This is a genomic window from Amycolatopsis sp. TNS106, from assembly GCF_019330265.1.
Lineage (GTDB): Bacteria > Actinomycetota > Actinomycetes > Mycobacteriales > Pseudonocardiaceae > Amycolatopsis > Amycolatopsis lurida.
In genome coordinates this window covers 1,369,096-1,424,570 of sequence record NZ_CP024972.1, presented here as the reverse complement: position 1 = coordinate 1,424,570, position 55,475 = coordinate 1,369,096, and the positions used below count along the sequence as shown (strand labels likewise).

Here is a 55,475-nt window from a genome sequence, read left to right as displayed (position 1 = left end):
GTCCCGTGGCAGTGGTCGAGTCCGCCGGCGCAGAACGCGCACTCCATGTTCATGCCGCCTCCCGCGATCGAATCGAAGATCGCTTCGGAAAAGTTCTCCTCGATTGCCTTACTACCACCGAGGGACGACAGATCCTGGCATACGCGCGGCGTGTCGTGACACCCGGTGCGGTGACACCGGGCACAACCGTCCACAAAGGAGAGTCAGGCGCTCTTCGGGGTTCGCTTGCCCGACGCCGGTTTCTTGGCCGCGGTGGCCTTCTTGGCCGCGGTGGCCTTCTTGGCCGCTGCGGGCTTGCGGCTCTTCTTCGCCTCGCTCACGCTGGCCTGCAAAGCCTCCATGAGGTCGACGACGTCGGCCTTCGCGCCGACGACCTTCGGTTTCGTCGTCTGGTTTCCCGCGGCCTTGGCCTCGATCATGGCTTCCAGGGCCTCACGGTAGGAATCGCTGTACTTCTCCTGCTCGAAGACGGGCTCCGAGAGCGAGTCGATCAGCGACCCCGCCATCGTCAGCTCCTGCGGCCGCACCTGCGGCGGATCCTCGTGCAGGAACCCGAAATCCGGTACGCGGACCTCGTCGGGCCACAACATCGTCGTCATCGTCAGGACGTCGCTGTGGACCCGCAGGATCGCGAGCGTCTCCCGCTGCCGGATGGCGACCTTCGCGACCGCCACGTGACTCGCCTTCTGCAGCGCGTCACGCAGGACCACGTACGGTTTGACGGCGTTCTTCTGCGGTTCGAGGTAGTAGGTCTTGTCGAACTGGATCGGGTCGATGGACTCCAGCGGCACGAACTCGAGCACGTCGATGGCCCGCGACGACGCCAGCGGCAGCTCGGACATGTCCTCGTCGGTGAGCACGACCATCTCGCCGTCGGGCAGTTCGTAGCCCTTGGCGATCTCGGCGTAGGGCACTTCCTCGCCGTCGATCGTGCAGAACCGCTTGTACTGGATCCGGCCGCCGTCGGCCTCGTGCACCTGGCGCAGCGAGACGTTCTTGTTCTCGGTGGCCGCGTACAGCTGGATCGGGATGCTCACCAGCCCGAAGGACACCGAGCCCTTCCACATCGAACGCATCGAGCCGCACCTCCGCTGCCGTCACCGACCGTACTCACACACGGTGACCACGGTAGCCCGAAACGGCGCACCGCGACAGCCCCGCGAACCCGATCGCGGGACTGTCGTCATGCCGGAATCAGACCTCGGCCAGGTATTTCTCGGCTTTCGCGGGGTCCAGGAACCAGTGCTGGAAATCGGTCGGATCGGAGAACCCGTTCGCGAACCGCTTCGCCACGGCGGGCTTCTCCCCCGCCGCGCCGATGATCTGGAGCACATGCGGGGGCGGCGGCTGCAGCATCGCGTTGGTCCAGGTCGTCACGTGCTGGGCGTACTCCCAGTACTTCTCGAACGACGCGGACATCCACTCCTCGTCGAACGGCTTGTCGCCGCGTTCGAGGATCGAGTCCAGATAGGACGCCGCGCAGTGGCTCGCGTTGTTGGAACCCTGCCCGGTGATCGGGTCGTTGGCCACCACGACGTCGGCCATGCCGAGCACCGCGGTCCCCGAGTCCAGCTTGCCGACCGCGTTCCGCACCACGGGCGTGTATCCGCCCGCCAGCGTCGCCTTGTCGTCGGTCAGCACGGCGTTCCGGGACCGCTCGTACTCCCACGGGAGGAACTGCTTCATCAATGACAGGATCCGGTCGAGATGCTGCTGCGGCGACGGCCGGTCGTCCCAGCAGTCGAGCGGGCCGCCGGGGACGCCCTCGAAGAACAGGATGTCGCAGTTCCCGCTCAGCGTGTACGCGGGGATCATGAACAGCTCGCCCACGCCGGGGATGATGTTGAACCGCACCGCCGCCTTGTCCGGATGCTCGGGCCGTCGCTCGAGTCCGTGCACGTACGCCAGCGAAAGCGCGCGCTGGGGTTCGGTGTACGGCGAACGCTCCGGGATCCGGTCGAACAGCTGGACCAGCTCACCCTTGCCCGCCGCGATGACGACCAGGTCGTACAGCTTGGCCAGCGGCGCCAGGTCCGACGTCGTGACGCCGTGGATGACGACCTTGCCGCCGCGATCCTCCACCAGCTCCAGCCAGGCGGCCATCTTCACCCGCTGGTCGACCGACTGGGCGTAGTGCTCCAACGGCCCGAACCAGTCCAGTACCCGGCTGGAATCGGGGCCGGCGATCGAAACGCCGAGCCCTTCGACCTTGACGGTCTCTTCCTCCCACAGGTTCAGCTTGTGGTCCCGCTCGTGCTGCAGAGCGGAGTGGAACATGCACTGGGTCGACATCACCTTGCCGGACCGGATCTCGTCCGGCGTCCGCGCCGACATCACCGTGACGTCGTAGTCGTGGGCGAGCAGGCTCAAGGCCAGCTGCAACCCCGACTGCCCGGCACCGACGATCAGAACCTTGCGCATCCTCGACGTTCCTCCCAGAACCGTTCAGCTGAGTGAAGCGAACTCGCGGCCGGATCCGGAGACCACCGCGAGAGACAGCGTGTGCGACACCAGTTCCTGCAGCGTCGCGACCGCCGACTTCGGGTCGCGGGCGTCACAGGTGACCAGCGGGATGTCCGGGGACAGTGCCAGCGCGTCGCGCACCTCTTCGAGGTCGTGCACCGGCATGCCCTCGAACTGGTTCACCGCGACGATGAACGGCAGCTCGGAGTCGTTCTCGAAGTAGTTGATCGCGGCGAACGACTGGTCGATCCGGCTGGTGTCGACCAGCACGACGGCGCCGAGCGCGCCGCGCGAGAGGTCGTCCCAGAGGAACCAGAACCGGGCCTGACCGGGGGTGCCGAACAGGTACAGGAGCAGGTCGTCACGCAGGGTGATCCGGCCGAAGTCCATCGCGACCGTGGTGGTGGATTTGGTTCCGGGCGGCACCAGCTCGTCGACACCGGCCCCGGCCTCGGTCATCCAGGCCTCGTTGCTCAGTGGCGGGACCTCGGAGACGGAGCCGACGAAGGTCGTCTTGCCCACGCCGAATCCACCGGCGACCACGATCTTGGCGGAAATCGCCAGCAGACTGGGGTCAGACCGGGAGGCGCTTGAGTCCATCGAGGATCCTCTCGAGCACGTTCGTATCGTGGTTGTAGGCGTGGGCCGTCGGGTGCACGAAGACGGCGCCCTGGGTGGCGAGGTCGCCGATGAGCACCCGGACCACGCCCAGTGGCAGATCCAGTCCCACCGAGAGCTCGGCGATCGACGAGCGATCCCGGGCGCGCTCGTACAGGGCGCGCGATTCGGGCATCAGCGCCTCCGCCAGTGACGGGTCGTAACGCGGGACCGAGATCAGGGTCTCCACCAGCAGCAGCTGGCTGCTCTTGGTCCGGCCGCCGGTCAGCGCGTACGGCCGGATTCTGCGGCTGCGCATCTTGACCGGCCGGTCCGGAGATTGGTCGCTGGACACGGTCATCCCTTCCTTCTCCGGATTCTCAGGCCTGCGGCCGTCGGGCGGTCAGGACCTGCCGGAGTCCCGCTCGCACCTCGGGGGTGAGGGCGTGACCGGCGTTGGTGATGAACTGGGTCATCTCGTAGGCGACGACCTTCATGTCGCAGTCCGGTTCGGTGAGCACCGCCAGCCCCGCCTCGGCACCGATTCCCATGAACAGGAAGTACCCGCGGGTGAGCCGGATGATGATCTGCTCGCAGTTGCCCTTGCCGAACAGCGCGGCACTGTTGCCCGCGAGGCTGAGCAGACCGCTCGCGATGGCCGCGAGCTGCTCGGCGTCGTCGCTCGACACCGATTCCGAAGCGGTCAAAGGGAAACCGTCGACGGACATGATCAGCGCGTGGCTGGCACCGTGCACCTTGCGCACGAAGTCGTCGAGCAACCACGTGAAATCCGTGGTCGCGTCCTGGGCGGTCACTGGGTGTTTCCTCCGGTCTCACGCTCGTGCCGGTCGTCGAGGGCGGCACGCTCGCCGTCGCTGAAGGCATCGAGGTCGGCCAGCAGCGCCTCGTGCCCGTCCGCCGCGTCGGCGGACGGGGTGGTCGGCGGGGCCGGTTCGTCGGGCAAGGTCCTGATACTGCGGGAAACCCGGCGCGGAAGGCCGCTGGCCGTGGTGCCGCCGTCGGCGGGCGGCTGGAAGGCCGTGCGCGGACGCGGGCTGGGCTTCCGTTCCGGTTCCGGTGCCGCGGAAGGAGCCGGGCGGCGGCGCGGCAGTCCGGACGGGGTGGCGACCGGGGTTCCGACGGGCGCGCCGTTGGTGATCCTGGCCTGCGGCAGCACGACGGTCTGCGAACCGGACCACTGCTTCTCGGCCAGTTCCGACACCACCGGGACCGGCAGCAGCACGGTCGCGACCGTGCCGTGCGGGGTACGGCGGTCGAGCTTGACGGTGATCTCGTGCCGGTCGGCGAGCCTGCCGACGACCGCGAGTCCCATATGCCGCACGGAATCGTCGTCGAGCACCGGACCGGCCGCCAGCCGCTCGTTCAGCGCCGCGAGGCGTTCGGGCGGCATGCCGATGCCCTCGTCCTCGATGCGGATCAGCACGCTTCCCTGTTCGGTGAGATGCGCGCTGACACTGACCGGCGAACTCGGCGAAGACTGGTTCGCCGCGTTGTCGAACAGCTCCGCGAGGATCCGGCTGACGTCTTCGGCGGCGAAGCCGACGACGCCGAGCGAAACGACACGCCCGATCGTGATCCGCGAGTAGTGGTCGATCGACGACATCGCGGCCCGCATCACGTCGAGCACGGACGAGATCCCGGCGGTCGTGTCGTCGGCGTCGCGGCCGGCGAGGACACGCAGGTTCTCGGCGTTGCGACGCAACCGGGTCGCCAGGTGGTCGAGGCGGTAGAGCTCGGCGAGGCGGTCGGAGTTCTCCTCCCCCGCCTCCATCGTCTCCAGTTGCGCGAGCAACTGGTCGAGCAGATTGAGGTCGCGCAGCGCGACATTCGAACAGACCCCGGCGAGCGCACCGGCGTCCGGTGCCTCCACGGCAGGCCGTTGTTCCACCGCCGGTTCGACCGGCGGAGCCGACGGAGCGTGCCGGGGCGGTGCGGCGAGGAACTGCGCCGCGGCGACCCTGGAACGGTCCAGAAGAACCCGTGAGCGGTCAAGCAAGCCTCGAGCCCGCGTCACCATGTGCTTCCACTTCTTTCTCTTCGCATACCCGGACCCGTGTCGCACTCCCCAGCACAACGACGGCCATGCAAGCAGAAGTCACTATCCGTGTCCACAGTCGGTTTCCGTTCAACCGCTGGCAGTGACGTGGTCACGAACGCGTTACGGCTGGTGAGCGGGGCGCGCTAGGCCATTCGGCTGCATCTGAGTGTTTCGCGCCACGGAGGATGCGCAAAAAGTGCGGGGTGCGCATTAATTTGCGCGCCCCGCAACTTTTCCCTAGGCTGAGCGCATGGCCTCCGACCCGACCGCGCCTCTCGGGCTGCGCGAACGCAAGAAGCGCGCGGCCCGTCGCGCCATGAGCGAGGCGGCATTGAAACTCGCCATGGAGAAGGGTGTCGAGCAGGTTCGTGTCGAGGACATCGCCACCGCCGTCGGGGTCTCACCCCGCACGTTCAACAACTACTTCTCCAGCAAAGAGGAGGCGATCTGCTCGTTCATCGTCGAACGGCAGGAACTCCTGCGGGAAGCGCTGCGCGCGCGGCCTTCGGAAGAGACGCTGTGGGAGGCTGTCGGTACCGCGACGGTGGAAGCCTACGGCAGCCTGGGCGAACCGAATCGCGGCTCGGTCGAGCTGGCGCGGTCACTGCTCTTGCACCCGTCCGTGCAGGGCGAGTTCCTCAAAGCGCACGCCAAGGTCGAACAGGTACTGGCGGACGCCATCCTGGAACGTGCGGGCGCGGGCCCGGAAAACGCGTTGAACGCGCGGCTCATGGCGGCGATCGTGGAGTCCGCGGTGAAGACCGCGTTCTTCAGCTGGCTGATCGACGAGGGCTCCAGGCCGTTCCTGGAGACGCTCGACGTCCTCCTGCACGAGGCCGCGGCGGGCATCCCCTCGCTCACCGGCGCGAACCCGAAGTAACACCCGACCCACCACTGGGGAGAAACCGTTGTGCTGACCAAGCTGTTGCGCATTCACCTGCGCCCGTACCGGCGAGACCTGTGGCTCATCGTGCTGCTGCAGTTCGTCCAGACCCTCGCCGGGCTCTACCTCCCCACGCTGAACGCCGACATCATCGACGGCGGTGTGGTCAAGGGCGACATCGACTACATCCTCGGTGTCGGCGGCGTCATGCTGCTCGTGTCGCTGGTGCAGATCGCCTGTTCGATCGGCGCCGTCTACTACGGCGCCCGGACCGCGATGGCGGTCGGCCGGGACGTCCGCGGCGCGATCTTCCACCGGGTCCAGGACTTCTCGGCCCGCGAAGTCGGCCACTTCGGGACGCCGTCGCTGATCACCCGCACCACCAACGACGTGCAGCAGGTGCAGATGCTGACGTTGATGGCCTTCACCCTGATGGTGTCCGCGCCGATAATGTGCTTCGGCGGCATCATCATGGCGCTGAACCAGGACGTCACGCTCTCGTGGCTGCTTGTGCTCGCGGTGCCGATCCTCGGTGTCTCGGTCGGGGTCATCATCGCGAAGATGCGTCCGGCGTTCCGGCTGATGCAGGAGCGCATCGACAAGATCAACCAGATCCTGCGCGAGCAGATCATGGGCATCCGCGTGATCCGGGCGTTCGTCAAGGACACGCACGAACGGCGGCGGTTCACCAAGGCCAACACCGAACTCCTGGACGTCTCGCTCGTCGTCGGCAGGCTGATGGCCCTGATGTTCCCCATCGTCATGCTCGTGATGAACGCCTCCAGCGTCGCCGTGCTGTGGTTCGGCGGGCTGCGGATCGACGACGGCAGCATGCAGATCGGCGCGCTCACCGCGTTCCTCTCGTACCTGATGCAGATCCTGATGGCGGTCATGATGGCCACCTTCATGTTCATGATGGTGCCGCGCGCCGAGGTCAGCGCCGAGCGCATCACCGAGGTGCTCGACACGCACACCAGCGTCGTCCTCCCGGAGAACCCGATCAGCCCCGGCGAGGTGCACGGACGACTCGAACTGTCCGATGTGGAATTCCGGTTCCCCGGCGCGGAGAAGCCGGTGCTGCAGGAGATCTCGCTGCTGGCCCTGCCCGGTGAGACCACCGCGATCATCGGCAGCACGGGCAGCGGCAAGACCACGCTGCTCAACCTGATCCCCCGGCTGATGGACGTCACCGGCGGCTCCGTGCGGGTCGACGGCGTCGACGTCCGCGAACTGGATCAGACCGTGCTGTCCGACGCCGTCGGGCTGGTGCCGCAGAAGCCGTACCTGTTCGCCGGGACGGTCGCGAGCAATCTTCGCTACGGCAAGTCCGACGCCACCGACGAGGAGCTCTGGCACGCGCTGGAGGTGGCCCAGGGCAAGGACTTCGTCGAGCGGATGCCCGAGGGCCTGAACTCCCCCATCGCCCAGGGCGGGACCAACGTCTCCGGCGGGCAGCGGCAGCGGCTCGCGATCGCCCGGATGCTGGTGCGGCGCCCCGAGATCTACCTCTTCGACGATTCCTTCTCCGCGCTCGACTACGCGACCGACGCCGCGCTGCGGCGGGCGCTCGCGGCCGAGACCGCCGAGGCGACCGTGGTCATCGTCGCGCAGCGGGTCAGCACGATCCGCAACGCCGACCGCATCGTCGTGCTCGACGAAGGCCGCGTCGTCGGGAGCGGCACGCACACCGAACTCATGGACGGCAACGAAACCTATCGGGAGATCGTGCTGTCCCAGCTGACCGAGCAGGAGGCCGCCTGATGAGCGCGCCCGAATCCACACAGTCTTCTTCGGACACCACCACCACCAAACCGGTGGGCGAGCGCGCGAGCGCGGCACGGGGCCCCGGCCCTGGCGGAGGCGGTTTCGGCCGCGGCCCAGCCGGCTTCATGGGCGGACAGCCCGCCGAGAAGGCCCTGGACTTCAAGGGATCGCTGAAACGGCTGCTGCGGCTGCTGCAACCACAGCGCGCCATGCTGTACGGCATCCTGATCTTCGGCATCGCCAGTGTCACGCTCAGCGTCATCGGCCCGAAGATCCTCGGCATGGCCACGGACCTCATCTTCGCGGGCGTCGTCGCGAAGGACATGCCCGCGGGCGTGAGCAAGGAACAGGTCATCGCCGGGCTGCGGGCCGCGGGCGACAACACCGTCGCCGACCTGTACTCGGGGATCGACTTCGTCCCCGGACAGCGCATCGACCTCGACGCCGTCGGCCAGGTCCTGTTGTGGGTCCTGCTGCTCTACATCGTGGCGTCGTTCTTCTCGCTGCTGCAGGCCAGGCTGACCACGAACCTGGTCCAGCGGGCGGTGTTCGACCTGCGTGAGCGGATCGAAGAGAAGTTCGCCAAGCTCCCGTTGAGCTACTTCGACCGCCAGCCGCGCGGCGAAGTGCTGAGCCGGGCCACCAACGACATCGACAATCTCGCGCTGTCCCTCCAGCAGACCCTCGCGCAGATCGTGTCGTCGCTGCTGATGGTCGTCGGTGTGCTGGTGATGATGTTCGTCATCTCGCCCCTGCTGGCGCTCGTCGCGCTCCTCTCGGTGCCGGCGTCGGTGATCGTCGCGGCCAAGATCGGCAAGAAGGCGCAGCCGCAGTTCATCAAGCAGTGGTCCACCACCGGGCGGCTCAACGCGCATATCGAGGAGATGTACACCGGGCACTCGCTGGTCAAGGTCTTCGGGCGCCGCGAGGAGGCCGAAGAGGTCTTCCGTGAGCACAACGACACGCTTTACGGCGCGAGCTTCAAGGCGCAGTTCATCTCGGGCACCATCCAGCCCGCGATGATGTTCATCGGCAACCTGAGCTACGTGCTGGTCGCCGTGATCGGCGCGCTGCGGGTGGCGTCCGGAACCCTGTCACTCGGCGACGTCCAAGCGTTCATCCAGTATTCACGGCAGTTCAGCCAGCCGGTCACCCAGATCGCCAGCATGGCGAACCTGCTGCAGTCCGGGATCGCGTCCGCGGAGCGGGTCTTCGCGCTGCTCGACGCGGACGAGCAGGAACCCGAGCCCGCCGAGCCCGCTCGGGTCGAGGACGTGCGAGGCCAGGTCGAGTTCGAGCACGTGTCGTTCCGGTACGCCGAGGACACCCCGCTCATCGAGGACCTGTCGCTCACCGTCGAACCGGGACACACCGTCGCCATCGTCGGCCCGACCGGCGCCGGGAAGACCACGCTGGTCAACCTGCTCATGCGGTTCTACGAACTCGACAGCGGCAGGATCACCCTCGACGGTGTCGACATCGCCGGGATGGACCGCGAGGACCTGCGGGCCAAGACCGGCATGGTCCTGCAGGACGCCTGGCTGTTCGGCGGAACCATCGCGGAGAACATCGCCTACGGTTCCGAGGGCGCCACGCACGACGAGGTCGTGGCCGCGGCCAAGGCGACCCACGTCGACCGGTTCGTCCGCACCCTTCCCGACGGGTACGACACGGTGATCGACGACGAGGGCGGCACGGTCAGCGCCGGCGAGAAACAGCTGATCACCGTCGCGCGGGCGTTCCTGGCGAAGCCCGCGATCCTCATCCTCGACGAGGCCACCAGCTCCGTCGACACCCGGACCGAGGTACTGATCCAGCGGGCGATGAATTCGCTGCGCGAAGGCCGGACGAGTTTCGTCATCGCGCACCGGCTTTCCACCATCCGCGACGCGGACGTCATCCTGGTGATGGAGAACGGATCGATCGTCGAACAGGGCGACCACGAAACGCTGCTGCTCACCGGTGGTGCGTACTCCCGGCTCTATGCCGCCCAGTTCGCGGAGGCACTGGCCGAAACCGACTGAACAGGATCGCGCGAAGGCCTCTTTTCCTGCTTTCACCGCGGGAAAAGAGGCCTTCGGCGTACGGAAGGTGCGCGAACGGCGCTAGGCTTGCGTGACCCGATCCGGAGAGGGGTGCGCCTGCCGACCATGGCGGAGAAACTCGGCGAATACCGCCGTAAACGCAGACCAGGGCGGACTCCCGAGCCCCTTCCGGATCGCGATGGTAAAACCGGTGCCGACGATCTGTTCGTCATCCAGGAACACCACGCGAGCAGCCTGCACTGGGACATCCGCCTCGAACGGGACGGAGTGCTCGTCTCCTGGGCGGTGCCGAAAGGCCTGCCGATGTCGCCGGATCTCGACCGGCTCGCCGTGCACACCGAAGACCACCCGATGGAATACCTCACCTTCGAAGGCGAGATACCCGCGGGCGAATACGGCGGTGGCACCATGACGATCTGGGACACCGGCCGGTACGAAACGCTGCACTTCGACGACCACAAGGTCGAGGTAATCTTCCATGGCGAGCGAGCACGCGGGAAATACCAGTTCCTCAACGTGAAGAAGGACGGCAGGGACAACGGCTGGCTGCTCAAAAGACTCGACCCGGCCGATCCCGGCCGCGCGGAACTCCCCTCTTTCCTCGCCCCGATGCTGACCAAACCGGGCCGGCTTCCGTCCACCAGCGAAGACGCGGAATGGGCCTACGAATTCGATTGGTCCGGGCGCCGCACCCTGATCCGGGTGTCCGGGGGACGGATCACCGCCTACGACGATTCGGGTGACGACGTCACCGGGCTGTATCCCGAATTCCGCGGCCTCGGGGAACAACTCGGTGCCACAGAGGTATTTCTGGACGGGGAGATCGTCGTCTTCGACGGCGGGAAGCCGAGTCCGGAAGGGCTCGGGCACCGCGTGCGGGCGACGAAGAACTCCGCCAAACGGCTCATGCCCCGGTATCCGGCCTTCTATCTGGTGAACGACCTCCTGCATCTCGACGGCCGCTCCTGCCTCGGCACGTCCTACGTCGACCGGCGAGAACTCCTCGACGAACTCGGGTTGAGCGGCCCGCATTGGCAAGTCTCGCGGTACTACCCCGGGGACGGCGGCGCGGTCGCGCGGGCGGCTCGCGAACACGGGCTAGCCGGTATCGTCGCCAAACGGGCCGGCTCCGCGTACCACCCGGGCAGGCGCACCGGTGACTGGCTTTCCATCACCGGAACCCTGGTGCAGCAAGTGGTGCTGGGCGGCTGGCGGCCGGGCGGCGGCAGCCGGGCGGACACGTTCAGCTCACTGCTGCTCGGCGTCCCGCACGAGGATGGCCTGCGGTACATCGGAAACGTCGGTGTCGGCTTCGCGGGCAGCGAACTCGCCGAGCTTTCCCGGCGGCTGTTCCGCTTGGAGCGCAAGACATCCCCGTTCCACTCCGTTCCGGAGAAGCAGGCGCGCGACGCGCGCTGGTCGCGGCCGACCATCGTCGGCGAAGTCGTCTTCGGCGGCTGGACCGACGCGGGCTGCCTGCGCAACCCGCGCTGGCGCGGTCTGCTGCCGGACGTCACCGCCGACGAGGTCGAGCTCGACGGGGACTAGGCTGTGTCCGGTAAGTCTGTTCGATGGGCTTCGTGATCCAGGTGGTTCCTGGCGGCCTGGGCGCGGAGACCGCGAACATGACTTGCAGGACAGCGCCTAGAGCCGCACGTCCTCCACGTCCCATCGGACGTCGAGATCGGCTCCGACCCCGCTGACATCCAGGATCCGTGACACCAGAGGTGTCTTCACGATCACCGAAAACCGCGGGGACACCGCGTTGGCCTCCTCGAGCGCCTGCAGGCCGGCACAACTGAGGAAGCGGACGCCGGAGAGGTCGAGGATGACGTGCCGTCCCCTGACACACGCACCGGTGAGTTCGGTGCGGAACCGCCCGACCGTGGCCGCGTCGATCTCCCCCACCGCGGTGAGGATGAGGACGCCGTCCTTGCGGCGGCTGCTGGTCACGGCCAGGGGCGGCGCTTCGCCGGGTACGCGCTGGCCAGGCAACATTGGGGCGCCTCTCTCCAGACCACCAAGTTCCCTCGACGGTACTCGGCGACGGCGAGAGGTCAACCCGGGCTACCTCAATTGAGCCATTTCGGGCGAGAACCTTTACCCAAGTCTTGCCATTGCCCGGCGAAGCGCCGGTGCTCGGCCTCGGCGGCGGCGATCGACCGTCCGTGCAGGACCCCATAGGTGAAAGCGTTTTCGTTCTCGGCGTACGCACGCAGGCCGAGGAGCCGCAGGACTTCCCTCGTGACCACGATGTCGTGATGCGTGCCGAGCGTGGACTGCACCGCCTTGACGTTCTTTCGCCATTTTCGAAGTTTCTTGCCGGTCACCGGCCGGACCGTATCCGCGGCGTACCGGGCTCGTTTGGCCTTCTTGCGCACTTCGTGCAGTGCGGCGTCTTGCTCCGCGCCAGGCACCAGCTCGCGCGCCGCGGCGACGGCCTTGCCCAGCTTCCGGTTCGACCGGGCGACCGCCTTGCGTAGTTCCTTCTTGCCATCCTTGATCTTCCGGGGTTTGCGGACGAGCTTTTCCAGTGCGCGCAACAGCTCCGTGTACCGCTTGCTGTCGAGTGCCCGGATCGCCCGTGTCTTGGCCTCTTCGGCCTCGCGCGCGAAATGCCGGGTCATCAGTTGCTCGACGTTGCCCAGCACCAGCTCGGCCGGCAGCGCCTTGACCTCGTCGTGCAGGCGCGCCGACATCACCTCCGTGTCCCTCGCCGGGCCGAGTTCACCTCCCAGCCACCGAAGCTCAGCGGCCAGCCCGTCCGCGACGTCCGGATCGAGAGACCGCCGGAACGTCCGCAGCGCGCTGCGCAACCGCCTGCTCGAGACCCGCATCTGGTGCACCGCGTCCTCGGCGTCCCGGCGGACCCCGATGTCGTTGCGCCGCAGCGCGTCCAGCTGCGCGGCGAGGTAGTCCGCCAGCACCGAACCCGAATCTCCCCTCGCGGAAGGCACGAGCTCGTCGGTCAAGCGCCGGAGCTTCGACGGCCACCTCGACCGCTCGGCGCCCGCTGACACGACCGCCTGATCCAGACTGTCGAGCACTTCGGGGTCGGCGCCGGGCGAGAGTTCGATCTCGATCTCCCGCCACCGGTCGAGGTGCGCCTTCTCCCCGCCCGCTTCGCCGGTGACGACGTCGTCGGTCAGCGTCGCGAGCTCACGGCCTTCGGCGTCGAGCAAGGCGTACGAGGTGCGCTCGGTACGCAGGTGAGCGGCCTGGACGAGTTTGGCGCCGAGAGTGTGCGCGCGGACCAGCTTCGCCAGCGCGCCCGGCACCTTGTCCGGCTTGCCCGCGAGCGGGAGCCGGAGTTCCTCGCGCCGGTCTTCGCCGACCGGGAGTTTCAGGTGCCAGCCCTCGTCGCTTCCGCCCAGCCTCCGCCGCAGAGTGATACCAGCCTGCGCGAGCCGGAAGTCGGAGGTGTCGAAGTACGTGGCGTCGAGGACGTCGACCCTCGGATCGGCCTGGTTCGTCACGGGACCGGCCGGGACCAGCGGCGGGATGGGCCTGTCGGCCGCCAGGTCGTACTTCCGCTCGATCTCCGTCTCGGCGACCGGGGCACCACCCTGCGTCTTCGTCACCACGAACTCCTTCTCCTCGGCTACCAGGAAGGATTACCCCAGGAAGGGACCGCGGGAAACCCCGGACGGCTCACTCCTCCATCCGGTCGTACCGGTCCGCCCATGCGGCGAGCATTTGACGTGACCTCTCCTCGGTCAGAGTATCGCTTTCCAGTCTCGCGACAAGGGAATAATAGGCCTCGACCGCGACCCGATCGTCGATGAACACACCGGCCGCATAGGAATCGGTGTACACCACCGCCGGATGTTCCGCGAATTCCATGATGGTGAACGAATTCTCAAGCACCGTGCCCACCCCGTCGCTTTCCGGGACGATACGAATGGAGCAATACGGCAGGTTCGCCGACAGGACGAGGTGGAGCAGTTGCTCGTGCATGATCCGGGGACCACCGACGACCGAACGCAGCGCGCGTTCGTGGACGTAGAACCGGCACCGGGGTGGACGATCGCGCTGCAGCAGCCGCTGCCGCTCCATTCGGGCGTTCACGACCTGGTCCAGCTGAGCTTGGTCACGGTTGCCGATCAGCTCGAAGGCGGTGCGGGCGTACGGTTCGGTCTGGAGCAGCCCGGGGAGGGTCAACGACTCGTAGCGCACCAGCGTGTGCGCGAGATTCTCTTGGATAGCAAGGGATTTCATCGGGTCGACGAGTTCGTCGAAGTACGGCCGGACCCAGTACAGGTCTCCGCCGGGCTGGGTCAGTTCCAGCAGCAGGTCACGTTCGGGCTCCGCCTCGCCGCAGGTCGCGAGATAGAGCGCGGCGTCCACCACGGACAGCTCACGCAGCCCTTGTTCCCACCTCGTGACCTTGCTCTGCAACCAGCCGTTACGGCGGCTGACGTCGGCTCCGCTGAAGTGCCTGCGCTGCCGGAACGCCTTCATGCGGTGGCCCAGTTCCCGGGTCCGCGCCGTCGAATCCTTCTCAACCATGCGGGCCAAAGTAGGGCCGAACTCCGGCCGCGCGGCGATTGCCACGCGGTGATTCACCTCAACTGCTGATAACTTGCGCTCGCGCATTTCCGCGAAGGGCCACTTCGCACGCGAAGCACCTTCGCGTGCGAAGCGTTCTTAAACTTTATAGCGGACGAAAGGAATGGAAGCGAGTTATCCGGAAGTGGATTTCTTGCGACGCGGCAGACCGCCGCCGGTTTCCGTGAAGGCCTCCTTGAGGGACTCTGGGTCCCTCAAGGAGGCCTTCACGGACCGGCACCCTGACGGCTGGTTTGAGACTTCCGCGATGTACGAGCGGGATACGTCGAGTAAAGTTTCAACCGGGACATCAACGATACGCTTGAATCTCATGAGTCAAGACATCCGAGACTTCGTGACCCCCTCCTGCGACCTGCTCGCCCTGGGCGAGCCGACGCACGCGACCCCGGTCTTCGCGGAGGTCCGCAACACCCTGTTCGCCCAACTGGTCGACCGCGGCTTCCGCTCGATCGCCCTCGAAACGGATCGCGTGGCCGCGCTCATCGCGAACGACTTCGTCCAGGACGGCACCGGAACCCTCGACCTCGCGATGAGCGAAGGTTTCTCACACACCGTCGGCACCGTGGAGGCCAACAGGCGACTGATCGCCTGGATGCGCGAGTTCAACGAACACCGGCCTCCCGAGGAGCGGCTTTCGTTCCACGGCTTCGACACCCAGACCGAGAACACCTCCGCGCCCAGCCCACGGCCTTATCTCGAGTACGCCCGCGATTTCCTGGGCGCCGACGCGGACATCGCGGGCCCGGCGGGCGACGACGAACGCTGGGGCCGCACGGAAGCCGTCCTGGACGCGGCTTCGTCGCCCGGTGCCACGGCCGACGCCTACCGGCTGCGGGCGATCGCGGCCGACCTGCTCGCCACGCTCCGCTCCCGGAAACCGGAACCGGTCACGGAGGACTGGTCGCGGGCGGAGATCCACCTCATGGCGGGCATCGATCTGTTGCGCTATCACCGGCAATGCGCCGAACCTCTGGAGCCGCACGAGCGCTACACGCCCCTCGTCGCGACCAGGGACGCCATCATGGCGCGGAATCTGCTGGACATCCGCGCCGCCGAAGCCTGCCGGGGCAGGACCCTGGTCTTCGCCCACAATCTCCACCTGCGCCGCCAGGCGAGCACGATGCGGGTGGCGGGGACGGAGACCACCTGGTTCCCCGCCGGCGCGCTGGTGGCTCCGCTGCTCGGCGACCGCTACGTCTTCGTCGCCACCAGCCTCGGCCGAAGCGAGGCCATAGCGCTTGAGGAGCCTGAGCCCGATACCTACGAAGGGTTCCTTCAGAAACACGTCACCACGGACTGGAGCCTGCTCACCCCATCCGAAGTCCCGCCTGCGAGCGTCCGGACCGACCCCGTCCCGCGGCAGGGCTACTTCCCGCTCGACCAAGGGATCCTGAACGACGCGGACGCGCTTCTGCACGTCCGGTCCTAGGCACCGCCCGCGAGGTCGTCGAACCGGGTGACGCCTCCTGCCCTCGGAAGGCGTCACCCGGCCACTAGTACGCGCCGCCACCCCCAGTGCCGCGATCCGGGGCGGCGCGAAGTCCGCTCACTTGAGCAGGAGTCAACACGCCGGTGCCATAACTTCGCCAAACGCCGCGGCCGGCGGTCGCCCACCGGGCTATGCCGGAGTCGCTCCGAAGCGGATCTTCGTCAAGGCTTCACGAGCCCGGTCCCGCTGGCGTCCGCTCTGGTCCACCGCGGAAAGGTCCTTGAGCGCGCGCAATTCCCACACCGGGAAACCCAGCTCACGAAAGAGCCCCGCCGCGGTCCGGAGCCCTTCGGCGGCTTCGGTCGCAACGCCTTCGTCAGCCCGCAGACGCCCGAAGCTGAGCAGGGCGTATCCGCCACCTCGGCGGTCTCCGAGGTCACGGAAGGTACTCATCGCCAGGCTCAGGTGTTCGGCGGCGCGGCCGTGTTCACCCGCCAGGCGTAGCGATTCGCCGAAGCTCCGGTGCGTGTAGGCGGCGGCATGCCGGTGCCCGACGTACTTGAACAGCTCCAGCGACCGCGAGAGGCATCGTTCGCTCTCCTCCGCATCACCGGTCTTCGCGTGGAGATCGCCGAGACTCCGGAGGACGTGCGCCTCCCAGTGGCGTTCACGCGAGCTGCGCGTGCCGATCAACGCGCTGGTCAGCAGCTCGCCCGCCTCGTCCATCCGGCCGTTCCGGCGCAGGACGTCGGCGTACCGTTTGGCAGACCTGTCGTGCTGCCGCCCGTCCTCGCAATGGAGCGAAAGCAACAGGCTCGCGTCGAAGCATTCCTTCGCCCGGCGGGAGTCGCCGAGGTCGTCCCACAGCGAGCCGAACTGGGCCGACGCCATCGCCTGCCCGGCGAGGTCACCGCAGTCCCGCAACAGGTCCAGTGCCTCTCTCAGCGCGTGGACCGCCGCGCCGGTCCGCCCGGTATCGGCGTCGACATCGGCGAGCGCGATGAGCGCGGACCCGGTGCCGGGATGGTCACCCACGGAGCGGAACCTGCCCTCCGCCAGGGAGAAACAGGTCCGCGCCCGCGCCAGATCCCCCGCGTCGGCGTGGGCATGCCCGAGCTTGAGCAGCTTCCCCGCCTCCGCGGGGAGATCGACGCGATCGCGCACGATGCCGAACCCGAGCCACGCCGGGGATCCACCCTTCCTCGGGCCGACGAGATCGCTGTAGGCGTCGGCCAGCCGCATGGCCAGCTCGGTCCAGCCGTGGTTCTTCGCGGTTCGGACGGCGAGTGCGAGGTTCGCGGATTCCACGTCACGCCAGCCGATCGGGTCGGCCGCGACGCGGTCCGAAACCGCCGCCGGGACATCCCCGCGCCGTGACGGCGGGTACTCGGCGCCGAGGGCTGCGGACGCGTGTTCGGCCAACGCCGCCATGGCCGTCAGCGCGCGGCGAAGGGCTCCGGGATCCGGTGGTTCCCGGAGTGCGAGCCGGATCAGGCCCGGTAGCCGGTACCGGACGAAGCCCGTCCGGTCCGGCTCCGCGTGGAGCAGGTGGTCGTCGACCAGTTCGTCGAGCAGTTCGGTCGCTTCACCGGGCGCACGGCCGAGCAGGGCCGTCGCGAACCAGCCGGCGAACTCGCTGACGCCGGGGGAACCGAGCAACCGCAGGGATTTCCGCTGTCGTGGCGACAGTTCGGCGAGGGCATCGGCGAGTACCGGCCGGACCCGGAGGTCGCCGGCGGCGAGTTCGTCGAGACGAAGGCGCTCGTTCTCCAGTCGCGCCGCGAACTCGGCGACGCTCAGCCTCGGCCGCTGCAGCAGCTTCGTTCCCGCCGCCCGCACCGCCAGCGCGAGACCGTCGCAGCAGGCCAGCACCCGGCGGACGGCGTCGGGTTCGGCGGCCAACCGGGTCTCTCCGGCGATCGCGCCGAGCAGGTCCCGTGACTCCGCATCGGACAGCGCACCGACTTCGACGGGTCTCGCACCGACGAGCCCGGCCAGCCTCCGCCGTGTCGTGACGATCACCGCGCAACCGGGACCGCTCGGCAGCAACGGCCGTATCTCGGCCTCGGACCGGCCGTTCTCGAGGATCACCAGCACCCGCCGGTCCGCGGTGTGGCTCTGCCACAACGAGATCCGCCCGGTCCGATCGGCTGGGATCTCCGCTTCCGCCAGGCCGAGTGCGCGGAGGAATCCGGCGAGTACGTCACCGTCGTCCCGCAGATCGGCGACGAGTTGCCCGTCCGGGAACCGCTTGCGCACCCGCCACGCGGCCTGGACGGCCAGCGCGCTCTTCCCGGACCCCGCCGCCCCGTGGAGCACGACCGGGGCCGGACCGCGCAGCGCGCGTCCCACCTCCGCCAGTTCCCCGGCCCTGCCGGTGAAATCCGGCGTCGCCGGAGGCAGACGGCACGGCGCGCCGCCCGCTGACCAGCCGGTACCCGCGATCCGGCGATGGACCGCGAGCAGGTCTTCCCCCGGCGAGACACCGGCGTGCTCCCACAACGCCTGACGGCACCGGTCGAGAACAGCCAGTGCCGCGTCCCGGCGCCCGATGCGGTGCAGCGCCTCGGCAAGCCACCCGGCCAGGCGTTCGTCACCCGGCCGGGCGGCGAGTTCGGGTCCCAGCCGATCGGCGACCGCCCGGTGGTCACCGGCCGCCAGTTCCAGCTCCACGAGCTTGCCCAGTACCGAACTCCGCTGGTCCTCGAGCCACAGCCGGTGCGCTTCCACCAGCGGACCGACCGGAACGTCGGCGAACGCCCGGCCACGCCACAGTCCCAGCGCCTGTTCGAGCAACGTCCCGCGCTCGGCACCGGTCGCCTTCGCGGCCGCGGCGGTCAGTTCGGAGAAGGCCGTGACGTCCAGCTCCCCCGCCGAGACGGTCAGCCGGTAGCCGTTCCGGCCGGACCGCAGCCGCTGCCGGACGTCGTCCACCGGCACGCCGGGCGACAACGCCTTGCGCAGCTTGGAAACCGCCATCTGCACGACCGCGGCGGCACTCGACGGCGGTCCCTGCGGCCAGAGTTCGTCCACGAGGGTGTCCCGGTGGACGTACTCGTTCGGCCGGGCCAGGAGCACCGCGAGCACCCGGCGGGGCTGAGCCGCCGACGGCAGCGGGACCGAGGCCGCGAGCGGGCCGAGCACCTTGAACTCCACGAACCACCTATCACCTGGACGGATGACCCAGAATGTAACCCGGTGCCGTCCCCGTGACAGCGATTTCTCACCCGGATGGCCGCCTCTTACTTCCCGGTGTGCGCGAGCAACCTGTCCCGCAGCGCGGGTTCGTCGGCGAGTGCCTCGTTCAGCGTGTGCTCCAGCAGAGGCTTGAGATCCCCGTACGGCCGCTTCGACCAATCGAGGGGGCCCTGCGGCGGCTCCGGGTCGTATTCGATGACGAACTGGATCGTCCGGGCGATCTCGGCGCCGACGAGCCGCTCGACCAGGTGCAGCGCGAGGTCGATCCCCGCCGACACCCCGGCGGCGGTGATCACGTTCCCGTCCTCGACCCAGCGCTCGGCGACCGGCTCCGCGCCGAACGCGCCCAGCAGATCACGGAACATCCAGTGCGTCGCGGCTTTGCGGCCCTTCAGCAGTCCGGCCTGCCCCAGCAGCAGCGATCCCGTGCACACCGAGGTCACGAGTTCCGCGTTCGCCGCGGCGGTCCGCAGGTACCCCACCAGTTTTTCGTCAGCGAGCGCTTTCAGCGTCGGCGCGGCGCCACCCGGCACGAGCAGCGCGTACGGCGACGGGACTTCGTCGTAGGTGTGCGTTGCCACGAGCTTCAGCGGGTTGTCCGTGGTGACCGGGTCCTTCGTCTCTCCGACCACGACCGTCCGGTACTCCTGCACCGTGCTCGCCATCCCGTCCAGCACGGTCAGCGGCCCGACCATGTCCAGCGGGGTCATCCCCGGATACACCACGAACGCGATCGTCTTCTTGTCGTCTGTCATGGGACAACGGTGTCGCAGGCGCCCGGCCCTGGCGGCCCGGATGTCCGGATTCCTGCGAACAACGTCCGACGGCCGGGCACTACTGGTAGCGTTCGATCATGCCGGGTTCACCCAGACGAGTGTTGATCGTCGGCTACAGCAACGCCGAGTTGCTCGACATCGCCGGCCCGTCGGACGTCCTGGACGCCGCGACCAAACTCGGCGGCAAGCCGGGGTACGAGATCATGCTCGCGAGCGTCGACGGGCGCGGGATCCGCTGCGAGTCCGGGCTGACGCTGCAGGCACAGCACCGGCTCGACCAGGTGACCGGCGAACTGGACACCCTGATCGTCGCGGGCGGCACCGGGCACGAGGCGGCCGCCGCCGACCCGAGGGTCGTCACCCACGTCCGCAGGCTCGCGCAGCAGAGCCGACGCGTCGCTTCGGTGTGCACCGGCGCCACCGTGCTCGCCGCGTGCGGGCTGCTCAACGGGCGGCGCGCCACCACGCACTGGCGTTTCGCGAACCGGCTCGCGACGAGCTACCCGCAGGTGAACGTGGACCCGGTGCCGCTGTACGTGCGCGACGGCAACGTCTACACGGCGGCGGGTGTCACCAGCGGGATCGACCTCACCCTCGCGTTCGTCGAGGCCGACCACGGCCCGAGTGTGGCCAGGGAGGTCGCCCGGATGCTGGTGACCTACCTGCAGCGGCCGGGCAACCAGGCGCAGGTGAGCATGTTCCTGTCCGGCCCGCCGCCAGAGAACCGGCTCGTCCGCGACATCACCGCGTACGTGGCTGAGCACCTGGCAGGCGATCTCGGCACCGCCGTCCTCGCCGAGCGGGCCGGGATCAGCACCCGGCAGCTGACCAGGCTGTTCGACGCGCACCTGAGCACCACGCCCAGCAGGTACGTCCGGGCGGCGAGGACCGAGAACGCCGCGAAACTGTTGTGCGGCACCGAACTTCCGCTGACCTCGATCGCGAGACGGTGTGGTTTCGGCTCGACCGAGACACTGCGCCAAGCCTTCCTCGATCACTTCGATACCCCGCCTTCGGCCTATCGCCGTGTCCACCTTCGGCAGGCGTTCGGCTAGGCCGTGTGCGCCGCGCGGCGAGGACTGTGGAGGATATGCGGGTGAACCGCCGCGACCTCTCCGACGACGACACCGGCCCGATTCGCCGGGTGACGGACACCCCGTCCGATCGTTCGCCCGGAACGTCCCGTTCGCCGCGCCGGACTCCGCAGCACGAGGGGACACGGCGCCCCCGTCCCCCGGTTCAGCGGCCACGGCAGGCCGAACTGGGGAGACGTCGCGCCCCGGAACCGAAGCCCGAACCACCGGTCGGTCACGGGCACTCGCACGGCCACGGGCCGGCGGCACCCGCGTCGCGCCGGGTCCGGCTCCTGCTGATGGGGCTGCTGATCCCGCTCGCCGTCGCCACCGTCGCCGGCATGATCGTGCTCTACCCGTGGAGCGAGGATCCGGCGAAAAGCGTCTTCCCGCAGGGAACCCCGGTGAGCGCGACGGTCACCGGGACGATCACCGGCCCGTGTCTCGCCGAAGGTCAGGTGCAGGTCGGCGAGCCGCCGCCGGGCGCGAAGCCGTGTCTCACCAGCGACCTGACGATGACCGACGGCCCTGGAGCCGGGAAGCCGCTGAAGCTGACGCTTCCCATCGAGCCGAGCACGCCACGGTTCGCCGCGGGGGACGAGGTGGTGCTGTCCTACAACGGCGGCGATGTCGCGAACCCCGCGTCGTTCCAGATCGTCGACTTCCAGCGCGGTACGCCGTTGCTGCTGCTCGCCGGGTTGTTCGCGCTCGCGGTGATCGTGCTGGGCCGCTGGCGGGGGCTCGCCGCACTGGTCGCGCTGGGGCTGAGCTTCCTGGTGCTGGCGTTCTTCGTGCTGCCGTCGATCCTCGCCGGGGAAAACCCGCTGCTGGTGGCGATCGCGGCCGCGGGCGCGATCATGTTCGTCGCGCTGTACCTGACACACGGCTTGTCCGCGAGAACGTCGGTGGCGGTGCTGGGCACCTTGGTGAGCCTGGTCCTGATCGGAATCCTGTCCGCGATCTTCTCGGCGGCGGCGTCGCTGACCGGGCTCGACGACAGCACCTCCCAGCTGATCGGGTCGCTCGGGCACGGGATCGACGCGCGCGGGCTGCTGCTGGCGGGCGTCGTGATCGGCGCGCTCGGTGTGCTGGACGACGTCACGGTGACGCAGACGAGCGCGGTGTGGGAGCTCCGGCGGGCGAACCCGTCGCTCGGCTGGCGTGAGCTGTACGGCGCGGGCCTGCGGATCGGCCGCGACCACGTCGGCTCGGCGGTCAACACGCTCGTGATGGCGTACGCGGGGGCGGCGCTGCCGGTGCTGCTGTACACCTCGCTTTCCGGAGTCGGGCTCGGCTCGATCCTCGGTGCGGAGGACATCGCGCAGGAGATCGTCCGGACGCTGGCCGGAAGCGTCGGCATCGTCGCGGCGGTCCCGGTCACCACCGTGCTCGCCGCGCTGATCGCCTCGCGGGAGCCCCAAGAGTCCCTGTGACCACAAGCGCCCCAAAGCGCGAGCCCACCGCGCGATCACGGGACGGAGTCGGGTACGAAGAGGCCGCACCCGAGATTCGCCGCGTGATCGGAGGGCCATGTTCGACGTTTTCGACGCAGCGTTCGCCGTCGCACGGCACGTGCTCGTCTCGACATGGGAAGCCGTCGAGGCGGTACCCAAGATCGCCGCCGCGCTCGACGACGTGCGGGCGACGCTCAAGCATTCGGAGCGGCTGGCGACCTTCGCCGCGGGCGAGCTGCCGGAGATCGTCTACCAGCTGGAGGAGATCAAGGCGCGGCTGGAGAAGTTGGAGACCCGCACCGAAGCCTCGTGAGTGGTGATGACGATCCCCACCGAGGGTGTCTTGGATACCTACTGGCTTCCAGCCGCCGTTCATTCCGGACCCGGTCCGTGAAGGCCTAGGGGTCTGGAGCCGGTGTCGCGAAAGCCACTTTCGGGACACCAGACGTCTCGAAAGTGGCTTTCGCGACATGACCGCCAAGACGATGCGGGCCCAGCACCCAGCAGAATCCCGGTATCGAGTGGGTCTGGTCTCGTGAGTGGCCGAGCGCCGTCTGCGCGGCTCAGTCCAGCGTCGCCACGAACCGGCTGACCGCCTCCATCGTGAACCGCTGGATGTACTTCCCGGCGGGTGCCGCCGAGGCCAGCCGGTAGAGCGGCCGCTCCGCCGCCGCGTCCCCGCGTGCCTCCGATTTCAGCTGGGCCACCAGGAGTTCCGAGAACACCAGGCCGTTCGCCTCGGTGTTGTTCAGCAGCGCGTTCGCCAGCTTGCGCAGCTGCAGGATGCCCAGCTCCCGGCCGCCCGCACCGGAATAGACGGCCAGATCGACCTTCGCGACCTTGCGGCGCTTGCCCGCGTTGACCAGCAGGCTGACCGTCCGGGTGCCCCGGACGTCGCTGATCACCAGGTCGATGCGCTCGGCCGCGGTCAGGTCGATCCGACGCACACCCCAGGTCCGCACGATGAGCGTCTCGCCTTCGAGCCAGACGCGGCGGCGCAGGTTGTAGAACATGACGTAGAGCAGCGGTACCGCGATCACGCCGGCGACCACGAGCCCGGCGATCTCCCCACCGATCAGTCCGGCGATCCCGCCGAACGCGGCCGCGAAGATCACGACGCCGGCCACGCTGGAGCAGCCACGCCTGCGGCGCAGCTTGGGGTCGTCGTGGAACAGCGGGAGGCGTTCAGGGGTCTCCGGGGTTCCGGTCGGCTCGGTCATCACGCGCCCGTCCCGGCCAGGAACGGGTTCGCCGCCCGCTCCTGCCCGATCGTGGTGGCCGGGCCATGGCCCGGGAGGACGACGGTGTCGTCGGGCATCGTCATCACCTTGGCACCGAGGGACCGGACGAGTTCGTCGCCGTCCCCGGCGGACCGGCCGATCGAACCGGCGAACAGGCTGTCCCCGGTGAGCACGATCCGGCCGCCCTCGGCGGAGGTCAGCCCGAAGACCACCGAACCGGCGGTGTGCCCCGGTGTACCGGACACCGTGATCTCCAGTCCGGCCAGCCCGAGCGGGCCATCGGCGAGTGGCACGATCCCGTCCTTCCGTTCTCCGGCGTCCCGGCCGAGGAGTGGCCGGTCCGCCTCGTGCAGATAGAGAGGTATTCCGTGGCGTGCGCCGATCTCGTCCGCCGAAGCGACGTGATCGGGGTGGCCGTGGGTGGCGAGCATCGCGACCGGCGTCAGGCCGTGCGTGGAAAGCGCGGCCTCGAGCGGTTCGACGACGTCCTCCCCGGGATCGACGATCACGCACTCCCCGCCACCGTCCGGGGCGAGCAGATAGCAGTTGGCTTCGAGGGGGCCTGCCGGAAAACCGACAACCAGCACGAAACGCCTCCTCGATTCTTCCGCCGAACAGGTGACAGGATGGCCCTGATCACGATCAAGTAAGCCTAGCGGCCCCTGTACGGGGGTCTCACAGGCTGTGCCAATAGACTCCCGCTACCTCAGACGTGTGACATCGAGTGGAAACCGGGAGGGCGGGTGCCGACCAACCAGCAGCGCCGCGAAGCCGCGAAGCGCAAGCTCGAGCGACAGATCGTGCGACGGGCCGAACAGGCCAAGCGGCGCAGGATCGTCGGCTCGGTAGCGGTCGTCGGCGTCGTCGCCATCGTGGCGGGCGCGGTGTGGTGGATCGTCAGCAGCAACAGTGGTGACGATGCCGCCTCCGACGCTTCCCCGAGCTCGGCTCCTCCGACCCCCGAGGTCACCATCCCCACGGAGCGCACTCCGATGCCGAAGCGGCCGACGCCGCTGGCGAACCCGGTGGCCTGTGACTACAAGGACGACGCCAGCAAGCCGGCTTCGAAGAAGGTGAACAAGCCGGAAGGCAAGGACGTCTCTTCGAACGGCACGGTGAACGTCGTGCTGAAGAGCACGGCGGGCGACATCCCGCTGACGCTCGACCGGGCGCTCGCCCCGTGCGCCGTCCAGAGCTTCATCAGCCTCTCGCAGCAGGGCTACTTCAACGACACCAAGTGCCACCGGCTCGGCACCACCGGCCTGCAGATGCTGCAGTGCGGTGACCCCGAGGCCAGCGGCATGGGCGGCCCGGGCTACACCATGCCGGACGAGGGGTTCAAGGAGATCAAGTACGGCCGCGGCATCCTCGCGATGGCGAAGACGCAGCAGCCGAACTCCGGTGGCAGCCAGTTCTTCATGGTCTATGGCGAGGCCGAACTGCCCCCGGACTACTCGGTCTTCGGCAGCATCTCCGACGACGGCCTGAAGGTGCTCGACAAGGTCGCCAAGGCGGGCGCGAACGCGCAGGCCGGCAACGGCGACGGCACCGGCCCGCCCAACACCGAGGTCAAGTTCACCGGCGTCACGGTCAACGCCTGACGTGAAGCTGGAAGTCAACGGCGCACCCGCCCGGTCGGAAGACCTGGCGGGCGCGTTCGGCTATGGCCACTTCACCGCGATGCAGGTCCGGGACGGCAAGGTCCGCGGCCTGGACGTCCACCTCCGCCGTCTCGCGACGAGCACGCGGCGCATGTTCGCCCACGACCTCGACACCGAGGCGGTGCGCGGGTACGTACGGCAGGCCATCCGGGGCGAGGACGCGCTGTCCGTGCGGGTCTTGATCTTCTCCCGGGCGTTGGACTGGTCCGACCCCGGCGCCCCGGCGGCACCGGACGTCCTCGTCCGGACCGGGCCGCCCCGGGAGCACGTGATGACACCGTTGCGCCTGCGGTCCGTGCGCTACGAACGGGTGCTTCCGGAGGTCAAGCACGTCGGTACGTTCGGCCTGCTCCACCACACGCGCGAGGCGAAGCTGGCGGGATACGACGACGCGCTGTTCGTCGACCACCAGGGCCGGATCAGCGAGGCGTCGATCTGGAACGTCGGTTTCCTCGACGGCGGCACGGTGGTCTGGCCGCAGGCGCCGGTGCTCGACGGCATCAGTCAGCAACTGGTGCGACGCGGCCTCGAGCGCAACGGGATCCCACAGGCGGTCCGCGACGTCCACCCCGCCGATCTTCCCGGGTTCGACGCCGTGTTCCTGACCAATTCGGAGTCGGTCGGCTGGCCGGTGGCGTCGGTGGACGACGTCGTGCTGCCGTTCGCTCCGGAGACGAGCCGGATCCTGACCGAAGCGTACGAAAGCAATCCCTGGGACGAGATCTAGCTCAGCGGTAGGTGAACTTCGGCGGCCGCCGCGCCAGGAACGCGGCCACTCCCTCGGCGTAGTCCTCGCCGTGCAGGGCGCCGAGCCGGATCTCGTCGACCTCGGCATCGGATTCCCGCTGTCCCGCCACGATCTTCTCGATGATCCGGTTCATCCCGCGCACCGATGCCTGCGAACGCGAAGCCAGCGTGTCGACGAACTTCGCGGTCGCGGCCTCCAACTCATCGGCAGGGAAGACGTCGTTCAGCAACCCGATCTCCCGTGCCCGCCGCGCGTCGACGAGTTCACCCGAGAGCAGGAAGTACTTCGCGTTCGCCGGGCCGACCAGGGAGACCAGCCGCCGGGTGGAGTCGAAGTGGTAGACGATCCCGAGTTTCGCCGGTGTGATTCCGAAGCGTGAACCCTCCGCGGCGAAGCGGAAATCGCAAGCGACCGAGAGCTGGCACCCGCCGCCGATGCAGTTCCCCTTGATCATCGCGACCGTCGGCTTCCGGGAAGCGGTCAGCGCCGCCACGGCCCCGTCGACGGCCTTGTCGTAGGTCTCGGCGGCGTCGGCGGTGGAGCGCAGTTCCCGGAACTCGCTGATGTCCGCGCCCGCCGAAAAGTGCGCGCCCGCGCCGGTCAGGACGAGGACCTTGATCGCCGGATCCGCCTCCACCCGCGCCACCACGTCCGGGATCGCCGACCACATCCCGTAGGTGATCGCGTTCATCTTCTCCGGCCTGGTGAACGTCAGCCGCGCGACTTCGCCGTCACGAGTGAACTCGAACCCGTCAGTCATGCTCCGCACCCTAAGTGCGTGCTTCCACCGCAACCAGCCGAATGTGGGCAAGACGTCCGACGCGTTCCCGGCTCGCTCGGATCCTGTGGCTCGTCGCCGGGACGGCCGCCGTGCTCTGGCTCACCTCGTGGCTGCTCGGCGTGGGTGACGACCCGGTAGGTCTCGCGCCCCGCCTCCCGTCCAGGTCTTCTACGCCTGGCAGGCACCGCGAGGTCCAGCAGCGGCTCACGACAGCGGGCCTCTGCGACGCATCCATGACATAGCCTCCGAAAGGCGGCTGGCAGCGCGTTCCCCCTGTGGTTTTCTGGTCGGCCAACGAGCAAGGGGGAACTCGATGGCCAAACGCGTGCTCGGACTTCTCACGATCGCTCTGCTCACCTCCGCCCTGCTGAGCGGGCCGTCCACGGCCACGGCGGCGCCCGCGCGGATCCAGCCCGATCCCCTGCTGATGTTCCCCCACCGTCCGGCGACGACGGACTGGGCGGCCGTGCTCCGAGACCGGGCGGCCAAAAGTACGGCACGAGACCGGGCTGTGGCCCAGAACCCCTTGCCCTACCAGGAAAAGGAACCGCCAGGGAGATCCGGCGCCAACGACTCCCCCGCCGACGCCGAGCACATCACCGGGTTCGGCACCCGGCGCGGCGAAAACTCCAAGGCCCGCCTGACCGGCGATCTGAAACCGGACTCCTCGGTTCCCACCGTTCCCCCGGCCACCGAGCCCGATGACGCCTTCGGTCTCGCGACCGAAACCGGCGTCGGCGCCGCGCGCCGGGCAATCCGCACGAGCGGCACCATCGGCGACGGGCCTTACGGCCGCGCGGGTGACGGCACGGGCGACTTCGACTTCTACCGCTTGAGCGCGGGGGCCGCCCCGGTGACGTTCTCCGCGCGGACCCTGACCCCGGCCGGCGATCTCGACACGCTTCTCGCGTTGTACGACAGAAATGGTCTGTGGGCGATCAACGACAACGCCGGCGGGTCCACCGACTCGACGCTCACGTTCACCATCCCGCCCGGCCGGGAGTTCTTCCTCGTGGTGGGCTCCGGCCCGTTCGGTCTGCCGTCGGAGCCCACGGAGCCCGGCACCGGCACCGGCGCCGGGACCGAGGGGCCGTACGAACTGACGATCACCAGCGGCAAGAGCGGTGGCGACCTCGACTACTACTCGGTCGATCTGCGAGCCGGAGACGTGCTCGGCGCGTCGGTGGCCGGCGGCGGGACACGGCTCGCGGTGTACGACCCCACCGGGCGCGAGGTCTTCGGCTCCTCGCAGGATGCCACGGCGATCTTCTCGACGGCCTCACCGATGCCCGGCGGCGGCAACGCCGTCGTGGACTTCGTGGCGCCGAAGGCAGGCCGCTACCGGCTCGGTGTCGAGGCGGGCGAAAACGCGTACGACATCAAGCTCGAGGCGTTCCGTCCCGGCACGGAAACCGCGCCGCGCGGCAACGTCCACACGATCTTCCTGGACTTCGACGGCGCCAGGGTCAACACCTCGATCTTCGGCACCGGCGGCGGCATCCGCGATCTCTCGCCGCTCTCGGCCTTTCTGCCGCGCTGGGGTCTCGCCGCCGGAGACGAACGCGCGCTGACCGACGCGATCATCGCCGCCGTCAGGGAGAACCTCGAACGCGACCTCATCGCCAAAGGCACGAACCCGAGGTTCGCCCTGCGCGTCCTCAACAGCCGGGATCACGCGGATCCGTGGGGGCGGCCGAACGTGAGCCGGATCGTCGTCGGCGGCACCAGGGTCGAATCCGGCATCGACACCATCGGGATCGCGCAGTCGATCGACGCGGGCAACTTCGGCAAGGAAGAGACCGCACTGGTGCTGCTCGACGAGATCAGCTCGCCCGCCGGACCGGCCTGGTCGCTCAACACCTACCTCGGGACCGGCGGCGACAGGATCGCGTTCATCGGCCGCGCGGTCGGCAACATCACCAGCCACGAAGCCGGGCACATGTCGGGCAGCTGGCACACCGACCTGTCCAACGCCGTCCCCGGGATCATGGACCCCGGCGGTGATCCGGCGGTGATGTTCGCCGTTGGCCCCGACGGACGCGGAGGCACGGCCGACGATCCGGATCTCGACCTAGTCGAAGAGCAGATCAGCCCGGCCGAAGGCTTCACCGGGATCGAGGACACCCTCAACCGCAGTGCGTGGGCCTTCGTCCGCGGAACCGGCTAGGACGCCGACGTCACCCGATAGACGTCGTAGACGCCTTCGACACCTCGGACCACCTTCAGCACGTGTCCGAGGTGCTTCGGGTCGCCCATCTCGAACGAGAACCGGCTGACCGCGACCCTGTCGCGTGACGTCGTGACCGACGCGGACAGGATGTTGACCTTCTCGTCCGCGAGCACCTTCGTGACGTCCGAGAGCAGACGATGCCGGTCGAGCGCTTCGACCTGGATCGCGACGAGGAACACCGAGGACGCCGACGGCGCCCATTCGACCTCGACCAGCCGTTCGGGCTGGGCCCGCAGGTCGTCGGCGTTGGTGCAGTCGGTCCGGTGCACGCTGACGCCGCCGCCTCGCGTGACGAAACCGAGGATCTCGTCGCCGGGCACCGGCGTGCAGCAGCGGGCGAGCTTGGCCCAGATGTCGCTGGCGCCCTTCACCACGACACCGACGTCGTTCGAACCGCGCCGGCGAGTGACCGTGGACGGTGTCGCGCGCTCGGCGAGTTCTTCTTCCGCCTCGTCGACCCCGCCGATGAGCGCGACCAGCCGCTGTACGACGTGCTTCGCGCTGGTGTGGCCCTCACCGACGGCCGCGTACAGCGAACTGATGTCGGGATGCCGCAGTTCGGTGGCGACCGCGCCCATCGACTCGGCGGAGACCAGCCGCTGGATCGGGAGGCCGACCTTGCGGACCTCCTTGGTGATGGCCTCCTTGCCGCCTTCGATCGCCTCGTCGCGGCGTTCCTTGGCGAACCACTGCCGGATCTTCGCGCGGGCCTTGGGCGAACCGGCGAACTGCAGCCAGTCACGGCTCGGCCCGGCCGTCTCGGCCTTCGAGGTGAAGATCTCGATGACCTCGCCGTTCTCCAGCTTGCGCTCGAGCGCGACGAGCCTGCCGTTGACGCGGGCGCCGATGCAGCGATGCCCGACCTCGGTGTGCACGGCGTAGGCGAAGTCGACCGGCGTCGAATCGACCGGCAGCGTGATCACGTCACCCTTGGGCGTGAACACGAAGATCTCGCGCGAAGCGAGTTCGTAGCGCAGTGACTCGAGGAAGTCTCCCGGGTCCGCCGCTTCACGCTGCCAGTCGAGGAGCTGGCGCATCCACGCCATCTCGTCGACGTCCACGGCGTTCCCGTTGTGGGTGCCCTTGGTCTCCTTGTACCGCCAGTGCGCGGCGATGCCGTATTCGGCGGTGCGGTGCATCTCGTAGGTACGGATCTGGACTTCCAGCGGTTTGCCGTCCGGCCCGATCACGGTGGTGTGCAACGACTGGTACACACCGAAACGAGGCTGCGCGATGTAGTCCTTGAACCGGCCGGGGACCGGCTGCCACAGCGCGTGGACGACGCCCATCGCGGCGTAGCAGTCGCGGACGTCCTCGACCAGGATCCGCACGCCCACCAGATCGTGGATGTCGTCGAGGTCGCGGCCGCGGACGATCATCTTCTGGTGGATCGAGTAGTAGTGCTTCGGCCTGCCCTCGACCTTGGCGGTGATCCGCGAGCCTTCGAGGTTGCCGGTCAGCTCGGTGATCACCGAGCGCAGGTACGTGTCGCGCGAAGGCGCGCGATCGGCGACCAGGCGAACGATCTCGTCGTACTTCTTCGGCTGCAGGATGGCGAAGGCCAGGTCCTCCAGCTCCCATTTGACCGTCGCCATGCCGAGCCGGTGCGCCAGCGGGGCGAGGACCTCCAGGGTCTCGCGGGCCTTCCTGGCCTGCTTCTCCGGCGGCAGGAAGCGCATCGTGCGCATGTTGTGCAACCGGTCGGCGAGCTTGATGACCAGCACGCGCGGGTCGCGAGCCATCGCGATGACCATCTTGCGGATGGTCTCGGCCTCGGCGGCCGTGCCGAGTTTGACCTTGTCCAGTTTGGTGACCCCGTCGACGAGCTCGCCGACCTTCTCGCCGAAGTCGGCCTTCAGGCTCTCGAGCGAGTAGCCGGTGTCTTCGACGGTGTCGTGCAGCAAGGCCGCCACCAGCGTCGTGGTGTCCATGCCGAGTTCGGCGAGGATGGTCGCGACCGCGAGGGGATGCGTGATGTACGGGTCGCCGGACTTGCGCCGCTGCTCCCGGTGGAGCTCTTCGGCGACGTCGTAGGCGCGCTGGAGCTGCGCGAGATCCGCGTTGGGATGCAGCTCGCGGTGAATGACGGCGAGCGGTTCGAGAACCTGCTTGACCGGGGCGGCGCGCTGCGCGGTGATCCGGCGGGCGAGGCGGGCACGCACACGGCGTGTCGCGGACGGCGTCGGCGCTGCCCCCTGTCGCGCCGCACCGTTCTGCTCGGTGCCGTCCTTCGAGGACACCGCGGCATCGAGCTCTTGGCTCACCCGCACCTCCTGCGCTTCGTGCGGCCTTCGGACATCAAGGGTAACCGCTCCCCCTCGCGGCTCACTTGGTACGCCCGGTCAACACACCCGGAGGGCCTCCACACGGCGCCCTTCAAGCACGGAACGACCACCGAGCGCACCGAGTTCCATCACCACCGAAACCCCGGTGACCTGCGCTTTCGCGTCTTCCAGCAGTTTGCAGGTCGCCGCGACCGTGCCACCGGTCGCGAGCACGTCGTCCAGGACCGCGACACGCTGGCCGGGCTCGACGACACCTTCGGGGAGTTCGACGGTCGCGGTGCCGTACTCCAGCGTGTAACCGACCCTGCCCGCGACGCGGGGCAGCTTGCCCGGCTTGCGGATCAGCGCGACACCGAGGCCACGGGCGTAGCCGACCGCGGCGGCCAGCAGGAATCCGCGTGCTTCCACGCCCGCCAGCAGGTCCACGTCGGGATCGACGGTGGCGGCCAGCGCGTCGGTGACGGCCTTGAAGCCCGCCGCGTCGGCGAACAACGGGCTCAGGTCCCGGAACAGCACGCCGGGTTCCGGGAAGTCCGGCACGTCGGCGATGAGGTCGAGTGCCTTGTCCAGCTCCATGTGGTTCCTGCTCTCCAGTCGTGCTTCCGGTCCCTGAACGCTATGAACGGTCCGTTACTTGCAAATTTCGCAAGGAACGGACCGTTCATAGCGCTTGAAACCGGGAGTTACCTCTTGCGCTTGCCCGACGGACGGCCCTTGTGGGCCTTCTGGTTCCGCGCGGGGACGCTCGCCGCGGCGGCGTACGCCTTCTCCTTGCGGAGTTCGGCGGCCAGCGCGTCTTCGTCGTTCGGGTCGAAGTCGTCGTCGCGCTCGGCGGCCTTGCGGGCCTGGTTCGCACGCCGCGAAGCGACCCGATCGGCCTGCTGACGGTACTTGGCGTCGCGCATCTTGAAATCGACCAGCAGCGGGGTCGCCAGCGCGACCGACGACAGCACACCGACCACGGTGCCGGTGAGCTGCACCAGCGCGAGTTCCTGCAGGGTGCCGGAGCCGAGCAGCAGGTACCCGATCACCAGCAGGCCGAGGATCGGCAGCGCCGCGATCAAGGACGTGTTGAACGAACGCATCAGCGTCTGGTTCAACGCCAGGTTCGCCGCTTCCCCATATGTCCGGCGAGTGAGCCCGAGCAGGCCGCGCGTGTTCTCGCGGACCTTGTCGAACACCACCACCGTGTCGTACAGCGAGAACCCGAGGATCGTCAGCAGACCGATCACCGTCGCCGGCGTGACCTCGAAGCCGATCAGCGAGTACACACCGGCCGTCACCACGATGTCGTTCAGCAGGGTGACCAGTGCCGCGGCCGCCATCCGGGGGTCGAAGTACAACGCCAGGAACAACGTGACCGCCAGCAGGAAGACCCCGAGCGCGATCAGTGCCTGCCGGGAGATCTCACCGCCCCAGGACGCGCTCACCGCGCTGTCACTGATCGCCTGGACACTCGGCTGCCCGCTGGACCCGATCGGGCCCAGCTCCTGGAACAGGGCCTGCTTCACCTTGGCGACCTCGGCCGCGTCGAGCGTGTCCGAGCGGAGCTGGATGGTCGACGAGACACCGGCGCCGACCTTCTGCGCCTCGTCCGCGGGCTTGCCCAGCGCGTCGGCGAAGACCTCCTTGGCCCGCTCTTCGGTGATCTGCCCGTTCTTGCCGTTGGCGGGCAGCTGGATCTGGGTGCCGCCTTCGAAGTCGATGCCGAAGTTGAAGCCCTTGACCCCCATCGAAGCAATGCACACCAGCACCAGCGCACCGAAGAAGAGGTACCAGCGCTTGCGGACCCCGACGACGTCGAACACGCCGGTGCCCACGTACATACGGCGGAAGACGCTCTCGTGCTTGTTCTCGGTGGTGCTCTTCTCGTCGACCACGGTCACGCCTCCTTCACGTTCGTACGGCCGGGAACGGCGCGAGCGGCCTTGCGGTCCGAACCCACCTGCTGCACGGCGCCGAGGCCGAGGTTCTTGGGGTTGGACAGGAACTTCGACTTGGACCTGGACACCATGGCGACCAGGGGATGCGTGACGAGGTAGACGACCACGAGGTCGAGGACCGTCGACATGCCGAGGGTGAACGCGAAGCCCTTCACGTCACCGACGGCCAGCAGGTAGAGGATCGCCGCGGCGAGGAAGCTGACCGCGTCCGCCGCGAGAATCGTGCGCTGGGCTCGAGACCAGCCACGCGGGACCGCGGACCGGAACGTCCTGCCCTCGCGGATTTCGTCCTTCAGCCGTTCGAAGTAGATGACGAACGAGTCCGCGGTGATACCGATCGCGATGATCAGGCCTGCCACACCCGCGAGGTCGAGGGTGTAGCCGATCCACCGCCCCAGCAGCACCAGGACCCCGTACACGATCGTGAACGACAAGCCGAGCGACAGGATCGTTAGCAGGCCGAGCAGCCGGTAGTAGAACATGCAGTAGATGAAGACGGCCAGCAGGCCGATTCCGCCGGCGATCAGCCCCGCCTGCAGCGACGCGAGACCCAGCGTCGCGGACACCGTCGTCGCGTCCGAGGACTCGAACGAAAGCGGCAGCGAACCGTACTTCAGCACGTCCGCCAGGTCCTTCGCCTCGGTCTGGCTGAACCGGCCGGTGATCTGCGTCTGGCCGCCGAGGATCGCGGACTGGATGGTCGGCGCGGAGACGACCTGCGTGTCGAGGACGAACGCGGCCTGCTTCTGGACGTTCTTCGAGGTGAAGTCGCCCCAGATCCGGGACCCTTCGCCCTTGAAGTTCAGGTTGACGACCCACTGGGAGTTCTGGGTGTCGTAGCCCGAGGAGGCGTCGGAGATCTCCGTTCCGGGCAGGAACTCCGGCTCCAGCAGGTACTTCATGGTGTTCTTGTCACCGCAGGCGACCAGCGGCTTGTCGGTGAGGTCGTTGCCGACCAGCGGGTCCGCGATCTTGGGGTCGCAGTTGAGCGCGGCGAAGGCCTTTTCGGCCGCCGCGGCCTGCTTCGCCTGGTCCGTCGACAGCAGATCGGGGTTCTGCCGGAGGTTCCGGGCCTCCTCGATCTCCCGCTTGGTCTTCTCGTCGGCATTCTCGTCCGGCTGCTGCTGCGGCGCGCCGGCGGCTCCACCGCCACCGTTGGCCGGGCTGCTCGGCGGGGCGCTCGCCCCCGGCGAGGCCGGGGGCGCCGACGGTGCCGACGACGGCGCACCCGAAGCGGGCGGGGTCGACGGCTGCTGAACCGGGGTCACCGGCTGCGACGTCACGACCTTCCGGAAGCCCAGCTTCGCGGTCTTGCCCAGGGTCTTGGCCTGGTCGCCCTGCTCACCGGGGACGGTGATGACGACGTTGCTGCCGTCGAGGACGACCTCGGTGCCGCTGACGCCGATACCGTTGACCCGGCGCTCGATGATCGAGCGGGCCTGTTCGAGGGACTCTCGCGGAGGGTCGCCGCCGTCGGGGTTTCGGGCGGTCAGGGTGACCCTCGTGCCGCCTTGCAGATCGATGCCGAGCTTCGGCGTCGGCTTGCCGCTACCGGTGAAGAACACCAGGGCGTACAGCGCCACCACGATCAGGGCGAAGAAGGCGAGATAGCGTCCCGGGCGGAGATGCCCGGCCGGTGCGGCCACTGTGCTTCGGTCTCCTCGGACGGACTGGGTTTTTCCCCAATGGACTTGGCTGTTCACTCACTGGACGGGAGTCCGGCGGTACCGCGAACGAGCACGACTATGACGACGGACACGCACGCAGCACCGAGACACTACTCGGTGCTGCGTGAGCCCGGCGTTGGCCCCGCACCTACGAAAGTCTGGTGTCGGGGATGGCCTTACAACCGCTACTTCTTGCCGTGCTCCAGCGGAGGAGCGATCTGCGCGCCCGACTTCTCCTCGACGCGCTCGTCGTCCTTCGACTCGACGACCGGCGCCTCGACGACCTCGTCGGTGGTGTCGGTGACGTCTTCGTCGGTCTCGACGACCGGCTCGACCTTCTCGCGGACGGCCTGGCGCAGCCAGGTGGTCACGACGCCCGGAGCGATCTCGAGGTCGATCGTGGTGTCGGCGGAAGCGTCGGCGACGGACGCGTAAAGACCGGAGGTGGTCATCACCCGGTCACCGGGAGCCAGGCTCGCGAGCAGCTCCTGCTGCGCTGCCGCCGCCTTCTTCTGCTTACGGGTGCCCATGACGAGCGGAATCGCCACAACGAGCATCAGGAGCAGCGGCAGCAATAACTGGTTCATGATTCTCCATTTCGAGCGGACGCCGCGCGGTGCGCTGTTTTGTCCGGTTTGGCGGGGTGTGCTCTCTCCGAGTGTGCCAGGTGCCAGCGGAAACTCCACCACCACCCGTCGTCACCACGGGCCTCGGACCACGTGAACGGCCCGGTCAGTCCTGGTCGAACAGGTTCGGTCCGCCCTGCTCGCCGCGTGTGGCGCCGGCCGGGGCCGGCAGGCCGAGGTGTTCCCACGCGGCCGCTGTGGCGACCCGGCCGCGAGGAGTGCGGGCGAGCATACCGGCGCGGACCAGGTAAGGCTCACACACCTCCTCGACGGTGGTCGGTTCTTCCCCCACCGCGACGGCCAGCGTGGACACACCGACCGGGCCGCCGCCGAAGGAGCGGACCAGCGCGGTCAGCACCGCCCGGTCGAGCCGGTCGAGGCCGAGTTCGTCGACGTCGTAGACCTCCAGCGCGGCCCGCGCGATCTTGCGCGTGACCTTGCCGTCGGCCCGGACCTCGGCGTAGTCGCGCACCCGGCGCAGGAGCCGGTTCGCGATCCGGGGTGTGCCGCGGGACCGGCGGGCGATCTCCGCGCAGCCGTCCCGGTCGATGTCGATGTCGAGGATCGTGGCGGCGCGCCGGGCGACGAGTTCGAGTTCGCTGTCGCTGTAGAACTCCATCTGGCCGGTGAAACCGAACCGGTCGCGCAGCGGGCCGGTCAGCGAACCGGATCTCGTCGTGGCGCCGACCAGCGTGAACGGCGCGATCTCCAGCGGGATGCTGGTGGCACCGGGCCCCTTGCCGACGACGACGTCGACCCGGAAGTCCTCCATCGCGAGGTACAGCATCTCCTCGGCGGGGCGGGCGATGCGGTGGATCTCGTCGATGAACAGGACGTCGCCGGGTGCCAGGTTCGACAGCATCGCGGCCAGGTCGCCCGCGCGTTCCAGCGCCGGTCCGGAGGTGATGCGGATGGCGGCGTTGAGTTCGGCGGCGACGATCATCGCCATACTCGTCTTGCCGAGCCCCGGCGGACCGGAGAGCAGAACGTGATCCGGCGGGACACCCCGGCGGCGCGCGCTTTCCAAGACCAGTTCGAGCTGCTCACGCACCCGTGGCTGGCCGACGAACTCGTCCAGCTTCCGCGGGCGCAGCGTGGTCTCGACCTCGCGTTCGCCGGTCTGCGGCAGCGCCGAGAGCGTCTCAGTGTCGCCATCGGTCTCGAATTCCGTCACTGCGTCATAGTCCATGTGGCCGGCTACCGCTTACGCCCGAGGGTGGCCAACGCGGCGCGCAGCACGGACGACGTCGTGTGGCCTTCGCCCTCGCCGAGCACCTTGTCGACGGCCTGTTCGGCCTGCTTGGCCGGGAACCCGAGGCCCGCGAGCGCCTCGACGACCTCGCTTCGCAGCGCACCGGGCGCGACGATCGCCGGGGAGCCGTCTGTCGGGCCCGCGAGCGCGGTGACCTTGTCGCGGAGTTCGAGCGTGAGCCGCTCGGCGCCCTTGCGGCCGATGCCGGGCACCTGGGTGAGCACGGTGATGTTGCCTTCGACCAGCGCGGAACGCAGCTTGTCGGGATCGAGGACGGCGAGTGTCGCGAGCGCGAGCCGCGGGCCGATCCCGGAGACCGTCTGCAGCAGGCCGAACAGTTCGCGGGCGTCGGCGTCGGCGAAACCGAACAGCGTCAAGGAATCCTCGCGGACCACGAGCGCGGTGTGCAGCATCGCCTCCTCGCCGCGGCGAAGCGTCGCGAGGGTGGAGGGGGTGGCCTGCACGGCGAAGCCCACTCCCCCGACTTCGATCACGACGTGGTCGAGACCGATGGAGAGGATTTCACCGCGTACCGAGGAGATCATCGAGCCGCTCCCTGCGTTTTGGCTTGTTTGGCCGCGGCGGCGAGCCTGGCCTTGTGGTTCTTGGCGATCTCGGCGGCCCTGGCCTCGGCTTCGGCGAGCCGGACGCGCATCGGTTCACGCCACAGATGACAGATGGCGAGCGCGAGCGCGTCCGCGGCGTCCGCCGGATGCGGTTTGACCTCGAGCCCGAGCAGCCGCATGACCATACCGGTGACCTGCGCCTTGTCCGCGCGACCGGACCCTGTGACGGCGGCCTTGACCTCACTCGGGGTGTGGAACACGACCGGCAGCCCGCGTTTGGCCGCGGCGAGCGCGACGACGCCGCCCGCCTGCGCGGTGCCCATCGCGGTGCGCACGTTGTGCTGCGCGAAAACCCGTTCCACGGCGACGGCCGCGGGCTTGTACCGGTCGAGCCAGCGCTCGACGGCGTCGGAGATTCCCAGCAGCCGTACGGAAAGATCGGCGTCCGGCGGGGTCCGTACGACGTCGACGGCCACGGCGCGGACGGTGCGGCCCGTGCCGCCGTCGACCACTCCGAGCCCGCACCTGGTCAGACCGGGGTCGACCCCGAGTACCCGCACGCGTTTCCTCCGCTCCGGCGAACATCAGTTCGAGATCCGAGGCTACCCGGAGCGGGCTCCGGGCAAGATGAGGACATGCCGAGTCCCGACGACTTCACCGCCCATCTGGGTCTCCAGCCGTTGCCCGTCGAGGGTGGCCGCTGGGCACAGAGCTGGCGCGACGAAACCGCGTCCGCGATCTACTACCTGCTGGCACCGCCGGAAACCTCGGCGCCGCACCGCCTGGACCGGCTGGAGATCTACGCGCACCACGCCGGGGCGCCGCTGCGGATGCTGCTGTTGTTCCCGGACGGGAGCGTTGCGCGGCCGGTGCTGGGGCCGGACGTCGCCGCTGGTCAGCGGCCGCAAGTGGTGGTGCCCGCCGGGGTGTGGCAGGCGTCGGTGAGCACCGGTGAGTGGAGCCTGGCCGGCACGGTGGTGGTGCCGCCTTATACGGACGACTGCGTGGAATTCCGGTCCGCGGCGGCTTTGGCCGCCGAGTGGCCGGAGGCGGCGGAGGACCTGGCGCCCTGGCTTGAGTGAGCGCTGGGGCTCCCGAGGGTCGGCGGCCGCGTTCCTCCAAGTACATGAAGGACCCCTTCACGGCGCTAGACGCAAGGAAGGGGTCCTTCATGTACTTGGACAAGCGTGAAGGCCGAGTTCCTCCGGCTGAGCCGAGGGAAGGGGGCCTTCACGCGCAGCCGTTGTGGCGCGTGGTGCCATTGAGGCCGAGGTGACGATCCCCGAGTCCGTGAAGGCCTCCTTCACTCCCTTCAGGGTAGGTAAGGAGGCCTTCACGGACTGCAGACTTCAGCAGAAGTGTCCTGGTACATGAAGGACCCCTTCCCTGCGCCCAGCGCCGTGAAGGGGTCCTTCATGTACTTACGACATCCGAACAGCGGTGCCTCAGGGGCCGTCGACGCCCGGCGTCCAGCTCTCCGGGTCACCGGATTCGGTCAGCACCGGCTGGTACCGCGCGAAGCCCTCGGGCGCGTCCGGATGCCAGGGGAAGTGCCCGTCCGGCGTGGCGACGATCAGTTGCAGTGCCGGGAAGTCCCCGTCCGGGTAGATGAGGAACGCGCTCCCGAAGTACTCGGGATAGTGCCCCTTCGCGACCCGTTCGAAGACCACCGGCGCGCCCTCGAAGAAATCGTCGTACCGCTTGCCGACTTCGAAGATCTCACCGGCGGCCGCCCGGTCGACGTAGGCGTCGAGGAGGACCGGCCCCATGTGCTCGGGCAGTCCGATCACGACCGCTTCCGCGACGTTGTGCAGCGCCCAAGCGCACGCGGTGAAGCAGAAGGGCGCTTCCTCCTCGTCGCCTTCGACCGCGATGACCGCGTTCCCTCTCGCCTTCGCCTGTCCCTCGATCCACTGGATGAGTTCGGTTTCTTCGGCGGTGAGGGCGTCGGCTTCGGAGGTCGTCACGCGCGACATTGTGCCCCACGCGAGCGCCCACTCCTAGCCCCGGGACCGGTTTTCCGCTGCATGGCGGGAAAATCGATCAGCCGACCTCGGCCATGACCTCGTCGGACACGTGGAATCCGGCGCAGTGCGTAGACGTTCCGCACGTCGTCGCGAGCAACCGTCAGCCGACCTCGGCCATGACCTCGTCGGACACGTGGAATCCGGCGCAGTGCGTAGACGTTCCGCACGTCGTCGCGAGCAACCGTCAGCCGACCTCGGCCATGACCTCGTCGGACACGTCGAAGTTCGCATAGACGTTCTGCACGTCGTCGCAGTCCTCGAGCGCGTCGATGAGCTTGAAGACCTTCTTCGCGCCTTCGACGTCCAGCGGGACACTGACCGACGGCAGGAACGTGAGATCCGCGGACTCGTACTCGAAACCGGCCTCCTGCAAGGCTTTCCGGACCGGGACGAGGTCGGTCGCCTCGGAGACGATCTCGAAGTTCTCGTCGAGGTCGTTGACCTCTTCGGCGCCCGCGTCGAGCACGGCCATGAGGACATCGTCCTCGCCCGCGTCACCCTTGGGCATGATCACGACGCCCTTGCGGTTGAACATGTAGGCGACCGAACCCGGGTCGGCGAGCGAGCCGTTGTTCCGGGTGAGCGCGGTCCGGACCTCCATGGCGGCGCGGTTCTTGTTGTCGGTGAGGCATTCGATCAGCACGGCCACACCGTTCGGGCCGTAGCCTTCGTAGGTGATGGTCTGCCAGTCGGCGCCACCGGCCTCTTCACCGGCGCCGCGTTTGCGGGCGCGCTCGATGTTGTCCTGCGGGACCGAGTTCTTCTTGGCCTTCTGGATGGCGTCGTAGAGCGTCGGGTTGCCGTCCGGGTCGCCACCGCCGGTCCGGGCCGCCACCTCGATGTTCTTGATCAACCGGGCGAAGAGCTTGCCGCGCTTCGCGTCCAGGTTGGCCTTCTTGTGCTTCGTGGTGGCCCACTTGGAGTGGCCGCTCATCTCTCCTCCATCTACTCCCGTGCCCGCCGCTGAGCACAGTGTCGGTTTTGCTTAAGCCTGTCGCACGAGGTCGACGAACAGCCTGTGCACGCGTTCGTCCCCGGTGAGTTCGGGGTGGAACGACGTGGCGAGTACCGCCCCCTGCCGGACCGCGACGATCCTAGCGGCCGCGTCGTCCGAGCCCGGCATTTCGGGGACACTGGCGAGTACCTCGACCCCGTCGCCCGCCTTTTCGACCCACGGGGCGCGGATGAACACAGCGTGCACCGGGCCGCCTTCGATACCGGTGAAGTCGAGGTCGGCCTCGAAGGAGTCCACCTGCCGCCCGAACGCGTTGCGCCGGACGACGACGTCGAGCCCGCCGAGTTGCCGCTGGTCAGGACGTCCGTCGAGAGCCTGCCGGGCGAGCAGGATCATCCCGGCGCAGGAGCCGAACGCGGGCATCCCGTCCGCGATGCGCTCGCGCAGCGGTTCCAGCAGTTCGAAGGTCTCCAGCAGCCTCGACATGGTGGTCGACTCGCCACCGGGCAGCACCAGACCGTCCACTTCGGACAGTTCGGTCGCGCGGCGGACCGGCAGCGCCCGCGCGCCGGCGCGTTCCACCATCGCGGCGTGCTCCCGCACGTCGCCCTGCAGTGCGAGCACGCCGACCACCGGCCGTGCCCCCGTCGCGATCGCCACCCGACCTCCCGAAAGACCTTCCCCCTAGCTTAGGCGCTTCAGGGAACGGCCAGGTCAGGGGACCCCGGCCAGCCTCAGCAGGGCGGCGGTCGCGGCGGCCGCCACGACGACCAGCGCGAACGGCGCCTTGCGCCAGGCGAGCACGCCACCGACCAGGACTCCCGCGGGCCGGGCGTATCCGGCGAACTCGTGCCCCTCGGTGAGCGCGGCGACCGCGACCAGCGCGGCGAGCAGGACGACGGCCGAACGCGCCATCAGTTTCTCGGCCTTGGGCGACACGGTGAACCGCGCCTTCAGCACCGGTCCGGCGAACCGGAAGGCGAAGGTCCCGGCCGCGAGCACGCCGCCGGCGATGATCAAGTCCAGCGGATCCATCAGTGCACTCCCTCGGGTTCACGTTCGGCCGGTTCCTTCGCGGCCACTCCGGCCAGTACGCCGACCAGGGCGAGCAGCACCGGCAGCCCGGCGGGCAGGAACGGTGTCGTGGCCAGCGCGACGGCCACGCCGATGAGCACCGGCAGCCGCGCGGCACGATCGCGCAGCGACGGCAGGACCAGTGCGAGCAAGACCGCCGGGAAGGCCGCGTCGAGGCCGAAGGCGTCGGTATCACTGATCGCCGTGCCGGCGTACGCACCGGCGAGAACGCCGACGTTCCAGCAGACGAACAGCCCGATCCCGCACACCCAGTACGCCGTCTTGCGCCGCTCTTCGTCGCGCTGGGCCAGCGCGAACGCGACCGATTCGTCGATCATCAGGTGGCTGCCGACGATCCTCGACGACCACCGCTTCCCCAGGACGTCGCCGATCGCGAAGCCGAACGGCAGGTGCCGCGCGTTGGCGAGCAGCCCCGCCGCGACGGCCGCGACCGGGCTGCCGCCCGCGGCGATGATGCCGACGAACATGAACTGCGAGGCACCGGCGAAGACCAGCACGGAAAGCAGCATCGGCGCCCAGATCGGGAAGCCGGAGCCCACCGCGATCGCACCGTAGGAGATGCCGACAATGGTGTCGGCGAGGCAGACCAGCCCGATGTCACGGAGAAGATCGCGCCCCAGGACACGAGTGGTTGTTCGCCATATCGAACGCATAGCGTCATACAATGAACGAACGCAGCCGCGTTCGTCAAGACGAACGCAACGACCGATGGAGCGAACGCATGTCCCCGACCGCGTCCGACGGCGCACCCCTGGACGTCATCGCCATGTCCCTGCGCCGGGAACGCGCCCGCACCGGGCTGTCCCTCACCGAGGTCGCCAAACGCGCCGGAATCGCGAAATCCACGCTCTCGCAGCTGGAGTCCGGGGCGGGGAACCCGAGCGTCGAGACGATCTGGGCGCTGTGCGTCGCGCTCGACGTCCCGTTCTCCCGGGTGGTGGAGCCCGAGCGGCCCCGTGTGCAGGTCATCCGCTCGGGCAGCGGGCCGACGGTGTTCGCCGAACACGCCGACTACGCGTGCACACTGCTCAGCTCCTGCCCGCCCGGAGCCCGGCGCGACGTCTATCTGATTCGCGCCGAGCCCGGGAAACCGCGGCTCTCCGATCCGCATATGAGCGGCATCGTCGAGCACATGATCCTCAGCGCCGGGCGGGCCAGGGTCGGGCCACAGGACGATCCGGTCGAACTGCTGCCCGGTGACTACATCTGCTACCCCGGCGACATTCCGCACATCTTCGAAGCGCTCGAACCGGGCACCTACGGAGTGGAGATCGCGGAGTACACCTGAGTCAGGCGGGCTCCTCGGCCTTCTCTTCGGTGACGTCGGCCAGCTTCCAGCCGCCCTTCCTGCGCAGCACCAGGACGTAGTACGCGATCGACAGCAGCGCGACGCAGGCCGTGACGATCAGGCTCGGCCGCCCCACCGCCGGGTCGAGCAGGTTCTGGTAGACCACGAACACCAGGACCGCCAGCGCCAGCACCGGCGCGACCGGGAACCAAGGCATCCGGTACTTGGCGTGCGCGGTGGCACCGGTGCGCCTGCCGACGATTGCGCCGAGACAGAGCGCCGCGTAGACCGCAACGATCGACGTGCTCGTCACCACCAGCAGCAGTTTCGGGTCGACGAAGCAGAGCAGGGCGGCCACCAGGCCGGTGCCGACGGTGGCCACCCATGGCGTCCCGAACTTCGGGTGCACCGCGGCCAGCGCCCGGTTGACCGGCCGCGGCCACGCGCGGTCGCGGCCGCTGCTGAACAGCATCCGCGAGCTGATCAGCACGATCGCCAGCACCGCGTTGATGATCGCGAGCGCGACGGCCAGCCCGAGCACCGTGTCGAGGGTTCCGCCGCCGCGCGAATCGATGAAGTAGGACAGCATGTTCTCCGACGCGAACAGCGCGTTCAGATCGGGCGCCCCGAGCAGGACCGCCGTCACCGGGACCAGCTCGGCGAGCACGGTGATGCCCAGCGCGAGCAGGATCGCCCTGGCGATCCCCCGTGACGCGTCCTGCGTCTCCTCGCCGAAGTACACGGCCGAGCCGTAGCCGTTATAGGCGAAGATCGCGACCGAGGTGGCGATCGCGATGGCGCCGACCGTGGCCGGGCCGCCGTCCGAGGCGACCGGATGCGCCAGCAGATCGGTGAACGACCGCGCCGGGTTCAGCAGTCCGAGCGCGCTGACCACGATCAGCGCGAGGATCTCGATCGCCAGGAAGATCCCGGTGACCCAGGCGTTGAGCTTGATGTCGAAAATGCCGACGACGGCCGCGACCACACAGGTCACGGCGGCGATGATCGAACCGGGCACGCCGGGCAGGAGCACGCCGAGGTAGGTGCCGACGCCGAGCGCGATCACCGCGACGATGAGCACCTGCGTGATGATCATCAGCCCCAGTACCGCGAAGCCGGGCAAGCGGCCGAGAGTGCGGGTGACGATCGCGTACTCGCCGCCCGCCAGCGGGAACGCCGACGCCAGTTCGGCGTAGACGAAGGCCATGAACACACCGACGACCGCGGCGGCCACGAAGCTGTAGAAGGCGCCCGTCCCGGCCCCGGAGATCACCCCCGGCGCGATGATGAAGACCGACGAGGCGGGGCTGATCGCGGAGAGCGTGATGAGCAGCGTGCCGAGGGTGCGCAGACCGCGGCGCAGGGCGGGAGTGGACACGGCCGACCTCCTACAAGGTGGGTTCCTTGAATCTCCTTCGAAAAACTGTTGAGCACGCATCAAAGGCCTTCCATCGTGTGACGTCAAGAGCAGCTCGCGCCCGACACTTGCGTTTTTCGAACAAGATTCGAAGAATGAGACCATGGCGAGACCGAGTAAGGCAGCGGAGCGACGTACCGAATTGATCGAGGTGGCCAGACGGGCCGTCCTCGAACGCGGCGTGCTGAACCTGCGGCTGAGGGACGTCGCCGAGGGCGCGGGCCTGTCGTCGGGTTCTGTCCTGTACTACTTCCCCACTCTCACCGACCTGCTCCAAGAGGTGCAGCGCGAGGCGGTGGCGCGGTTCTGCTCGGCGCGGGAGCTGGCCGCGGGCGCGAAGACGACCCCGTCCGGCCGCCTGCTCGCGATGATCCGCAGCGGCCTGCCCACCGGCCCTGACGACGAACTCTGCGTGCTGCTCTACGAACTGGGCACGATCGCCCGCCGCGATCCCGTGTACGCCGCCCGGCACATCACGCTCTACGAGCAGCAGGTCCGGATCTACACCGGCATCCTCGAAGCGGGCGCCGCCACCGGCGAGTTCACGCTGACCGCGGACGCGGTCTCGATCGCGCGGAACCTCGTCGCGCTGGAAGACGGCTACGGCCTGCATCTCACGCAGGCCGTGCCGACGCTGGAAACCGCCACCGCCGAAGCGATGCTGCTCTCCTACGCCCGCACAGCCACCTCGAACCTCTTGGAGGACCGTCCATGACCCGCGCCCGCGACCTGGGTGTCCCGCTGCCCGGCCGGACCGGCGAGCACAACGCGCTCACCGACGTCCCCGGCGTCGAGATCGGTTTCACGACTCTCGTCGAAGGCGAATCGGTGCGCACCGGCGTCACCGCCGTCCTGCCGCGCGGGCGAGAGGATTTCGCCGTGCCGTGCGCGGCCGGCACGTACGCCCTCAACGGCAACGGCGAGATGACCGGCACTGCCTGGCTGGCCGAGACCGGTTCGCTAACCCTGCCGGTGCTGATCACCTCCACGCACGCCGTCGGCGCGTGCCATCGCGGCACGATCGACTGGGTGGTCCGCGAACGGCCCGACGTGGCCGCCGAATGGCTGCTGCCGGTCGTCGCCGAGACCTGGGACGGCTACCTGAACGACAGCACCGCACCGACGATCCACAGTGGACACGCCGTCGCCGCGATCGACGCCGCGCGAACGGGTCCGGTCAGCGAAGGCTCGGTCGGCGGCGGGACCGGGATGACCTGTTACGGCTTCAAGGGCGGCACCGGCACGGCCTCCCGCCTGGTGTCCTATGGGGACGACGAGTACACCGTGGGTGCCCTGGTACAGGCCAACTTCGGCTCACGCCGCGAACTCACCGTCGCGGGCTCGCACGTCGGACTGGAACTGAGCGCGGACAACCCGATGGAGGAGGACTGGGCGGCGCCGTCCGGCGCGGGATCGGTGATCGTGATCGTCGGCACCGACGCTCCCCTGCTGCCCGGCCAGTGCACGTCGCTCGCCCGCCGTGTCCCGCTCGGCCTCGCCCGCACCGGCACCGCCGGCTCCCACTTCTCCGGCGATCTCTTCCTCGCCTTCAGCACGGCGAACCCGGGAGCACTCACCAGCCGGTTCCCGCGGACCGAAGAGGCCGAGTACGAAAGCCTTCGGTTCGTCCCGTGGGGCAGGCTCGACCCGTTCTTCGAGGCTGTGGTGCAGGCGACCGAAGAAGCGGTGCTCAACGCCCTGTTCGCGAACGAGGAGATGACCGGCCACCGCGGCCACCGGGTCCCCGCGTTGCCGACGGCCCGCTGGCGCGCGGTCTAGGTCCCGATCAGCGCGTTCGCGAGAACGTCGTTCATCCGCTCAGCTCCGCTGGTGGCGCGTCAGAGCCAGTCCGCCTCGATGCCGCGGGCACGCAGCGACTCCAGCGCCTCGTCGTTGCCCGTGTAGAGCAAGGTCATCGACTTCAGATGCGGAAAGTGCGCGACGTCGGCGAACTCGTCGACGTCGAACAGGGAGTCCTCGCCGTCCCAGTTCGGCGCGATCTGGAGGTAGATCTCGTTGCCGCCGTCCATCTCGATCTCGGTGATCTTCTCCGCGAACTCGGCGGGTACCTCGAGTGCATCGAAGTAGGCCAAGGCCTCAGGGACGGCTTCGACGCTGCCGCCGTCGTAGGTGAAGCCCTTCTCGGCGGCGTACTGCCCCAGTTCGAACTTCGGCAGGAGTTCCTGGTCGTACATCAGCTCTTGGACGACCGCGAGCTTGAAGTTGAGGTCGGTGAACGGAATCGTCTGGCTCATGCCCGGACCTTATAAGCACGCACGTCTCCATGGCCCGGAATCGCCGGATCCCCGGGTGGCGGCCGGTCCGAAGAAGCAGGACAGGACGCACGAGGACGCGCTGGTCGGCAAGTTCCGGCCAAGTGGCCCCGGCACTGAGGAATTCGCTCTCGTCGGCTGCGAAAACCGGCCCCGACTCCGGCTATGATCGACTCGTGGTGCGATTCCACGGTGCGGCCGTACAGTCGGCCGGTTCCGCCGAGGGGGTGGAACGACCCGGTGTGATTCCGGGACCAGGCGGTGACACCCCGCGTCCCCTACGTCCGGCCGTCGCCGGACTTCCTGGGGTACGGCGTCAAATGGGGTGATGATTCATGTTCACCGGGCGAATCGGCGAGCTGGGTGCCGTCGAACAGATCAAGGGCGACGTGCTGCGTGTACGGGCGCCGAAGAGTGCGGGCCGGGTCCGCGATGGCGGATCGGCGTGCGTCAACGGGGTACGGCTCACCGTACGCTGGAACTCGACATCCGTGAAGAGCTGTTGCAGCAGAACGGATATCTCCACGGCGGCGTCCTCGCCTACGCCGCGGACAACGCCATCACCTTCGCGGCCGGGACCACACTTGGCGCGGATGTCCTCACCGGTGGCTTCAGCATCAACTATCTGCGCCAGGCACGAGGAATCCGGCTCGTGGCGGAAGCGCGGGTCCTGCACAGCGGCCGGCGGCAGGCCACGTGCCGCTGCGACCTCTCCGTGATAAGCCAGGACGGGACCACGACGCTCAGTGCCGCGGCACAAGGAAGCGTGCTGACCAGGAACGGCCCCACCTCCTGATAAACGCGGGACGGCCCGGTGCTCGTGGAAGAGCACCGGGCCGTCCCGTACAGGAGCCGAGGCCTTTACCAGCCGCGCTCGGACAGGCGGTGCGGCTCGGGCACGTCGTCGACGTTGATGCCGTGGTCCGAAACTGGCGACCGCATGGCGAACATCGCGGATCGGGCGGTCTTTCAACTGGCGCGGCCGCCGGCGGCGACGCCACGCCAACCGCCTCAAGACAGCCGGTCAGCCGACGTGGACGGTCGCTCGCTGGTATGCCCGGTAAGCCAACGCCACGGCGCGCAACGTGTTCGAGAGCGCGTGCATGTTCGAGAATTCCAGGTAGAACGCACTTCGAATGAACAGGGAATCGTTCATGAGCGTGAGCCCGACCGTCGCATAAGGCTGAAGAACCCGTAACGCCTCGACGATATGGTCGACATCGATCTGCACGAACACCTGAAAGTAGATTTCGTTGATGCCGTTGTCGGCGAGCATATGGACAGGATCGGCACCCTCGACCGACACAGAGACTTTCCACATCGCGGCCGGGCCGTCGACACGCTCCAGATGCACGACGTCATCGTTGATTTGCATGAGGTACTGAACTTCATCGCGACTGAGTCCTGCGGGAAACTCGCTGACCATCCATCGTCCTAAGGTCGTCTCGGGCGGGCGTGACTTGCCTCGTCTGTGCTTGCCGTTGGCGAACTGTCGCTACCTGACAGCGAACTCAGGAGCAACGACCCCATTGGCAATTGTGGCGCGCCACCGGAATCTTGTGCGCCTCAGCCTCCTTGCACCACGCGCATTTCGGCTTGCCGGCTTTGACGCATGCGCATCCCATGGGAAACCTCCGTGTCGTTGCAGTTGTCGACCGTGGAAAGATCACAGGAGCACCCTGCGATCGCCAGCCGGCCGAGGAGCGACCGGTCGCTTGCTCTGAATCCCCGTTCGAGGGCTTCGCGGACCGTACAGCGGACTAGGTCGTCGGCACACAGACAACTGTTACAGGAGCGACCGGATATGCCTTGACTCGCTCGACTCGCCGCAGGGAAATCTTCGATCTGCCCGCGAATCGACATCACGCTTTCCAGCGGGAGGAGGGCTTTGGACGACCAAGTCGTCATAAGTTCACGACTCGCCTATCGAAGATCCGGCTTACCGCCGACATGCGCCGATCGAGTGAACTAGACCAGATGGGAGTAGCACCCGGTAACGCCAGCCAGCGTCTTTCGACTGACCTCCCACACACGGACGCGTTTCACGAAAGGCAGTGACCGGAATGGGACTCGTGTTGACCGCTATTTACCTCGTCGGAATGATCACCTCAGCCGGTGTCGGCCGCTTCCGCGCCGGAATCAGCCAGGGGGGACGAATGTCGATACTGACGATCGTGCGGAGCATGCCTTGGTTCCTGAACCAAATGGCCTCGATGCTCTTGTGGCCCGCCTTTCTGGGCACCTGGCTCGCCCGTGGCCGCCCGAAGACGCCATGGCAAGCGATCACCACCGGTGACGGCACCATAATGATTCGACGGAAGACGCGGTGAGCGACCGCCCGGCGGCCACTCCGGCGTTTCGTGTCATCACAACCACTCATACGACATCGACGAAACGTGACCCCTGGTCACGAAACTGTCCGGACACAAGGAACAGGAAAGGACTTCCCATGGCAACAGAGGGCTGGATCGATCCCATAAACCACTACAAGGCAGTGGGTCAGGTGACCAACGGAAGGATGACCGGCGCGACCGTTGACGACCGCGACGGTTTCACGGTCGACAGGAATAAAACTTTCGAATCGAAAGATGAATTCTTGGCTTGGGCACGCGCCAGAAGGCGCTGGTGAGCACCCTGATCAGCGAGGCTTTCCAGCCCTGATCGGACGCCTTCGCGGGGGTCCGCTCGCTGATCGAAGTGGCCGGGTGGCCGTCGCGGCAAACTGGATGAGCAGGGCTCTCAGCGCGACGTGCACGGCAGCCACCCGGCTGAACACAAAGGATCCCGGCGCAGGCTTGGCTGCGCCGGGATCCGACAAGAGGTGCGTAGCCCGAAATCGACACTCCGTGAACCAGCCCGCTTCCACCCGGGCGAAGCGCGCCACCACTCACTATCGGCGCTGGTCCTCAAGAATAGCGAGGCGACCGCCCAGCTTTACCAGCCGCGCTCGGACAGGCGGTGCGGCTCGGGCACGTCGTCGACGTTGATCCCGACCATGGCCTCACCGAGACCGCGCGAAACCTTCGCGATGACGTCCGGGTCGTCGTAGAACGTGGTGGCCTTGACGATCGCCTCGGCGCGCTGCGCCGGGTTGCCGGACTTGAAGATGCCGGAGCCGACGAAGACGCCTTCGGCACCGAGCTGCATCATCATCGCGGCGTCGGCCGGGGTCGCGATACCGCCGGCGGTGAACAGCACGACGGGGAGCTTGCCCTTCTCCGCGACCTCCTTGACGAGGTCGTACGGGGCCTGAAGTTCCTTCGCCGCAACGTAAAGCTCGTCCTCGGGCAGCGAGGAAAGCCGGCGCAGCTCCGCACGGATCCTGCGCATGTGCGTGGTCGCGTTCGAGACGTCGCCGGTACCGGCCTCACCCTTGGACCGGATCATCGCCGCGCCCTCGTTGATACGCCGCAGCGCCTCGCCGAGGTTGGTCGCACCACAGACGAAGGGCACGGTGAAGGCCCACTTGTCGATATGGTTCTCGTAGTCGGCCGGGGTCAGCACCTCGGACTCGTCGATGTAGTCGACGCCGAGCGACTGCAGCAGCTGCGCCTCGACGAAGTGGCCGATGCGGGCCTTCGCCATGACGGGGATCGAAACGGCCTCGATGATGCCATCGATCAGGTCCGGATCGCTCATCCGGGCGACGCCGCCCTGCGCGCGGATGTCCGCGGGAACCCGCTCGAGCGCCATCACGGCGACGGCGCCGGCGTCTTCGGCGATTTTCGCCTGTTCGGCGGTGACCACGTCCATGATCACACCGCCCTTGAGCATCTCCGCCATCCCGCGCTTGACCCGGGCGGTGCCGGTGAGCGAGGTGGTGGCCGTGTTCGTGGAGTCGTCAGACACTGCTGGACCTTTCGGAAAGCGCACGAGGTGAGGTGACGCCTCCGAGCGTAGGCCGCTTTTGGACCTCTGAAGCAGGCCAGTTCGGGGCGATTTCAGCAGTCCACTAGGTGATCTGGCCCGCATTTGGCCCTCTGGACGCGGTAGTTGCGCGTGCAAGGACCGCATCCAGATGACGAAATGCGGAAGCCTGCCGAGCCCACCGCTCATCCCCACCGTCGGATCCGCCTCCGGGTGTCCGCCATCGGGCATAACGGCGCGTCGACATTCGGGGGTTCCCTCGCCGGTCGCCTTGCCGCGACGCCCGTCGCGGGTGTGTGATCGAGGACACACCTGTACGCGGCATCGTGTGGTGAGGAGACCGGCATGGCCGACAAACAGAGCAAGAACGGAGACTCCGGGGCCGCCGTCGCTGTGGACGACCCGGCGAAGGTCCGCAACGTCGTCCTGGTCGGCCCGTCGGGATCGGGGAAGACGACTCTCGCCGAAGCGCTGCTCGCCGCGTCCGGCACGGTGACCCGGGCGGGCTCGGTCGTCGAGGGCACCACGGTGTGCGACCACGACCCCGCGGCGGTCCGGCAGCAGCGGTCGGTCGGCCTCTCGGTCGCACCGGTGCTGCATCAGGGCCACAAGATCAACCTCATCGACACCCCCGGATACGCCGATTTCGTCGGCGAACTGCGCGCCGGTCTTCGCGCCGCCGACGCCGCGCTGTTCGTGGTCTGCGCGGCGGAAGGCGTCGACGCGGCGACGATCGCGGTCTGGGAAGAATGCGCCGCCGTCGGCATGCCGAGGGCGGTGGTCGTCTCCAGGCTCGACCATCACCGCGCCGACCCCGAAGGCGAGATCGCGGCCTGCCAGGAGGCCTTCGGCGCCGGAGTCCTCCCGCTGTACCTGCCCGCACGTGACGGGCTCGTCGGGCTCATCACGCGCCGCTACTTCGACTATTCGAACGGTTTCCCACCCCAGGTCGGCGAGCCGGACCAGGCCGATCTCGCCCGGATGACCGAGGCCCGCAACGAACTGATCGAAGGGGTCATCGCCGAGAGCGAGGACGAGTCCCTGATGGAGCGCTACCTCGCCGGCGAGGAGATCGCCGAGGACACACTGATCGCCGACCTCGAAACCGCCGTCGCCCGCGGCTCCTTCCATCCGGTGATCCCCGTATGCGCGACGACCGGGGTGGGGCTCGCCGAAGTCCTCGACGGGATGGTGCGCGCCTTCCCCTCACCGCTGGAGCACGTCCCTCCGGAGGTCACCTCCCCCACCGGTGAACCGCACGCAAGGCTCCGGGCCGATCCCGACGGCCCGCTGGCGGCCGAAGTCGTCCGGACCGCTGTCGACTCCTACGTCGGCCGGGTGTCCCTGGTGCGAGTGTTCTCCGGGACGCTTCGCCCCGAACGCCCGGTGCACGTCTCAGGGCACGGGCTCGCCGAACGGGGGCACGAGGATCACGACGCCGACGAACGGGTCGCGCATCTGTACTCACCGCTCGGGGCGAATCTGCGGGAAGTCCCGTACTGCGTCGCGGGCGACCTCTGCGCGCTCACCAAGGTCGGCTCGGCGGAAACGGGCGACACCGTTTCCTCACCGGACGACCCGCTGATCATGAAGCCGTGGGCGATGCCGGAACCGCTGCTGCCGGTCGCCGTCGTCGCGAAGACGCGCAGCGACGAGGACACTCTGGCGCGCAACCTTTCCCGGCTCGTGGCGGGCGATCCGACGCTCCGGCTGGATCGCAACGCCGAGACCAACCAGCTCGTGCTGTGGTGCATGGGCGAGGCCCACGCCGACGTCGTGCTGTCGCGGTTGCGCGCGGGAGGCGCCGACGTGGACACCGAGCCCGTCCGCATCAGCCTGCGGTCGACCTTCGCCGGTCCGGGCCGCGGGCACGGACGGCATGTCAAGCAGTCCGGCGGGCACGGCCAGTTCGCCGTCTGCGACATCGAGGTCCAGCCGCTGCCGAGGGGGTCGGGTTTCGAGTTCGTGGACAAGGTCGTCGGCGGCTCGGTGCCGCACCAGTTCATCCCGAGCGTCGAAAAAGGGGTCCGGGCCCAGGCTCAGCGAGGGATCGTCGACGGTCATCCGCTGATCGACATCCGCGTGACCCTCGTCGACGGCAAGGCGCACAGCGTCGACTCGTCGGACGCCGCCTTCCAGACGGCGGGCGCGCTGGCGCTGAAGGAGGCCGCCGCGGCGGGCAAGATCGCCCTGCTCGAACCGCTCGAAGAGGTGGCGGTGCGGCTTCCGGACGAGCATCTGGGCACCGTGCTGGGTGATCTCTCGTCCCGGCGTGGCCGCGTACTCGGTACCGAATCGGGTGAAGGCGGCCGCACGGTCATCAGAGCCGAGGTCCCCGCTGCCGAGCTCCTGCGCTACGCCATCGACCTGCGGTCGCTGACCTCGGGCACGGCGACGTTCACCCGCAGGCACGCCCGGTTCGAGCCGATGCCGGAAGGAGCGGTGGCGAACTAAACGCCGGGTGGCGGAAAGTCGAAGCCGCCCGGTCGCCCGTTCCGGTCGGCCAGCAGACCGGCCAGGGCGGCGACGGCGATCTCGGGCGGCGTGCGTGAGCCGATGTTCAACCCGACCGGGCGATGGACCCGGGCGATCTCGGTGTCGGGAACGTCCAAGGCCTTGAGCGCGGCCACATGCGGGCCGGCGTGGCGCGGATTGCCGAGTACCCCGACCCACCTGGCCGGGCGGTCCAGCACGGCCTTGAGGACGTCGCCGAGTTCGGGCCGGTCGTGATCGGTGACGACGACGTCGGCGTCCGGCCCGAGGTCCGGCACCGTCGTGAGGGCCTCCAAGCCGTCCTCGACGTCGGTCACCCGCGCACCGTCCGGCTCGAACAACACCGCCTTGTAGCCGAGGTCCTTGCCGTAGCGCAGAAGGAACGAAGCGACGGGCGTCGCGAACACCGCCACCAGCAGCCGCTCGCTCATGGAATCGTCCTCCTACAGATCGGGTTCGGCGATCTCGAAGTATTCCGGAAGCCGGGCGGTCCCCGCGAGGCCGAAGTACCGCACCTTCCGCCGCCGCCTCAGATGCAGGGTGTCCCGGACGGCGTCGTTGTGCACGCGCCGCGCGATGACGACGCGGTGTTCGGCGTCGGTCAGCTCTTCGGCCAGCGGCGCCGGCAGGGCCGCCCGGTCGACGCGCGCCAGCCGCAGCGTCAGTTCGCTTTCCTCGGCTTCGCGATCCGGCCTCGGCGCCCGCTCGGCACGCTCGGCCAGTGCGCGCAGCTCCTCGTCGCCCAGGATCGCGGCGGCCGCCCTGGCGACGACGGCGCGCCGCGCGAGGGCCGCGTCGAGCGCCGCCCAGCCCGCGTCCGTGCGGACGTGCAGCCGGTCCAGCCTGTTCGCCGTCGCGAGCAGGAAAAGCCCGCCCAGTACCACGATCGCGGCCACGAGACCGCCGATCCACACCCAGCTCGTCATCGGCTGAACTCGCGTTCACCCGCGCCGACGCGCCGGGGATCGGCGGCGATCGCGGTCTCGTACACCCGTAGCACCTGCGTGGTGACCACGGACCAGTCGAACATCGCGACGCGCTCCCCGGCGGCCGCCGCCAGCGACACCCGCCGGGCCGGGTCCCCGAGCAGTTCGCGGAGTCCGTCGGCCAGCGCCGCGGCGTCGCCGGTTTCGGTCAGCATCCCGGCCTTGCCGTCGTCGAGGACCCGCCGGAACGAATCCAGCCCGCTCGCCAGCACCGGCGTACCCGCCGCCATCGCCTCGGTGAGGATCATCCCGAAGCTCTCGCCACCCGTGTTCGGCGCGCAGTAGACGTCGACGCTCCGCAGCGCCCGCGCCTTCGTCTCGTCGTCGACCTGGCCGAGCAGGTCGATATGCGGCGCCAGCTCCGGCCCGGCCTCGCGGCGGAGCTGATCGGCGTCACCACGGCCGACGACCAGCAGCCGCAGCTCCTCGAACTCCGGCAACAGCATTCGCAACGCCTCGAGCAGCACTCCCATCCCCTTGCGGGGCTCGGTGTACCGCCCGACGAAGCCGACCGTGCCGCCCGCGCGCGGGTAGCCGTCCAGCGGGAGCGCGCGGGAGAAGAAGTCGACGTCGACGCCATTGGGCACCTCGACCGCGTCGCCGCCGGCGTGTTCGACCTGGACGCGGCGGGCCAGCGCCGAAACCGCGATCCGCGCGGTGATCTTCTCCAGCAGCGGCCGCAGCACCGGCTGGAACGCCGCCAGCGTGCGCGAACGCGTCGTCGCGGTGTGGAAGGTCGCCACGATCGGCCCGTCCGCGACCTTCAGCGCCAGGAGGGAAAGACTCGGCGCGGCCGGCTCGTGCAGGTGCAGGACGTCGAAGTCGCCGTCGCGGATCCACCGCCGGACCCGCGCGTAGGACACCGGGCCGAACTGCAACCGCGCGACGGAGCCGTTGTACGGGATACCGAGGGCCTTCCCCGCGGGGACGACGAAATCCGGGACGTCGGAATCCTCGTCCGCCGGAGCAAGGACGGATACCTGGTGCCCGCGGGCCAGCAACGCCTTCGCGAGATCGATGACGTGTCCCTGCACACCGCCCGGTACGTCGAACGAGTACGGGCAGACGATCCCGATCTTCATGATCCGCGCCTGAGCCATCGGCTCAGCTCGCTTCGCCGAGGGCGGCCTGTTCCCCGGCTTCGAAGTCGGAGAGCCAGAACTTCTGCATCATGTGCCAGTCCGCCGGATGCGCGGCGATGTCCCCGGCGAAGATGTCCGCCAGCGCCTGTGTGGCCGCCGGCACCTCGGACCGGTTCGTCACCCGGATCCGCGGATGCAGCCTGATCTGCCAGCCGTCCTCGGTGAACCAGCACCCCGCCGGGATCAGCGCGGCACCGGTGGTGGCGGCCAGGCGGGCGGGCCCGCCCGGCATCCGGGTCTGCTCGCCGAAGAATTTCACCGGCACGCCGGAATTCGTCAGGTCCCTGTCCCCCACCAGGCAGATCGCCTTGTTCTCCCGCAGCCGCTTGAGCAGCACGCGCATCGCGGAGCTGTCGCCGGTCAGCGGGACGATCTCGAAACCGAGCGATTCCCGGTAGGACACGAACCGCTGGTACAGCGATTCGGGTTTCAGCCGCTCCGCGACCGTGGTGAAACCGCCGAGATAGTCCGCGAGCCAGACGCCGGCGGCGTCCCAGTTCCCGCTGTGCGGCAGCGCCATCACCGCGCCGTTGCCCTCGGCGAGGGCGGCGTCGAGGTTCTCCACGCCGGTGATCGACTGGGCGACCTTGCGGCTGACCTCCTTGTGGTCCATCGAGGGCAG

At 68.5% G+C, this 55,475-nt stretch carries 55 protein-coding genes (2 of these 55 only partly in view); 19 read left to right on the top strand and 36 right to left on the bottom strand.

Going from position 1 to position 55,475, the window contains the following annotated elements:
* The 7 genes from CVV72_RS06330 to CVV72_RS06300 all read right to left on the bottom strand — a co-directional run.
* Positions 1-53 carry the start of a hypothetical protein gene (locus CVV72_RS06330; RefSeq protein WP_219151476.1) on the bottom strand. 160 nt of this gene lie to the left of the window's left edge, so the window shows 53 of its 213 coding nt (coding positions 1-53); its start codon is at positions 51-53; its stop codon lies off the left edge, out of view.
* Positions 54-203: 150 nt separating this feature from the next.
* Entirely contained in the window at positions 204-1,076 is an 873-nt protein-coding gene (locus tag CVV72_RS06325; protein ID WP_219151475.1) for a Ku protein, read from the bottom strand.
* 118 nt (positions 1,077-1,194) lie between these two features.
* A complete protein-coding gene (locus CVV72_RS06320) occupies positions 1,195-2,421 on the bottom strand; it encodes a styrene monooxygenase/indole monooxygenase family protein (protein ID WP_034307723.1) in 1,227 nt (408 codons plus the stop codon).
* Between the two features lie 24 nt (positions 2,422-2,445).
* Entirely contained in the window at positions 2,446-3,063 is a 618-nt protein-coding gene (locus tag CVV72_RS06315) for an ATP/GTP-binding protein (protein WP_219151474.1), read from the bottom strand.
* Positions 3,038-3,421 carry a DUF742 domain-containing protein gene (locus CVV72_RS06310; RefSeq protein WP_219151473.1) on the bottom strand — a complete coding sequence of 128 codons (384 nt, stop codon included), beginning with the start codon at positions 3,419-3,421 and terminating at the stop codon, positions 3,038-3,040. The genes CVV72_RS06315 and CVV72_RS06310 overlap by 26 nt, the downstream gene beginning before the upstream one ends.
* Positions 3,422-3,440: 19 nt before the next feature.
* Positions 3,441-3,875: a roadblock/LC7 domain-containing protein gene (locus CVV72_RS06305; RefSeq protein ID WP_005159022.1), complete on the bottom strand. Its 435-nt coding sequence runs from the start codon at positions 3,873-3,875 to the stop codon at positions 3,441-3,443.
* Positions 3,872-5,098, bottom strand: a complete 1,227-nt coding sequence (locus CVV72_RS06300; protein ID WP_219151472.1) for a sensor histidine kinase KdpD — start codon at positions 5,096-5,098, stop codon at positions 3,872-3,874. Before CVV72_RS06300 ends, CVV72_RS06305 begins: the two co-directional genes overlap by 4 nt.
* A 271-nt stretch (positions 5,099-5,369) precedes the next feature.
* Between CVV72_RS06300 and CVV72_RS06295 the strand changes: the two genes are divergently transcribed.
* The 4 genes from CVV72_RS06295 to CVV72_RS06280 all read left to right on the top strand — a co-directional run bounded on the left by CVV72_RS06295 (position 5,370) and on the right by CVV72_RS06280 (position 11,359).
* Positions 5,370-5,999, top strand: coding sequence for a TetR/AcrR family transcriptional regulator (locus tag CVV72_RS06295; protein ID WP_219151471.1), 630 nt, complete (start codon positions 5,370-5,372; stop codon positions 5,997-5,999).
* 30 nt (positions 6,000-6,029) lie between these two features.
* Entirely contained in the window at positions 6,030-7,763 is a 1,734-nt protein-coding gene (locus tag CVV72_RS06290) for an ABC transporter ATP-binding protein (RefSeq protein ID WP_219151470.1), read from the top strand.
* Complete coding sequence (locus tag CVV72_RS06285; RefSeq protein WP_370641861.1) at positions 7,763-9,790, top strand: ABC transporter ATP-binding protein; 2,028 nt, start codon at positions 7,763-7,765, stop codon at positions 9,788-9,790. Before CVV72_RS06290 ends, CVV72_RS06285 begins: the two co-directional genes overlap by 1 nt.
* Positions 9,791-9,901: 111 nt before the next feature.
* Positions 9,902-11,359 (top strand): DNA polymerase ligase N-terminal domain-containing protein, encoded by a 1,458-nt coding sequence (locus CVV72_RS06280; protein ID WP_219151469.1) that lies wholly within the window; start codon positions 9,902-9,904, stop codon positions 11,357-11,359.
* Between the two features lie 96 nt (positions 11,360-11,455).
* On the opposite strand, the gene CVV72_RS06275 is transcribed toward CVV72_RS06280, so the two are convergent.
* The 3 genes from CVV72_RS06275 to CVV72_RS06265 all read right to left on the bottom strand — a co-directional run bounded on the left by CVV72_RS06275 (position 11,456) and on the right by CVV72_RS06265 (position 14,320).
* A complete protein-coding gene (locus CVV72_RS06275; protein WP_219151468.1) occupies positions 11,456-11,809 on the bottom strand; it encodes an STAS domain-containing protein in 354 nt (117 codons plus the stop codon).
* Positions 11,810-11,883: 74 nt separating this feature from the next.
* Positions 11,884-13,395, bottom strand: a complete 1,512-nt coding sequence (locus tag CVV72_RS06270) for a CYTH and CHAD domain-containing protein (protein ID WP_219151467.1) — start codon at positions 13,393-13,395, stop codon at positions 11,884-11,886.
* A 67-nt stretch (positions 13,396-13,462) separates the two neighbouring features.
* Positions 13,463-14,320 (bottom strand): helix-turn-helix transcriptional regulator, encoded by an 858-nt coding sequence (locus tag CVV72_RS06265; protein WP_219151466.1) that lies wholly within the window; start codon positions 14,318-14,320, stop codon positions 13,463-13,465.
* Between the two features lie 370 nt (positions 14,321-14,690).
* On the opposite strand from CVV72_RS06265, the gene CVV72_RS06260 reads away from it, so the two are divergent.
* The gene (locus CVV72_RS06260) at positions 14,691-15,809 is read left to right on the top strand and encodes an erythromycin esterase family protein (RefSeq protein ID WP_219151465.1); all 1,119 of its coding nucleotides are present in this window, start codon (positions 14,691-14,693) and stop codon (positions 15,807-15,809) included.
* A 189-nt stretch (positions 15,810-15,998) separates the two neighbouring features.
* Here the strand turns inward: CVV72_RS06260 and CVV72_RS06255 are convergent, their stop codons facing one another.
* Both CVV72_RS06255 and CVV72_RS06250 read right to left on the bottom strand, forming a co-directional pair.
* Entirely contained in the window at positions 15,999-18,965 is a 2,967-nt protein-coding gene (locus CVV72_RS06255; protein WP_219151464.1) for an AfsR/SARP family transcriptional regulator, read from the bottom strand.
* A gap of 86 nt (positions 18,966-19,051) precedes the next feature.
* Positions 19,052-19,762 carry a DJ-1/PfpI family protein gene (locus CVV72_RS06250; protein ID WP_219151463.1) on the bottom strand — a complete coding sequence of 237 codons (711 nt, stop codon included), beginning with the start codon at positions 19,760-19,762 and terminating at the stop codon, positions 19,052-19,054.
* 98 nt (positions 19,763-19,860) lie between these two features.
* Between CVV72_RS06250 and CVV72_RS06245 the strand changes: the two genes are divergently transcribed.
* From CVV72_RS06245 to CVV72_RS06235, 3 genes are all read left to right on the top strand, one after another.
* Positions 19,861-20,838: a GlxA family transcriptional regulator gene (locus CVV72_RS06245; protein WP_034307757.1), complete on the top strand. Its 978-nt coding sequence runs from the start codon at positions 19,861-19,863 to the stop codon at positions 20,836-20,838.
* 41 nt (positions 20,839-20,879) lie between these two features.
* Positions 20,880-22,289, top strand: coding sequence for a YibE/F family protein (locus CVV72_RS06240; RefSeq protein ID WP_219151462.1), 1,410 nt, complete (start codon positions 20,880-20,882; stop codon positions 22,287-22,289).
* A 97-nt stretch (positions 22,290-22,386) separates the two neighbouring features.
* Positions 22,387-22,623: a hypothetical protein gene (locus tag CVV72_RS06235; protein ID WP_219151461.1), complete on the top strand. Its 237-nt coding sequence runs from the start codon at positions 22,387-22,389 to the stop codon at positions 22,621-22,623.
* A gap of 250 nt (positions 22,624-22,873) precedes the next feature.
* Here the strand turns inward: CVV72_RS06235 and CVV72_RS06230 are convergent, their stop codons facing one another.
* Together CVV72_RS06230 and CVV72_RS06225 are read right to left on the bottom strand one after the other, a co-directional pair.
* Positions 22,874-23,530 (bottom strand): hypothetical protein, encoded by a 657-nt coding sequence (locus tag CVV72_RS06230; RefSeq protein ID WP_219151460.1) that lies wholly within the window; start codon positions 23,528-23,530, stop codon positions 22,874-22,876.
* Positions 23,530-24,138: an MBL fold metallo-hydrolase gene (locus tag CVV72_RS06225; RefSeq protein ID WP_219151459.1), complete on the bottom strand. Its 609-nt coding sequence runs from the start codon at positions 24,136-24,138 to the stop codon at positions 23,530-23,532. Before CVV72_RS06225 ends, CVV72_RS06230 begins: the two co-directional genes overlap by 1 nt.
* 156 nt (positions 24,139-24,294) lie before the next feature.
* Between CVV72_RS06225 and CVV72_RS06220 the strand changes: the two genes are divergently transcribed.
* Positions 24,295-25,152 (top strand): peptidylprolyl isomerase, encoded by an 858-nt coding sequence (locus tag CVV72_RS06220; RefSeq protein WP_219151458.1) that lies wholly within the window; start codon positions 24,295-24,297, stop codon positions 25,150-25,152.
* Between the two features lies 1 nt (position 25,153).
* Entirely contained in the window at positions 25,154-25,939 is a 786-nt protein-coding gene (locus CVV72_RS06215) for an aminotransferase class IV family protein (RefSeq protein ID WP_219151457.1), read from the top strand.
* Between the two features lies 1 nt (position 25,940).
* Here CVV72_RS06215 and CVV72_RS06210 read toward each other — a convergent pair whose 3' ends face one another.
* Entirely contained in the window at positions 25,941-26,720 is a 780-nt protein-coding gene (locus tag CVV72_RS06210; RefSeq protein ID WP_219151456.1) for an enoyl-CoA hydratase/isomerase family protein, read from the bottom strand.
* A 334-nt stretch (positions 26,721-27,054) separates the two neighbouring features.
* Between CVV72_RS06210 and CVV72_RS06205 the strand changes: the two genes are divergently transcribed.
* Positions 27,055-28,908 carry a PPC domain-containing protein gene (locus CVV72_RS06205; protein ID WP_219151455.1) on the top strand — a complete coding sequence of 618 codons (1,854 nt, stop codon included), beginning with the start codon at positions 27,055-27,057 and terminating at the stop codon, positions 28,906-28,908.
* On the opposite strand, the gene CVV72_RS06200 is transcribed toward CVV72_RS06205, so the two are convergent.
* From CVV72_RS06200 to ruvC, 8 genes are all read right to left on the bottom strand, one after another.
* Entirely contained in the window at positions 28,905-31,235 is a 2,331-nt protein-coding gene (locus CVV72_RS06200) for a bifunctional (p)ppGpp synthetase/guanosine-3',5'-bis(diphosphate) 3'-pyrophosphohydrolase (RefSeq protein WP_034307772.1), read from the bottom strand. The genes CVV72_RS06205 and CVV72_RS06200 overlap by 4 nt on opposite strands.
* A 78-nt stretch (positions 31,236-31,313) precedes the next feature.
* Positions 31,314-31,832, bottom strand: coding sequence for an adenine phosphoribosyltransferase (locus CVV72_RS06195; protein ID WP_034307775.1), 519 nt, complete (start codon positions 31,830-31,832; stop codon positions 31,314-31,316).
* 107 nt (positions 31,833-31,939) lie between these two features.
* The gene (gene secF, locus CVV72_RS06190) at positions 31,940-33,082 is read right to left on the bottom strand and encodes a protein translocase subunit SecF (RefSeq protein WP_255632758.1); all 1,143 of its coding nucleotides are present in this window, start codon (positions 33,080-33,082) and stop codon (positions 31,940-31,942) included.
* A 56-nt stretch (positions 33,083-33,138) separates the two neighbouring features.
* Positions 33,139-34,845 carry a protein translocase subunit SecD gene (gene secD, locus CVV72_RS06185; protein WP_219151453.1) on the bottom strand — a complete coding sequence of 569 codons (1,707 nt, stop codon included), beginning with the start codon at positions 34,843-34,845 and terminating at the stop codon, positions 33,139-33,141.
* Positions 34,846-35,051: 206 nt separating this feature from the next.
* Complete coding sequence (gene yajC, locus CVV72_RS06180) at positions 35,052-35,453, bottom strand: preprotein translocase subunit YajC (protein ID WP_219151452.1); 402 nt, start codon at positions 35,451-35,453, stop codon at positions 35,052-35,054.
* 145 nt (positions 35,454-35,598) lie between these two features.
* Entirely contained in the window at positions 35,599-36,681 is a 1,083-nt protein-coding gene (gene ruvB / locus CVV72_RS06175; protein WP_219151451.1) for a Holliday junction branch migration DNA helicase RuvB, read from the bottom strand.
* An 8-nt stretch (positions 36,682-36,689) separates the two neighbouring features.
* Complete coding sequence (ruvA, locus tag CVV72_RS06170) at positions 36,690-37,289, bottom strand: Holliday junction branch migration protein RuvA (protein ID WP_219151450.1); 600 nt, start codon at positions 37,287-37,289, stop codon at positions 36,690-36,692.
* Entirely contained in the window at positions 37,286-37,870 is a 585-nt protein-coding gene (ruvC, locus tag CVV72_RS06165; protein WP_219151449.1) for a crossover junction endodeoxyribonuclease RuvC, read from the bottom strand. The genes ruvA and ruvC overlap by 4 nt, the downstream gene beginning before the upstream one ends.
* 75 nt (positions 37,871-37,945) lie before the next feature.
* Here ruvC and CVV72_RS06160 point away from each other — a divergent pair, with 75 nt between their 5' ends.
* Positions 37,946-38,392, top strand: coding sequence for a cupin domain-containing protein (locus CVV72_RS06160; protein WP_219151448.1), 447 nt, complete (start codon positions 37,946-37,948; stop codon positions 38,390-38,392).
* 363 nt (positions 38,393-38,755) lie between these two features.
* Here the strand turns inward: CVV72_RS06160 and CVV72_RS06155 are convergent, their stop codons facing one another.
* The 5 genes from CVV72_RS06155 to CVV72_RS06135 all read right to left on the bottom strand — a co-directional run bounded on the left by CVV72_RS06155 (position 38,756) and on the right by CVV72_RS06135 (position 42,040).
* Positions 38,756-39,286, bottom strand: coding sequence for a DUF4262 domain-containing protein (locus tag CVV72_RS06155; protein WP_219151447.1), 531 nt, complete (start codon positions 39,284-39,286; stop codon positions 38,756-38,758).
* A 235-nt stretch (positions 39,287-39,521) separates the two neighbouring features.
* Positions 39,522-40,271, bottom strand: coding sequence for a YebC/PmpR family DNA-binding transcriptional regulator (locus CVV72_RS06150; protein WP_016334762.1), 750 nt, complete (start codon positions 40,269-40,271; stop codon positions 39,522-39,524).
* Between the two features lie 51 nt (positions 40,272-40,322).
* Positions 40,323-40,952, bottom strand: coding sequence for a pyridoxal 5'-phosphate synthase glutaminase subunit PdxT (gene pdxT / locus CVV72_RS06145; protein ID WP_219151446.1), 630 nt, complete (start codon positions 40,950-40,952; stop codon positions 40,323-40,325).
* A 54-nt stretch (positions 40,953-41,006) separates the two neighbouring features.
* Complete coding sequence (locus tag CVV72_RS06140) at positions 41,007-41,327, bottom strand: AzlD domain-containing protein (protein ID WP_005159089.1); 321 nt, start codon at positions 41,325-41,327, stop codon at positions 41,007-41,009.
* Positions 41,327-42,040, bottom strand: a complete 714-nt coding sequence (locus tag CVV72_RS06135; RefSeq protein WP_219151445.1) for an AzlC family ABC transporter permease — start codon at positions 42,038-42,040, stop codon at positions 41,327-41,329. The genes CVV72_RS06140 and CVV72_RS06135 overlap by 1 nt, the downstream gene beginning before the upstream one ends.
* A gap of 68 nt (positions 42,041-42,108) precedes the next feature.
* Here CVV72_RS06135 and CVV72_RS06130 point away from each other — a divergent pair, with 68 nt between their 5' ends.
* Positions 42,109-42,675, top strand: a complete 567-nt coding sequence (locus CVV72_RS06130) for a helix-turn-helix domain-containing protein (protein ID WP_219151444.1) — start codon at positions 42,109-42,111, stop codon at positions 42,673-42,675.
* 1 nt (position 42,676) lies between these two features.
* Here the strand turns inward: CVV72_RS06130 and CVV72_RS06125 are convergent, their stop codons facing one another.
* Positions 42,677-44,053, bottom strand: coding sequence for an APC family permease (locus tag CVV72_RS06125; RefSeq protein ID WP_219151443.1), 1,377 nt, complete (start codon positions 44,051-44,053; stop codon positions 42,677-42,679).
* A gap of 142 nt (positions 44,054-44,195) precedes the next feature.
* Between CVV72_RS06125 and CVV72_RS06120 the strand changes: the two genes are divergently transcribed.
* Positions 44,196-44,807 (top strand): TetR/AcrR family transcriptional regulator, encoded by a 612-nt coding sequence (locus CVV72_RS06120; protein ID WP_219151442.1) that lies wholly within the window; start codon positions 44,196-44,198, stop codon positions 44,805-44,807.
* Entirely contained in the window at positions 44,804-45,871 is a 1,068-nt protein-coding gene (locus CVV72_RS06115) for a P1 family peptidase (protein WP_219151441.1), read from the top strand. Before CVV72_RS06120 ends, CVV72_RS06115 begins: the two co-directional genes overlap by 4 nt.
* Before the next feature lie 59 nt (positions 45,872-45,930).
* Here CVV72_RS06115 and CVV72_RS06110 read toward each other — a convergent pair whose 3' ends face one another.
* On the bottom strand, positions 45,931-46,347 hold the full coding sequence (locus CVV72_RS06110; RefSeq protein WP_219151440.1) for a hypothetical protein: 417 nt from the start codon (positions 46,345-46,347) through the stop codon (positions 45,931-45,933).
* Positions 46,348-46,810: 463 nt separating this feature from the next.
* Here CVV72_RS06110 and CVV72_RS06105 point away from each other — a divergent pair, with 463 nt between their 5' ends.
* Positions 46,811-47,161, top strand: a complete 351-nt coding sequence (locus CVV72_RS06105) for a PaaI family thioesterase (protein ID WP_255632551.1) — start codon at positions 46,811-46,813, stop codon at positions 47,159-47,161.
* 228 nt (positions 47,162-47,389) lie between these two features.
* On the opposite strand, the gene CVV72_RS06100 is transcribed toward CVV72_RS06105, so the two are convergent.
* Positions 47,390-47,791, bottom strand: coding sequence for a hypothetical protein (locus CVV72_RS06100; RefSeq protein WP_219151439.1), 402 nt, complete (start codon positions 47,789-47,791; stop codon positions 47,390-47,392).
* A gap of 637 nt (positions 47,792-48,428) precedes the next feature.
* On the opposite strand from CVV72_RS06100, the gene CVV72_RS06095 reads away from it, so the two are divergent.
* Together CVV72_RS06095 and CVV72_RS06090 are read left to right on the top strand one after the other, a co-directional pair.
* On the top strand, positions 48,429-48,695 hold the full coding sequence (locus CVV72_RS06095; protein WP_219151438.1) for a questin oxidase family protein: 267 nt from the start codon (positions 48,429-48,431) through the stop codon (positions 48,693-48,695).
* A 119-nt stretch (positions 48,696-48,814) separates the two neighbouring features.
* On the top strand, positions 48,815-48,994 hold the full coding sequence (locus CVV72_RS06090; RefSeq protein WP_219151437.1) for a hypothetical protein: 180 nt from the start codon (positions 48,815-48,817) through the stop codon (positions 48,992-48,994).
* A gap of 305 nt (positions 48,995-49,299) precedes the next feature.
* Here the strand turns inward: CVV72_RS06090 and pdxS are convergent, their stop codons facing one another.
* Positions 49,300-50,148, bottom strand: coding sequence for a pyridoxal 5'-phosphate synthase lyase subunit PdxS (gene pdxS, locus CVV72_RS06085; RefSeq protein WP_255632756.1), 849 nt, complete (start codon positions 50,146-50,148; stop codon positions 49,300-49,302).
* 429 nt (positions 50,149-50,577) lie between these two features.
* Between pdxS and CVV72_RS06080 the strand changes: the two genes are divergently transcribed.
* The gene (locus tag CVV72_RS06080; protein ID WP_219151435.1) at positions 50,578-52,686 is read left to right on the top strand and encodes an elongation factor G-like protein EF-G2; all 2,109 of its coding nucleotides are present in this window, start codon (positions 50,578-50,580) and stop codon (positions 52,684-52,686) included.
* Here CVV72_RS06080 and CVV72_RS06075 read toward each other — a convergent pair.
* The 4 genes in view from CVV72_RS06075 to CVV72_RS06060 are tightly spaced (at most 22 nt apart) and all read right to left on the bottom strand, a layout consistent with a single transcriptional unit that may run on beyond the window.
* Positions 52,683-53,156: an XdhC family protein gene (locus tag CVV72_RS06075; RefSeq protein ID WP_219151434.1), complete on the bottom strand. Its 474-nt coding sequence runs from the start codon at positions 53,154-53,156 to the stop codon at positions 52,683-52,685. The genes CVV72_RS06080 and CVV72_RS06075 overlap by 4 nt on opposite strands.
* A 12-nt stretch (positions 53,157-53,168) precedes the next feature.
* Complete coding sequence (locus CVV72_RS06070) at positions 53,169-53,651, bottom strand: NUDIX hydrolase (RefSeq protein WP_219151433.1); 483 nt, start codon at positions 53,649-53,651, stop codon at positions 53,169-53,171.
* Positions 53,648-54,793, bottom strand: a complete 1,146-nt coding sequence (locus CVV72_RS06065) for a glycosyltransferase family 4 protein (protein WP_219153844.1) — start codon at positions 54,791-54,793, stop codon at positions 53,648-53,650. Before CVV72_RS06065 ends, CVV72_RS06070 begins: the two co-directional genes overlap by 4 nt.
* Positions 54,794-54,815: 22 nt before the next feature.
* Positions 54,816-55,475 carry the 3' portion of a phosphatidylinositol mannoside acyltransferase gene (locus CVV72_RS06060; protein ID WP_034307832.1) on the bottom strand. It continues 258 nt past the right edge of the window, so 660 of the gene's 918 nt are visible here — the last part of the coding sequence; its start codon lies off the right edge, out of view — the gene reads right to left on this strand; the stop codon is at positions 54,816-54,818.

Excerpts from the sequence above, each read along its gene's own strand:
- CVV72_RS06230 (WP_219151460.1), bottom strand. The coding sequence starts at position 23,530 with ATGACCGAGCCGACCGGAACCCCGGAGACCCCTGAACGCCTCCCGCTG.
- CVV72_RS06120 (WP_219151442.1), top strand. The coding sequence starts at position 44,196 with ATGGCGAGACCGAGTAAGGCAGCGGAGCGACGTACCGAATTGATCGAG.
- CVV72_RS06245 (WP_034307757.1), top strand. The coding sequence starts at position 19,861 with ATGCCGGGTTCACCCAGACGAGTGTTGATCGTCGGCTACAGCAACGCC.
- CVV72_RS06070 (WP_219151433.1), bottom strand. The coding sequence starts at position 53,651 with ATGACGAGCTGGGTGTGGATCGGCGGTCTCGTGGCCGCGATCGTGGTA.
- CVV72_RS06195 (WP_034307775.1), bottom strand. The coding sequence starts at position 31,832 with ATGGAGCTGGACAAGGCACTCGACCTCATCGCCGACGTGCCGGACTTC.
- CVV72_RS06210 (WP_219151456.1), bottom strand. The coding sequence starts at position 26,720 with ATGACTGACGGGTTCGAGTTCACTCGTGACGGCGAAGTCGCGCGGCTG.
- CVV72_RS06285 (WP_370641861.1), top strand. The coding sequence starts at position 7,763 with ATGAGCGCGCCCGAATCCACACAGTCTTCTTCGGACACCACCACCACC.
- CVV72_RS06295 (WP_219151471.1), top strand. The coding sequence starts at position 5,370 with ATGGCCTCCGACCCGACCGCGCCTCTCGGGCTGCGCGAACGCAAGAAG.
- ruvA (WP_219151450.1), bottom strand. The coding sequence starts at position 37,289 with ATGATCTCCTCGGTACGCGGTGAAATCCTCTCCATCGGTCTCGACCAC.
- CVV72_RS06075 (WP_219151434.1), bottom strand. The coding sequence starts at position 53,156 with ATGAGCGAGCGGCTGCTGGTGGCGGTGTTCGCGACGCCCGTCGCTTCG.
- CVV72_RS06160 (WP_219151448.1), top strand. The coding sequence starts at position 37,946 with ATGCCGAGTCCCGACGACTTCACCGCCCATCTGGGTCTCCAGCCGTTG.
- CVV72_RS06090 (WP_219151437.1), top strand. The coding sequence starts at position 48,815 with ATGGCAACAGAGGGCTGGATCGATCCCATAAACCACTACAAGGCAGTG.
- CVV72_RS06110 (WP_219151440.1), bottom strand. The coding sequence starts at position 46,347 with ATGAGCCAGACGATTCCGTTCACCGACCTCAACTTCAAGCTCGCGGTC.
- CVV72_RS06100 (WP_219151439.1), bottom strand. The coding sequence starts at position 47,791 with ATGGTCAGCGAGTTTCCCGCAGGACTCAGTCGCGATGAAGTTCAGTAC.
- CVV72_RS06065 (WP_219153844.1), bottom strand. The coding sequence starts at position 54,793 with ATGAAGATCGGGATCGTCTGCCCGTACTCGTTCGACGTACCGGGCGGT.
- CVV72_RS06080 (WP_219151435.1), top strand. The coding sequence starts at position 50,578 with ATGGCCGACAAACAGAGCAAGAACGGAGACTCCGGGGCCGCCGTCGCT.
- yajC (WP_219151452.1), bottom strand. The coding sequence starts at position 35,453 with ATGAACCAGTTATTGCTGCCGCTGCTCCTGATGCTCGTTGTGGCGATT.
- CVV72_RS06265 (WP_219151466.1), bottom strand. The coding sequence starts at position 14,320 with ATGGTTGAGAAGGATTCGACGGCGCGGACCCGGGAACTGGGCCACCGC.
- CVV72_RS06235 (WP_219151461.1), top strand. The coding sequence starts at position 22,387 with ATGTTCGACGTTTTCGACGCAGCGTTCGCCGTCGCACGGCACGTGCTC.
- CVV72_RS06250 (WP_219151463.1), bottom strand. The coding sequence starts at position 19,762 with ATGACAGACGACAAGAAGACGATCGCGTTCGTGGTGTATCCGGGGATG.
- secF (WP_255632758.1), bottom strand. The coding sequence starts at position 33,082 with ATGTACGTGGGCACCGGCGTGTTCGACGTCGTCGGGGTCCGCAAGCGC.
- CVV72_RS06315 (WP_219151474.1), bottom strand. The coding sequence starts at position 3,063 with ATGGACTCAAGCGCCTCCCGGTCTGACCCCAGTCTGCTGGCGATTTCC.
- CVV72_RS06155 (WP_219151447.1), bottom strand. The coding sequence starts at position 39,286 with ATGTCGCGCGTGACGACCTCCGAAGCCGACGCCCTCACCGCCGAAGAA.
- pdxS (WP_255632756.1), bottom strand. The coding sequence starts at position 50,148 with ATGGCGGAGATGCTCAAGGGCGGTGTGATCATGGACGTGGTCACCGCC.
- CVV72_RS06135 (WP_219151445.1), bottom strand. The coding sequence starts at position 42,040 with ATGCGTTCGATATGGCGAACAACCACTCGTGTCCTGGGGCGCGATCTT.
- CVV72_RS06115 (WP_219151441.1), top strand. The coding sequence starts at position 44,804 with ATGACCCGCGCCCGCGACCTGGGTGTCCCGCTGCCCGGCCGGACCGGC.
- CVV72_RS06310 (WP_219151473.1), bottom strand. The coding sequence starts at position 3,421 with ATGACCGTGTCCAGCGACCAATCTCCGGACCGGCCGGTCAAGATGCGC.
- ruvB (WP_219151451.1), bottom strand. The coding sequence starts at position 36,681 with ATGGACTATGACGCAGTGACGGAATTCGAGACCGATGGCGACACTGAG.
- CVV72_RS06325 (WP_219151475.1), bottom strand. The coding sequence starts at position 1,076 with ATGCGTTCGATGTGGAAGGGCTCGGTGTCCTTCGGGCTGGTGAGCATC.
- CVV72_RS06260 (WP_219151465.1), top strand. The coding sequence starts at position 14,691 with ATGAGTCAAGACATCCGAGACTTCGTGACCCCCTCCTGCGACCTGCTC.
- CVV72_RS06095 (WP_219151438.1), top strand. The coding sequence starts at position 48,429 with ATGGGACTCGTGTTGACCGCTATTTACCTCGTCGGAATGATCACCTCA.
- CVV72_RS06130 (WP_219151444.1), top strand. The coding sequence starts at position 42,109 with ATGTCCCCGACCGCGTCCGACGGCGCACCCCTGGACGTCATCGCCATG.
- CVV72_RS06150 (WP_016334762.1), bottom strand. The coding sequence starts at position 40,271 with ATGAGCGGCCACTCCAAGTGGGCCACCACGAAGCACAAGAAGGCCAAC.
- CVV72_RS06140 (WP_005159089.1), bottom strand. The coding sequence starts at position 41,327 with ATGGATCCGCTGGACTTGATCATCGCCGGCGGCGTGCTCGCGGCCGGG.
- CVV72_RS06275 (WP_219151468.1), bottom strand. The coding sequence starts at position 11,809 with ATGTTGCCTGGCCAGCGCGTACCCGGCGAAGCGCCGCCCCTGGCCGTG.
- CVV72_RS06205 (WP_219151455.1), top strand. The coding sequence starts at position 27,055 with ATGGCCAAACGCGTGCTCGGACTTCTCACGATCGCTCTGCTCACCTCC.
- CVV72_RS06300 (WP_219151472.1), bottom strand. The coding sequence starts at position 5,098 with ATGGTGACGCGGGCTCGAGGCTTGCTTGACCGCTCACGGGTTCTTCTG.
- CVV72_RS06320 (WP_034307723.1), bottom strand. The coding sequence starts at position 2,421 with ATGCGCAAGGTTCTGATCGTCGGTGCCGGGCAGTCGGGGTTGCAGCTG.